The 57,671-nt window shown below is 60.5% G+C and carries 49 protein-coding genes (2 of these 49 running past the window's edge); 33 read left to right on the top strand and 16 right to left on the bottom strand.

What is annotated here, in order from left to right; genetic code table 11:
* A protein-coding gene (gene lhpI, locus V6R85_RS18845) for a cis-3-hydroxy-L-proline dehydratase (RefSeq protein WP_129565352.1) crosses the window boundary here: on the top strand, window positions 1-1,249 show its 3' portion. The gene continues 461 nt to the left of window position 1, outside the view; the window shows 1,249 of its 1,710 coding nt (coding positions 462-1,710); its start codon lies off the left edge, out of view; the stop codon is at window positions 1,247-1,249.
* 97 nt (window positions 1,250-1,346) lie between these two features.
* Window positions 1,347-2,375, top strand: coding sequence for a trans-3-hydroxy-L-proline dehydratase (locus V6R85_RS18840; RefSeq protein WP_080864429.1), 1,029 nt, complete (start codon window positions 1,347-1,349; stop codon window positions 2,373-2,375).
* A gap of 147 nt (window positions 2,376-2,522) precedes the next feature.
* Here V6R85_RS18840 and V6R85_RS18835 read toward each other — a convergent pair whose 3' ends face one another.
* Both V6R85_RS18835 and V6R85_RS18830 read right to left on the bottom strand, forming a co-directional pair.
* The gene (locus V6R85_RS18835) at window positions 2,523-3,545 is read right to left on the bottom strand and encodes a LacI family DNA-binding transcriptional regulator (RefSeq protein WP_031234012.1); all 1,023 of its coding nucleotides are present in this window, start codon (window positions 3,543-3,545) and stop codon (window positions 2,523-2,525) included.
* Window positions 3,546-3,702: 157 nt separating this feature from the next.
* Window positions 3,703-4,023, bottom strand: a complete 321-nt coding sequence (locus tag V6R85_RS18830; protein WP_003505663.1) for a hypothetical protein — start codon at window positions 4,021-4,023, stop codon at window positions 3,703-3,705.
* A 294-nt stretch (window positions 4,024-4,317) separates the two neighbouring features.
* Between V6R85_RS18830 and V6R85_RS18825 the strand changes: the two genes are divergently transcribed.
* From V6R85_RS18825 to V6R85_RS18770, 12 genes are all read left to right on the top strand, one after another.
* On the top strand, window positions 4,318-5,121 hold the full coding sequence (locus V6R85_RS18825) for a transporter substrate-binding domain-containing protein (RefSeq protein ID WP_020810902.1): 804 nt from the start codon (window positions 4,318-4,320) through the stop codon (window positions 5,119-5,121).
* A gap of 66 nt (window positions 5,122-5,187) precedes the next feature.
* Entirely contained in the window at window positions 5,188-5,892 is a 705-nt protein-coding gene (locus tag V6R85_RS18820; protein WP_060727219.1) for an amino acid ABC transporter permease, read from the top strand.
* The gene (locus V6R85_RS18815; protein WP_129565353.1) at window positions 5,889-6,548 is read left to right on the top strand and encodes an ABC transporter permease subunit; all 660 of its coding nucleotides are present in this window, start codon (window positions 5,889-5,891) and stop codon (window positions 6,546-6,548) included. The genes V6R85_RS18820 and V6R85_RS18815 overlap by 4 nt, the downstream gene beginning before the upstream one ends.
* Window positions 6,529-7,260, top strand: a complete 732-nt coding sequence (locus tag V6R85_RS18810; RefSeq protein ID WP_020810951.1) for an amino acid ABC transporter ATP-binding protein — start codon at window positions 6,529-6,531, stop codon at window positions 7,258-7,260. The genes V6R85_RS18815 and V6R85_RS18810 overlap by 20 nt, the downstream gene beginning before the upstream one ends.
* Before the next feature lie 23 nt (window positions 7,261-7,283).
* Window positions 7,284-8,219 (top strand): 2-hydroxyacid dehydrogenase, encoded by a 936-nt coding sequence (locus V6R85_RS18805; RefSeq protein ID WP_020810952.1) that lies wholly within the window; start codon window positions 7,284-7,286, stop codon window positions 8,217-8,219.
* Window positions 8,220-8,447: 228 nt separating this feature from the next.
* Window positions 8,448-10,622 (top strand): putative bifunctional diguanylate cyclase/phosphodiesterase, encoded by a 2,175-nt coding sequence (locus V6R85_RS18800; RefSeq protein ID WP_336377119.1) that lies wholly within the window; start codon window positions 8,448-8,450, stop codon window positions 10,620-10,622.
* 186 nt (window positions 10,623-10,808) lie between these two features.
* Window positions 10,809-11,732: a LysR family transcriptional regulator gene (locus V6R85_RS18795; protein ID WP_336377118.1), complete on the top strand. Its 924-nt coding sequence runs from the start codon at window positions 10,809-10,811 to the stop codon at window positions 11,730-11,732.
* A gap of 116 nt (window positions 11,733-11,848) precedes the next feature.
* Window positions 11,849-12,328 carry a formate dehydrogenase subunit gamma gene (locus V6R85_RS18790; RefSeq protein ID WP_112495278.1) on the top strand — a complete coding sequence of 160 codons (480 nt, stop codon included), beginning with the start codon at window positions 11,849-11,851 and terminating at the stop codon, window positions 12,326-12,328.
* Window positions 12,325-13,881, top strand: coding sequence for an NADH-ubiquinone oxidoreductase-F iron-sulfur binding region domain-containing protein (locus V6R85_RS18785; RefSeq protein ID WP_129565354.1), 1,557 nt, complete (start codon window positions 12,325-12,327; stop codon window positions 13,879-13,881). Before V6R85_RS18790 ends, V6R85_RS18785 begins: the two co-directional genes overlap by 4 nt.
* Window positions 13,882-13,885: 4 nt before the next feature.
* Window positions 13,886-16,768: a formate dehydrogenase subunit alpha gene (gene fdhF / locus V6R85_RS18780; protein WP_020810956.1), complete on the top strand. Its 2,883-nt coding sequence runs from the start codon at window positions 13,886-13,888 to the stop codon at window positions 16,766-16,768.
* 71 nt (window positions 16,769-16,839) lie between these two features.
* Window positions 16,840-17,184: a formate dehydrogenase subunit delta gene (locus V6R85_RS18775; RefSeq protein WP_020810957.1), complete on the top strand. Its 345-nt coding sequence runs from the start codon at window positions 16,840-16,842 to the stop codon at window positions 17,182-17,184.
* Window positions 17,185-17,299: 115 nt separating this feature from the next.
* Window positions 17,300-18,952, top strand: a complete 1,653-nt coding sequence (locus V6R85_RS18770; protein WP_020810958.1) for an OFA family MFS transporter — start codon at window positions 17,300-17,302, stop codon at window positions 18,950-18,952.
* A 112-nt stretch (window positions 18,953-19,064) separates the two neighbouring features.
* Here V6R85_RS18770 and V6R85_RS18765 read toward each other — a convergent pair whose 3' ends face one another.
* Genes V6R85_RS18765 through V6R85_RS18755 form a run of 3 tightly spaced genes read right to left on the bottom strand, consistent with a single transcriptional unit; the run spans window position 19,065 to window position 21,646 of the window.
* The gene (locus V6R85_RS18765; protein WP_020810959.1) at window positions 19,065-19,961 is read right to left on the bottom strand and encodes a dihydrodipicolinate synthase family protein; all 897 of its coding nucleotides are present in this window, start codon (window positions 19,959-19,961) and stop codon (window positions 19,065-19,067) included.
* Window positions 19,962-19,990: 29 nt separating this feature from the next.
* Window positions 19,991-20,872, bottom strand: a complete 882-nt coding sequence (locus tag V6R85_RS18760; RefSeq protein WP_020810960.1) for an SMP-30/gluconolactonase/LRE family protein — start codon at window positions 20,870-20,872, stop codon at window positions 19,991-19,993.
* Between the two features lie 54 nt (window positions 20,873-20,926).
* A complete protein-coding gene (locus V6R85_RS18755; RefSeq protein ID WP_080864427.1) occupies window positions 20,927-21,646 on the bottom strand; it encodes a FadR/GntR family transcriptional regulator in 720 nt (239 codons plus the stop codon).
* A gap of 300 nt (window positions 21,647-21,946) precedes the next feature.
* Between V6R85_RS18755 and V6R85_RS18750 the strand changes: the two genes are divergently transcribed.
* The 12 genes from V6R85_RS18750 to V6R85_RS18695 all read left to right on the top strand — a co-directional run bounded on the left by V6R85_RS18750 (window position 21,947) and on the right by V6R85_RS18695 (window position 37,998).
* Window positions 21,947-23,896: an ABC transporter substrate-binding protein gene (locus V6R85_RS18750; protein ID WP_020810963.1), complete on the top strand. Its 1,950-nt coding sequence runs from the start codon at window positions 21,947-21,949 to the stop codon at window positions 23,894-23,896.
* Window positions 23,897-24,017: 121 nt separating this feature from the next.
* On the top strand, window positions 24,018-25,004 hold the full coding sequence (locus tag V6R85_RS18745) for an ABC transporter permease (RefSeq protein ID WP_003505682.1): 987 nt from the start codon (window positions 24,018-24,020) through the stop codon (window positions 25,002-25,004).
* 9 nt (window positions 25,005-25,013) lie between these two features.
* Window positions 25,014-26,138, top strand: a complete 1,125-nt coding sequence (locus V6R85_RS18740) for an ABC transporter permease (protein WP_020810964.1) — start codon at window positions 25,014-25,016, stop codon at window positions 26,136-26,138.
* A 7-nt stretch (window positions 26,139-26,145) separates the two neighbouring features.
* Window positions 26,146-27,870, top strand: coding sequence for an ABC transporter ATP-binding protein (locus tag V6R85_RS18735; protein WP_162690408.1), 1,725 nt, complete (start codon window positions 26,146-26,148; stop codon window positions 27,868-27,870).
* Between the two features lie 43 nt (window positions 27,871-27,913).
* The gene (locus V6R85_RS18730) at window positions 27,914-29,101 is read left to right on the top strand and encodes a galactarate dehydratase (protein WP_336377117.1); all 1,188 of its coding nucleotides are present in this window, start codon (window positions 27,914-27,916) and stop codon (window positions 29,099-29,101) included.
* On the top strand, window positions 29,088-29,954 hold the full coding sequence (locus V6R85_RS18725) for an aldose epimerase family protein (RefSeq protein ID WP_107676768.1): 867 nt from the start codon (window positions 29,088-29,090) through the stop codon (window positions 29,952-29,954). The genes V6R85_RS18730 and V6R85_RS18725 overlap by 14 nt, the downstream gene beginning before the upstream one ends.
* Before the next feature lie 136 nt (window positions 29,955-30,090).
* Window positions 30,091-30,891: a FadR/GntR family transcriptional regulator gene (locus V6R85_RS18720; RefSeq protein ID WP_080867391.1), complete on the top strand. Its 801-nt coding sequence runs from the start codon at window positions 30,091-30,093 to the stop codon at window positions 30,889-30,891.
* Window positions 30,892-30,969: 78 nt separating this feature from the next.
* Window positions 30,970-32,478, top strand: a complete 1,509-nt coding sequence (locus tag V6R85_RS18715) for an ABC transporter substrate-binding protein (protein WP_031234031.1) — start codon at window positions 30,970-30,972, stop codon at window positions 32,476-32,478.
* Between the two features lie 66 nt (window positions 32,479-32,544).
* Window positions 32,545-33,492, top strand: a complete 948-nt coding sequence (locus tag V6R85_RS18710) for an ABC transporter permease (RefSeq protein ID WP_080864422.1) — start codon at window positions 32,545-32,547, stop codon at window positions 33,490-33,492.
* Between the two features lie 11 nt (window positions 33,493-33,503).
* Entirely contained in the window at window positions 33,504-34,376 is an 873-nt protein-coding gene (locus V6R85_RS18705; protein WP_003505690.1) for an ABC transporter permease, read from the top strand.
* 21 nt (window positions 34,377-34,397) lie between these two features.
* A complete protein-coding gene (locus V6R85_RS18700; RefSeq protein ID WP_111791433.1) occupies window positions 34,398-36,182 on the top strand; it encodes a gamma-glutamyltransferase family protein in 1,785 nt (594 codons plus the stop codon).
* A gap of 4 nt (window positions 36,183-36,186) precedes the next feature.
* A complete protein-coding gene (locus V6R85_RS18695) occupies window positions 36,187-37,998 on the top strand; it encodes an ABC transporter ATP-binding protein (protein ID WP_020810971.1) in 1,812 nt (603 codons plus the stop codon).
* A gap of 40 nt (window positions 37,999-38,038) precedes the next feature.
* Here V6R85_RS18695 and V6R85_RS18690 read toward each other — a convergent pair whose 3' ends face one another.
* Genes V6R85_RS18690 through V6R85_RS18665 form a run of 6 tightly spaced genes read right to left on the bottom strand, consistent with a single transcriptional unit; the run spans window position 38,039 to window position 43,585 of the window.
* Window positions 38,039-38,848: an inositol monophosphatase family protein gene (locus tag V6R85_RS18690; protein ID WP_129565355.1), complete on the bottom strand. Its 810-nt coding sequence runs from the start codon at window positions 38,846-38,848 to the stop codon at window positions 38,039-38,041.
* Window positions 38,845-39,681, bottom strand: a complete 837-nt coding sequence (locus tag V6R85_RS18685; RefSeq protein ID WP_111784935.1) for a glycerophosphodiester phosphodiesterase — start codon at window positions 39,679-39,681, stop codon at window positions 38,845-38,847. Before V6R85_RS18685 ends, V6R85_RS18690 begins: the two co-directional genes overlap by 4 nt.
* A gap of 1 nt (window position 39,682) precedes the next feature.
* Complete coding sequence (locus tag V6R85_RS18680) at window positions 39,683-40,717, bottom strand: ABC transporter ATP-binding protein (protein ID WP_111784936.1); 1,035 nt, start codon at window positions 40,715-40,717, stop codon at window positions 39,683-39,685.
* 9 nt (window positions 40,718-40,726) lie between these two features.
* Window positions 40,727-41,551, bottom strand: coding sequence for an ABC transporter permease (locus V6R85_RS18675; protein ID WP_087747059.1), 825 nt, complete (start codon window positions 41,549-41,551; stop codon window positions 40,727-40,729).
* 1 nt (window position 41,552) lies between these two features.
* Window positions 41,553-42,437 carry an ABC transporter permease gene (locus V6R85_RS18670; RefSeq protein ID WP_111784937.1) on the bottom strand — a complete coding sequence of 295 codons (885 nt, stop codon included), beginning with the start codon at window positions 42,435-42,437 and terminating at the stop codon, window positions 41,553-41,555.
* On the bottom strand, window positions 42,434-43,585 hold the full coding sequence (locus tag V6R85_RS18665) for an extracellular solute-binding protein (protein ID WP_003505702.1): 1,152 nt from the start codon (window positions 43,583-43,585) through the stop codon (window positions 42,434-42,436). Before V6R85_RS18665 ends, V6R85_RS18670 begins: the two co-directional genes overlap by 4 nt.
* Window positions 43,586-43,858: 273 nt before the next feature.
* Here V6R85_RS18665 and V6R85_RS18660 point away from each other — a divergent pair, with 273 nt between their 5' ends.
* Window positions 43,859-44,041 (top strand): hypothetical protein, encoded by a 183-nt coding sequence (locus V6R85_RS18660; protein ID WP_003505704.1) that lies wholly within the window; start codon window positions 43,859-43,861, stop codon window positions 44,039-44,041.
* Window positions 44,042-44,089: 48 nt separating this feature from the next.
* Here V6R85_RS18660 and V6R85_RS18655 read toward each other — a convergent pair whose 3' ends face one another.
* Complete coding sequence (locus V6R85_RS18655) at window positions 44,090-44,293, bottom strand: CsbD family protein (RefSeq protein ID WP_003521659.1); 204 nt, start codon at window positions 44,291-44,293, stop codon at window positions 44,090-44,092.
* A gap of 181 nt (window positions 44,294-44,474) precedes the next feature.
* Here V6R85_RS18655 and V6R85_RS18650 point away from each other — a divergent pair, with 181 nt between their 5' ends.
* The 5 genes from V6R85_RS18650 to V6R85_RS18630 all read left to right on the top strand — a co-directional run bounded on the left by V6R85_RS18650 (window position 44,475) and on the right by V6R85_RS18630 (window position 50,833).
* Complete coding sequence (locus V6R85_RS18650; RefSeq protein WP_080829994.1) at window positions 44,475-44,804, top strand: GCG_CRPN prefix-to-repeats domain-containing protein; 330 nt, start codon at window positions 44,475-44,477, stop codon at window positions 44,802-44,804.
* A 200-nt stretch (window positions 44,805-45,004) separates the two neighbouring features.
* On the top strand, window positions 45,005-45,700 hold the full coding sequence (locus tag V6R85_RS18645; protein WP_087747063.1) for a superoxide dismutase: 696 nt from the start codon (window positions 45,005-45,007) through the stop codon (window positions 45,698-45,700).
* 115 nt (window positions 45,701-45,815) lie between these two features.
* A complete protein-coding gene (locus V6R85_RS18640) occupies window positions 45,816-46,805 on the top strand; it encodes a Bug family tripartite tricarboxylate transporter substrate binding protein (RefSeq protein ID WP_111784938.1) in 990 nt (329 codons plus the stop codon).
* A 438-nt stretch (window positions 46,806-47,243) separates the two neighbouring features.
* Window positions 47,244-49,046, top strand: coding sequence for an ABC transporter ATP-binding protein (locus V6R85_RS18635; protein ID WP_336377116.1), 1,803 nt, complete (start codon window positions 47,244-47,246; stop codon window positions 49,044-49,046).
* 179 nt (window positions 49,047-49,225) lie between these two features.
* Window positions 49,226-50,833, top strand: a complete 1,608-nt coding sequence (locus tag V6R85_RS18630; protein ID WP_129565357.1) for an ATP-binding cassette domain-containing protein — start codon at window positions 49,226-49,228, stop codon at window positions 50,831-50,833.
* Here the strand turns inward: V6R85_RS18630 and V6R85_RS18625 are convergent.
* The 4 genes from V6R85_RS18625 to V6R85_RS18610 are packed head-to-tail and all read right to left on the bottom strand — an operon-like array spanning window position 50,827 to window position 55,422.
* A complete protein-coding gene (locus V6R85_RS18625) occupies window positions 50,827-51,777 on the bottom strand; it encodes a Csu type fimbrial protein (RefSeq protein WP_111791428.1) in 951 nt (316 codons plus the stop codon). The genes V6R85_RS18630 and V6R85_RS18625 overlap by 7 nt on opposite strands.
* Complete coding sequence (locus V6R85_RS18620) at window positions 51,774-54,212, bottom strand: fimbria/pilus outer membrane usher protein (RefSeq protein ID WP_111820815.1); 2,439 nt, start codon at window positions 54,210-54,212, stop codon at window positions 51,774-51,776. Before V6R85_RS18620 ends, V6R85_RS18625 begins: the two co-directional genes overlap by 4 nt.
* Window positions 54,184-54,903 carry a fimbrial biogenesis chaperone gene (locus V6R85_RS18615; RefSeq protein ID WP_060727215.1) on the bottom strand — a complete coding sequence of 240 codons (720 nt, stop codon included), beginning with the start codon at window positions 54,901-54,903 and terminating at the stop codon, window positions 54,184-54,186. The genes V6R85_RS18620 and V6R85_RS18615 overlap by 29 nt, the downstream gene beginning before the upstream one ends.
* A gap of 21 nt (window positions 54,904-54,924) precedes the next feature.
* Window positions 54,925-55,422 carry a Csu type fimbrial protein gene (locus tag V6R85_RS18610; RefSeq protein WP_113100915.1) on the bottom strand — a complete coding sequence of 166 codons (498 nt, stop codon included), beginning with the start codon at window positions 55,420-55,422 and terminating at the stop codon, window positions 54,925-54,927.
* A gap of 363 nt (window positions 55,423-55,785) precedes the next feature.
* On the opposite strand from V6R85_RS18610, the gene V6R85_RS18605 reads away from it, so the two are divergent.
* Window positions 55,786-57,671 carry the 5' portion of a bifunctional aconitate hydratase 2/2-methylisocitrate dehydratase gene (locus tag V6R85_RS18605; protein ID WP_060727213.1) on the top strand. 904 nt of this gene lie beyond the right edge of the window, so only the first 1,886 of its 2,790 coding nucleotides appear in the window; it begins with the start codon at window positions 55,786-55,788; the stop codon falls past the right edge of the window.

The following is a 57,671-nucleotide window of genomic DNA, read 5'->3' as shown; positions in this document are numbered from 1 at the left end:
TGCCCATCTCGACCTTGAGGATGAGGACCGGGCGATGCTCGAGGGTCGGGATGGCATCGCCGTGCGCCAGGCCATGCGCATCATCGTCGCCATGGCGGCCCAGCAGGGGGCGTCTGCGCTCATCGATATCACGCAGGGTCACATTGACGGCTGTATCTATGCCAGCCCCGCCAACCTCACCTTCGCGGAAAAGATGGCTGATATGGGCGGCAGGGTGCGGGTGCCGACGACCATGAACGCCATTTCGGTGGACAAGGCGCACTGGCGGGCGCAGGGCGTGCCTGATGATTTCGGCGATCCGGCCGCGAGACTGGCGGATGCCTATGTGCGCATGGGCTGTCGACCCACTTTCACCTGTTCGCCTTACCTGCTCGACAGCGCGCCGAGTGCCGGCGAATCGATCGCCTGGGCCGAATCGAACGCGGTGATCTTCGCCAATACGGTGCTCGGCGCACGCACTGCCAAACATCCTGACTTTCTCGATCTCTGCATTGCACTGACGGGCAGGGCGCCATTGTCAGGCGTTTATCTCGAAGAAAACCGTCGTCCGCAGCGTATTGTCGACGTGGCTTTGCCTGAGGGCATCAACGACGCCTTCTGGCCGCTCGTCGGTTATCTCGCCGGTAAGGCAGCGCCGGATTGTATTCCGCTGCTGCGCGGCCTCGGCTCTGCAAAGCCGTCTCGGGATGATTTGAAGGCGCTCTGCGCTGCTTTTGGCACCACCTCCGCAGCACCCATGCTGCATATCGAGGGTGTAACGCCGGAAGCCGGGTTGACCCCGATTGACACGGCTGACACCGTCACCATCTCGCTTGCCGATATGGCCGCCGGCTGGTCGCTTCTCAACGAAGGACCGGAAGAGGTGCAGCTTGTCGCCATCGGCAGTCCGCATGCCTCGCTGGAGGAGTGCCACGCTCTTGCGGCTGAATTTGCCGGCCGCAGGCGCCATGCGGATGTCGCCGTCATCGTCACTGCCGGTCAGCAGGTCATCGATGCGGCCGGGCATGACGGCACGCTGCAAAGCCTGCATGGCAGCGGCGTGCAGGTGCTGCCTGATCTTTGCTGGTGCTCCATTTCCGAGCCGGTCTTCCCAACGAAGACCCGCGCCCTGATGACCAATTCCGGCAAATACGCCCATTACGGGCCCGGCCTCAGCGGCCGCGCGGTGCGCTTCGGCAGCCTTGCCGATTGCGTTGAAAGCGCGCTGACCGGCCGAGCTGATTCCCGTCTTCCCGCCTGGCTTTCCTAGAGCGCGTTCAGACGCGCTCTCGATCTTTCGTTTTCCGCATTTTCCGGACGTAAAACCGCTACGCACTTTTACTGGAAATGCTCTTGAGGAGAATTCAATGCGCAGTATCAAGACCGTTCACGTCATCTCCGCCCATGCGGAAGGCGAGGTGGGGGATGTGATCGTCGGCGGCGTAAAGCCGCCACCGGGTGAGACGATCTGGGAACAGAGCCGTTTCATCGCCCGCGATGAGACCCTGCGCAATTTTGTGCTCAACGAGCCGCGCGGCGGCGTGTTCCGCCACGTCAACCTGCTGGTGCCGCCGAAACATCCTGACGCGGACGCCGCCTTCATCATCATGGAGCCGGAAGACACGCCGCCCATGTCCGGCTCCAACTCCATCTGCGTCTCCACCGTGCTTCTGGATGGCGGCATCGTGCCGATGCAGGAACCGGAAACCCATATGCTTCTGGAAGCCCCCGGCGGGCTGGTAAAAGTGCGTGCCGAATGCCGCAACGGCAAGGCCGAACGCATTTTCGTGCAGAACCTCCCGAGCTTTGCCGCGAAACTCGATGCCGAACTCGAGGTTGAGGGCCTCGGTATGCTGAAGGTGGATACCGCTTATGGCGGCGACAGCTTCGTCATCGTCGATGCCGAGGCTATGGGTTTCAGACTGAAGCCGGAAGAGGCGCATGACATTGCCCGCCTCGGCGTGCGCATCACCAATGCCGCCAACAAGGCTTTGGGCTTCGACCATCCCGAAAACCCGGACTGGCGGCATTTTTCATTCTGCCTGTTCGCGGGCAAGGTGGAGCGCACGGCGGAGGGTCTGCGGGCAGGGGCGGCAGTCGCCATCCAGCCGGGCAAGGTCGATCGTTCGCCGACCGGCACGGCGCTTTCGGCCCGCATGGCGGTGCTGCATGCGCGCGGCGAAATGAAGGAAGGCGAAACGCTGACGGCGGTGTCGCTGATCGGTTCCACCTTCACCGGCCGTATTCTTGGGACCACCAAGGTCGGCGACCGTCCGGCCATCCTGCCGGAAATCTCCGGCCGCGGCTGGATTACCGGCATCCACCAGCACATGCTTGATCCCTCTGATCCATGGCCGGAGGGGTATCGGCTGACGGATACCTGGGGCGCGCGGTAAGGGCGATACACCGCGCTTCCCTCATCCCTGTGCTTGTCACAGGGATCCAGTCAGCCCAAGTCCTTGGGCTGAAAAATCCCTTTCGCCGCGCAGACGCACGTCGGCTGGGTTCCTGTGACAAGCACAGGAGTGAGGGAAGAGAGTGGATTAGCCGCCCGCCCGCTTCGTCGTCTCCCGCACGATCAGCTCGAACCCGACATCCACCCGTGCACCCTCGGGAATGGCAGCGTCCTTTTCTGCCTCCAATATCGAAAGCAGCAATTCGCCCGCCTTGCGGCCGATCATCTGGGCGTCGACCCTGATCGTAGAAATCGCCGGATAACATTGCCTGCCGATATCGAAATCGCCAAAACCGAGGATGGAAATGCGTTCGGGCACATGAATGCCGCGGCGATGACATTCCATCAGTGCGCCGACGGCGGAAATATCCGAGACGGCGAAGATGGCCTCGACATCCGGGGCCTTGGCCAGCAGCGAGCCGAGCGTCTTTGCCCCGTGGTCATAGGAGACCGGCGCACTGCCTTCGCGGATGATAAGGTCGTCGGCAATGCCGGCTTCGCGCAGCGCCGCGCCAAAACCGAGAAGGCGGGTTTCGCCGCGCCAGTCCTTCACGTCGCCATCGGCTCTTGAGCCGAGCGCGCCGATTCTTTTAAATCCAAGTGATATCAGATGTTTGGCGGCGGTTCTTCCCACTTCGTAATTGGAAAAACCGACAGCATGATCGATCGGATGTTCGGGAACGTCCCAGATTTCCACGATGGGGATACCGGCGCGCATCAAGACTTCGCTTGCCATCTTGGTATGCACCGTGCCGGCGACGACAATGGCGTCGGGGCGGCGCTCCATCATGGTGCGGATGACGCGCTCTTCCTCCTGCAGATCGTACATGGTGTAACCGATCAGCAACTGGTAGTCGGCCGCGCGCAGCGCATTGGCGAGCCCTTGAGCGCTATCGGCGAAGTTGGAGTTGGTGAGCGTCGGCAGGATGGCGGTGATGAAATTGGTACGGCGGGAGGAAAGCGATCCGGCGATTCGATCCGGCACATAACCGAGCTTCTCGATGGCCTTCATCACCTTCTGGCGTGTCTCTTCAGACACCAGCGCAGGATCGGCCAGCACCCGCGAAACGGTCATCTTGGAGACGCCCGCGAGTTTCGAGACGTCGCTCATGGTAGCTTTTTTTGACGTGACTAACGCTGCGGCCAAGGGCGTGCGCTCCACCAAAGCATGTCTCCCTAAATTCGAACCGGTTCAGGACAAGACATACACGAAGATATCAAGGGAAAGCACGCCGCATGATTGCATATCGGTGCGGCGTGCACCGGATTTATGCGACGCGGCTATAGACCAGATGGTAAAAGCGGCCGTCGCACATGCTCATCATCTCATCCGTCAGCACACGGCCTTCCAGCCGCACGGGAGAAACCAGTGCTTCTTCCACCGCCTCCATCGACGGATAGTCGATTTCCTGCACCATGATGATCGAGGCCGCATCCGGGTCGGTGCGCTCGGTGCGCATCACCCGCACGGCCTGCGCGTTCGGCATGCGCTTCCAGACCGGCAGCAATTTCTCCTCCACGATACGGAAAAACTCCTCCTCCCGACCGGGGTGAATCCTGCCTTCGAAAATTGCCGAGCGTGTGTACATGTTTCCTCCCGAATGAATGCCGACCGAAACAGTTCTGTAGATCGGACTTGCAATGATACCGATAACATGCATTATTGGTCCTGCCAAGAACGTGAAACGGTGTCGAGCAGAGGAAAATCGATAACCAGCCGAAATTGTTGAATTTCATAGGGAATTCATCTGGTTTTGTGCTTTCGCGGTTTCTTGGGAGGAGTTTTTAGTCAATCGCGTTAAAATGTTATCGAGAACATTTTCCGGTTTGCGCAAGGCCGCTGTTCCACTTTGGGCAGCCACTATAGGGTTGGAGGAGAAACCATGAGCATATCCAGATTTCTGAAGAACATGACCGTTGCAGTCGGTGTTGTCGCAGCTTCGCTTGCTGCCACCACGTCCGCCCATGCCGTCTCGCTCAGCGAGATCACGGCGCGTGGCAAGGTCAAGATCGGCGTTCTCACCGGTGCACCGCCGATGGGCATGGTGGACGAGAAGGGCAATCCTTCCGGTTATGACGTTGATGTCGCCAATCTGATCGGCTCTTACCTGTCGCTGCCGGTGGAACTGGTGCCGCTGACACCGCCGGCGCGTATCCCGGCACTTCAGACCGGCAAGGTCGATTTCCTTGTCGCGACGCTTGCGCCGACCGGCGAACGCGCCAAGACCGTCATGTTCACGCAGCCCTACAGCGCGTTCAACATGGACATCATCTCCGGCAAGGACCAGAAGTTCGAAAATCTCGACAGCCTCAAGGGCAAGCGCGTTTCGGTCAATCGCGGTTCCTCGCAGGAAACCGCGCTGCGCAAGGCTAATGTCGAAGGTCTTGAAATCGTTGTCTATGAGGACGATTCCACCAGCGCCCAGGCTCTGCTTGCTGGTCAGGTAGATGCCGTGGCCCTGCCGTCCACGGTTGGCGAAGCGATCATCAAGCAGCGTCCGGAAGCCGGTCTGCAGGTTGGTTTCACCTTCTTCCAGCAGGGCAATTCCATGGCGACGAAGATCGAGGATTTCGAGCTGCGTCAGTGGCTGAACACTTCCATCTATCTCATGAAGATGTCGGGCGATCTCGACCGTATCTCGGTGAAGTGGACCGGCCGTCCGCTGCCGCAATTGCCAAGCTTCTGATTGAGCCTTTCAACGCGCCCGCCGGGGAACATTCCGGCGGGCCGGGAAATGTCAACGGAGTGACGCATGTCCTATACTTTTCAATTCGGCGCGCTCGCCCAATATCAGAATGAGATTCTGAACGGCATATGGCTGACGATCAAGCTGTCGGTCCTCTCCATCGTGCTGGGCTGCGCTTTCGGAATTCTTCTAGCCTCGCTGCGCTCCATCAATGGCGGCATCGTCCGTATCATCGTGGACGGTTATGTGGAGGTGATCCGCAACACGCCGTTTCTGGTGCAGCTTTTCATCGTCTATTTCGGTTTGCCCGGTCTCGGCTTTCGCGTCGGGGCGGATACGGCAGCGCTGATCGGCATGACGATCAATCTTGCTGCCTATTCGACGGAAATCATCCGCGCCGGCATCGAGGCGGTGCACAAGTCGCAGATCGAGGCGGGCGAGGCTCTGGGCTTCACAAAATACCAGATCTACCGTCACGTCATCCTCGTGCCTGCCATCGCCAAGGTCTATCCCTCGCTTTGCAGCCAGTTTGTGCTGATGATGCTGGCATCGAGCATATGCTCGGCCATTTCCACCCATGAGCTTGCGGCCGCCGCAGCCTTCGTGGAATCGCAGACCTATCGCTCCTTCGAGGTCTATATCGTCGTCACGCTCATCTATCTTGCGCTGGCGCTCAGCCTGCGGCTCATCCTTGCCCTTGTCGGCATGTGGCTGTTCGGCCGCCGCGTGGCCCGCAAGACGATGACCGCCATGCCGGAGGTGCAGTCATGACTCTTCGAACTTTCGGCTGGAACGAGTTCGGCTTCCTGCTGACCGCCCTGCAATGGACCGTGCTTCTGACGATCATTGCGCTCATCGGCGGTGGCCTCGTCGGTTTCTTCGTGGCGCTGGCCCGCACCTCGAATTTCAAGGCGCTGCGCATTGCCGCCGGCACCTATATCCAGGTGATCCAGGGTATTCCGGTGCTGATGATCCTGTTCCTGTCCTATTACGGCCTCAGCCTTGCCGGACTGGAACTGCCGCCACTGATTGCCGCCGGCGCATCGATGACGATCTATGCGTCGGGTTATCTCGCCGAAATCTGGCGCGGCTGCATCCAGGCGGTGCCGAAGCAGCAGTGGGAAGCATCGGAATCGCTGGCGCTTACCCGCGCCCAGCAATATCGCTACGTCATCCTGCCGCAGGCGATCCGCATTTCCCTGCCGCCGACCGTCGGTTTTGCCGTTCAGGTCGTCAAGAATACGTCCATCGCATCGATCATCGGTTTCGTCGAACTGGCGAGAGCGGGGCAGCTCATCAACAATGCCACGTTCCAGCCGTTCCGCGTCTTCGTCGCGGTGGCCGTGCTTTATTTCATCGTCTGCTACCCGTTGTCCCAGCTGTCTCGTTGGCTGGAAAGGAGGCTTCATGCCGGAAGTAATCGTTGAAAACGTTCACAAGAGCTTTGGCGCTCTGGAAGTCCTCAAAGGCGTGTCGCTGACGGTCGGCCGTGGTGAAGTTTTCGCCCTCATCGGCCGCTCCGGCTCGGGCAAGAGCACGCTGCTGCGCTGCATGAACGGGTTGGAGAAGATCAATTCGGGCCGCATCGAAATCGCCGGCCATGCGCTGGGCGGAGATGCCACAGCGCTGCGCAAGCTGCGCACCGATGTTGGCATCGTGTTCCAGAGCTACAATCTTTTCCCGCATCTGACGGTCGGCGAAAACATCATGCTCGCTCCGCGCATCGTCAAGGATGTGGCAAAATCGGAAACGAAGGACATTGCCCGCGAGGTTCTGCAACTCGTCGGCCTGTCGGAGAAATTCGATTCCTATCCCGACCAGCTTTCCGGCGGCCAGCAGCAGCGCGTGGCGATTGCCCGCTCGCTTGCCATGCGGCCGAAGGTGATGCTGTTCGACGAGGTGACCTCAGCACTCGATCCCGAGCTGACCGAGGAAGTGCTGACCGTGATGGAAAACCTCGCGAAAGACGGCATGACCATGATCCTCGTCACCCATGAAATGGCTTTTGCGCGCCGCGTGGCGACCGAGACCATCTTCATGCACAAGGGCAAGATCTGGGAGCAGGGCCGTTCTTCTGAATTGTTCGCCAATCCGCAAACGCCGGAACTCCGGCAATTCGTCAAGGCCGATGTGAAGTAGTTCACCGGCGCAAAGGAAACTCCATGACCACTGAAATCGTGCAACTGTGCCCGCTTATCCCGGCACTGGAACAGGAACTTGCCGAGCGCTTCACCGTGCATCGCCTGTTCGAAGCCGCAGACAAGGCGGCGTTCCTTGCTGAAAAGGGCGCGGCGATCCGCGGCGTCGTCACCGGCGGCCATATCGGCCTGCCGGCGGATATCGGCGCGGCGCTTTCCAATCTTGAAATCGTCGCCATCAACGGCGTTGGTTTCGACAAGGTCGATCTGACTGACGCGAAACGGCGCGGCTTCCGAGTCTCCAATACGCCAGACGTGCTGACGGCCGATGTCGCCGACCTCGCGCTTGGCCTCGTTTTGGCGCAGGCGCGCAAGCTGCCGCAGGCGGATCAGCATGTGCGCACCGGCCAATGGCTGAAGGGCGATATGGGGCTTTCCACCCGTGTGGCCGGCCGCCGTTACGGCATTTTCGGCCTTGGCCGCATCGGTCAGGCGATCGCAAAGCGGCTTGAGGGTTTTGATGCGCGCATTTCCTACACGGCGAGAAGCCGTCGCGATGTCGCCTATGATTATCATGACAGCATCGAAGCGCTGGCTGCCAATTGCGACGTGCTGATCATCGCCGCCGCCGCCACTGCAGAAACGCGCCATATCGTCAATGCGGATGTGCTGAAGGCGCTTGGACCGCAGGGTGTGCTCGTCAATGTGGCGCGCGGTTCGCTGGTGGATGAGAAGGCGTTGGTCGAAGCGCTTTCGAACGGCGTAGTCGGTGGCGCGGCGCTGGATGTCTTCGAGGATGAGCCGCGGGTGCCGGAAGCGCTTTTCGCCTTCGATAACGTCACACTCGCCCCGCATGTCGGCAGCGGCACGCACCAGACGCGGCGCGCCATGGCCGATCTTGTTCTCGCCAATCTCGATGCGCATTTTGCCGGCAAAGAGCTGCCGACGCCGGTTGTGTGACGGACAACGAATTGCCTCCTATAGGCTGACGGCGCAGCTTCTGCTGCGCCGTTCCTATTCAGGCAGGCGGGACGTCATGGAGCCAGTTGCAAAAGGCAGGTTTCCCGGCAATCTCTTTTCGCCGTTCATATTTATATAATACGTATAAACCTACTATTCTGCTTCCTTGCAAAGTAATGAGGCGGAGAGGTGCGTTCCAAAGGCCCGAAGACAGCCGAGCAGAACCTGATGCCGCGAAAAAAGCGCGGCGTCACGCCATCTGCCACTCCTGCCATGAGCGAGAATGCCAATCCTTCCGACCGGCACGCGCTTCTGGAAGCGATGATCGACCACGTACCGGATTTTATCTATGCCAAGGATCTGGAAGGACGCTTCCTTTTCGCCAATCGCGCCATCGTCACCGAAAACGGCTTTGATACGGTCGAGCAACTGATCGGGCTCACCGATTACGATATTAACGGTGAGGCAGCGCGGCGTGCCGGCATTCCCGATACCGAGGCGCGGGTCATGCGCACCGGCGAACCGGATCTCGGTTACGAGGAACGCGCCATGCGCGGTGATATCGACCGCTGGCTCATGATGTCGCGCGTGCCGCTGAAGGACAAGGCTGGCAACATCATCGGCGTGGTCGGCGCCTCGCGGGATATAACCCAGAAAAAGGCTTCGGAGAGACTGCTTCAGGCGCAGGCGCATATTCTGGAAATGATCGTCGCCGCCGCGCGTATTGAGGATTTTCTCGAGGAGTTCGTCAAGGCCATCGAAAATCTCGCAACCGGACTGGCCTGCGCCGTGCGGGTGTTTGATGCGGCAGATGGGGAGCCCTCCGTTTATGCCTCGCCCGCACTTGCGCAGGAGGAGGGGCTGGCCGCACTTGTTTCCAGCGTCAGTGATCCTGAGTGCCTCACCCATCCGGCAGAACACATCGCCTTCAGTTTCGATATCCCCGCCAGCGAAGGCAAGGCGCATGGTTTCGTCTGGTGCATGCTGACCAGCCGCAAGCCGGAGGCGGCGCTGCTGGAGTTTATCGGTGCTGCGGCGCGTATGGCGGGCCTGGCGATTGACCGCAAAAGGGCGTCGGAACATATCGCCTTTCTGGCTGATCACGACATGCTGACCCGGCTGCCAAACCGTCGTTTCCTCGATACGAGATTGCCTGAAATTTTGGCGGCGGCGGCAAAGACGCACCGACGGGTCGGCATCGGCTTCCTCGATCTCGACAATTTCAAGCAGATCAACGATACGCTCGGCCACAGCATCGGCGATACGCTTTTGTCGAAAACCGCCGAGCGCATTGCGAAAAGCCTCCGGAAAAACGATCTCGTTCTCCGGGTAGGCGGGGATGAATTCGTCATCATTCTTGAAGAAGGCAGGAACGATGTAGAAGCCCGGCTGCAGCGCATCCGTGCCGCGGTCTCGCAGCCATTGCGCATTGGTAATTACGATATCAAGGTCACATGCAGCATCGGCATGGCCTTTTTCCCGGAGCATGGGGAAACCACGGCGGAAATCGTCGCGGCCGCCGATCTTGCCATGTATGAAGCCAAACATAACGGGCGCGACAGCATTGCCACCTTCACCCCCAATATGGCGGATGATCTGAGGAAGAAGTTCACCCGCATCGAGGAATTGCGCAAGGCCGTGAAGAGAGACGAGTTCGTGCTGCACTTCCAGCCGCAGGTCGATCTTGTCAGTGGCGCAATCAGCGGCGTGGAGGCGCTGGTGCGCTGGCAGCACCCCACGGAAGGTTTGCTTGGCCCTGCGGAATTCATCGGGCTTGCGGAAGAAACCGGGCTGATCGTGGAACTCGGAGAAAGCATTCTCAGGAAGGCCTGTCGTCAGGCGCAGGCATGGGCGGCCGCCGGCCTCTTGCCCGTCAAGATGGCGGTCAATATCTCGCCGCGGCAGTTTCAGGGCGGGCTGGTGCAGCAGATCAGGTCGGTGCTGAAGGAAACCGGCCTTGCTCCATCGCTCCTGGAAATCGAAATCACCGAGACGCTCATCATTCAGGATGTCGAAACATCGGTCCGGATCATGCGGGCCATCAAACAGATGGGTGTCAGCCTGGCGTTGGATGATTTCGGGATCGGTTATTCCTGTCTTGGCATGCTGAAGACCTTTCCGCTGTCCTGCATGAAGATAGACCGCTCGTTTCTCACCCACCTGCCCAAAAAAACCAAGGACAGCGCCATCGTCTCGATCATGATCCAGCTTGCCGGGTCTCTGGGTATCGATGTCATTGCCGAAGGTGTGGAAGCCGGCGAACAGGCGGCATTTCTGCGTGATGCCGGTTGCCCCTATGGCCAGGGTTATTATTTCAGCCGGCCGGTGCCCGCAGAGGTGATTGAAGACATGCTGGCGAAGAAGACGATATTCCCCACCGGCTTAACCGAAGACAGCAAATAGGCTGCCCCGGCGGCCGATTGTTTCAAATCGGCCAGACGTGGCTGTCCCCGTTTGAGGGAATTTGGTCTTGTCGTCAGCGCACGGTTTGCAGGAAAATACCCGCATCCATTTGCGGGCTTCCCCGCCTCGCTTTAGTGTTCTTCTGCTCGCACCATCCGCATGGTCGCGAGTCACGCGGGAGGATGCATGATCGACAAGCTGGAATTTTTCATTGCATTGGCGCGAGCAGAGCATTTCGGCCGTGCCGCGGAGGAGTGCGGCGTTTCCCAACCCAGTCTCTCGGCTGCGATCCGGCAGCTGGAGGACCAACTGGGTGTCGTTCTGGTGGTGCGTGCGGCGCGTTTTCAGGGGCTGACACCGGAGGGCCAGCGTGTCCTCGAATGGGCGCGCCGCATCGTTGGCGATACGCGCACCATGCGTGAGGAAATGCGCGCAGCCCGCAAGGGTCTGGCGGGCCACATCCAGCTTGCCGTCATTCCGACGGCGCTTGCGATGGTCCCGCGATTGACGGAGTCCTTCCAGGCGCGTCATCCTGATGTGACCTTTTCAGTCACGTCGCGCACCTCGCTTCAGGTGTTGAGCCAGATCGAAAACCTCGAGATCGATGCGGGAATCAGCTATCTCGACAACGAACCACTTGGTCGAGTGACCACGGTACCGCTTTATTCGGAGCGATATCACCTCATCACGGCAGGCGGAACGCCGCTCGCCGATCAGGAAAGCGTTACCTGGAAGCAGGTTTCCGGTCTTAGGCTATGCCTATTGACTTCGGATATGCAGAATCGCCGCATCATCAACAAGCATATGGCCGAGGCAGGCGTGGAGGCAAAGCCGACGCTCGAATCCAACTCCATGATCGTGCTGTTTTCCCATATACGAACCGGACAATGGGCTTCAATAATGCCGCGTAACCTTGCGGAATCATTTGGTTTCCCGAAACAGATAAAAATCATTCCGATCACCGAACCGGACGCGGAGCATCTCGTGGGCTTGATTGCCACACACCGCGAACCACACACGCCGCTTGTTTCCGCGCTGCTTCACGAGGCCCGTCAACGGGCCGCGGAAAAGGCGTTTGATAGGAATTTCCTATCAACTGACGGAAACTGATTATTGACCTGATCCCGCCCATCTCGACATTCTTCCAAACGATGCAGGGGCTGCGAAGGGATTTCACTATATCCCGCTCATCATTCCTTGCCCCGTCGGTTTGGGAGGACTGGCTTATGAATATCAGAGCGGTTGCCGCAGATGAGGCGGCCCGTGTTTCCGCCGTCATTGACGAACATCTCCACCTGGAGGGGCCGCTGTTGCCCATTCTGCACGCGGTGCAGGAAGAATTCGGCTACATCCCGGAAAGCGCCAAACAGATCATCGCATCCGCGTTGAACATCTCACGCGCGGAAGTCCATGGCGTCATAACCTTCTATCCCGATTTTCGCGATCATCCTTCCGGCCGACATGTCTTAAAGCTCTGTCGCGCCGAGGCCTGCCAGTCGATGGGTGGCGAGCCTCTTGCGGACACCATCAAGACCCGGCTCGGCCTCGACTGGCACGAAACCGCCGCTGACGGCTCTGTCACGCTGGAACCCGTCTTCTGCCTCGGGCTTTGCGCTCAGGCGCCGGCCCTGATGCTGGACGGCGAAGTCCATGCCCGTCTTGACGAGGACTGTCTTGGCGACATTCTGGCGGAGGCGCGCCGATGAGTGTCACCATTTTTATTCCCGGCGATTCCGCCGCGCTGGCTGTTGGCGCAAACCGCGTGGCCGAAGCGATCACCCGCGAGGCGACCAGCCGCAATCTTGATGTGCATATTGTCCGCAACGGTTCGCGCGGCATGCTCTGGCTTGAAGTGCTTGTGGAAGTGCGCACCGAACATGGCCGTATTGCCTACGGACCGGTCAAGGCAAGCGACGTTGCTTCGCTCTTCGATGCAGGGTTTCTCACCGGCGGCGAGCATCGTCTCTGTCTCGGGCCAACCAAGGATATCCCATTCCTGAAAAGCCAGACGCGTCTCACATTTGCGCGTTGTGGCGTCACCGATCCGCTGTCGCTTGAGGACTATCGCGCTTATCAGGGCATGAAAGGTCTCGAAAAAGCCGTCGCCATGGCGCCGCTGGACATTGTTGCCCAGGTGACCGAGAGCGGCCTGCGCGGACGTGGCGGCGCGGGTTTCCCGACGGGTATCAAATGGAAGACCGTTGCGGATGCGGTCGCCGACCAGAAATACATCGTCTGCAATGCGGACGAGGGCGATAGCGGCACCTTTGCCGACCGCATGATCATGGAAGGTGATCCCTTCGTGCTGATCGAAGGCATGGCGATTGCCGGCCTTGCCGTCGGCGCGACGAGGGGCTTCATCTATACGCGTTCGGAATATCCTTACGCTATCAAGGTCATGGAACAGGCGATCGAGATCGCCCGGCGCGAAGGCATTCTTGGCCCGTCCGTGCTCGGCTCCGGCCGCGCCTTTGATATGGAAGTACGCATGGGCGCGGGCGCTTATGTCTGCGGCGAGGAAACCTCGCTTCTGAACAGTCTTGAAGGCAAACGCGGCACGGTGCGCGCCAAGCCGCCGCTGCCTGCCCTGCAGGGTCTGTTCGGCAAGCCCACCGTCGTCAACAATGTCATTTCGCTCGCCTCCATTCCGGTCATCATGAATCGCGGCGCGGCGTTTTATCGCGATTTCGGCGTTGGCCGTTCGCATGGCACGATCCCGATCCAGCTTGCCGGAAACATCAAACATGGCGGGCTTTACGAGACCGCCTTCGGCCTGCCGCTCGGACAGCTCGTCAATGATATCGGCGGCGGCACGATCACCGGCCGCCCCGTCAAGGCGGTGCAGGTGGGTGGTCCGCTCGGGGCCTATTTCCCGGTTTCCTTATTCGACACGACCTTCGACTACGAGGCCTTTACCGCTGCCGGTGGCCTGATCGGCCATGCGGGTATCGTGGTTTTCGATGACACGGCCGACATGCTCCATCAGGCGCGGTTTGCGCTTGAGTTCTGTGCCGTCGAAAGCTGCGGCAAGTGCACGCCCTGTCGCATCGGCTCGACGCGTGGCGTCGAGACGGTGGACAAGATCGCGCTCGGCATCGAGCGGGAGAAAAACACCGCACTCCTCGAAGACCTCTGCGAAACCATGAAATTCGGTTCGCTCTGCGCGCTCGGCGGCTTCACGCCCTATCCAGTGATGAGCGCGCTCCGGCATTTCCCTGCTGATTTTGCCCCCATCCCACGTGTTGAAGCGGCGGAGTAAGACCATGGCCCTTGTGACAGAATTCGACTATGGAACCCCCAAATCCCTCGCGACTGACATGGTGACGCTCACCATCGACGGACGTCAGGTAACCGTCCCGGCCGGAACGTCGATCATGCGCGCCTCGCGCGAAGCGGGCATCGATGTTCCCAAGCTCTGCGCCACCGATATGGTGGATGCCTTCGGCTCCTGCCGCCTCTGTCTTATCGAGGTGGAGGGCCGCAATGGCACCCCCGCCTCCTGCACCACGCCGGTCGCTGCCGGTCTCGTCGTGCACACGCAGACGGAGCGGCTGAAGCAGATCCGCAAGGGCGTGATGGAGCTTTATATCTCTGATCACCCGCTTGACTGTCTGACCTGCGCCGCCAATGGCGATTGCGAACTGCAGGATATGGCGGGTGCCGTTGGCCTGCGCGATGTGCGTTACGGTTATGAAGGCGACAACCACGTCAAGGCCCGCGACGGTGATGGCGATCTCAATGCCCGCTGGATGCCGAAGGACGAAAGCAATCCCTATTTCACCTACGATCCTTCCAAATGCATCGTCTGTTCCCGCTGCGTGCGCGCCTGCGAGGAAGTGCAGGGCACCTTCGCACTGACGATCGAAGGGCGCGGTTTTGAGAGCCGGGTCTCGCCCGGCGCACATGAGGCTTTCCTCGATTCCGACTGCGTTTCCTGCGGCGCCTGCGTGCAGGCCTGTCCGACGGCGACGCTTACCGAAAAATCGGTGATCGAGATTGGCCAGCCGGAACATTCGATGGTCACGACCTGCGCCTATTGCGGTGTGGGGTGCTCCTTCAAGGCGGAAATGCGCGGTGAAGAGCTGGTGCGCATGGTACCGTGGAAGGACGGGCAGGCCAATCGCGGCCATTCCTGCGTCAAGGGCCGTTTTGCCTATGGTTACGCCACCCACAGGGACCGCATTCTCAACCCGATGATCCGCGAAAAGATCAGCGATCCATGGCGGGAAGTCACGTGGGAGGAGGCCTTCTCTCACGTTGCCTCGGAGTTCCGGCGTATCCAGGGGCAATATGGCCGGGAATCCATCGGCGGTATCACCTCGTCCCGCTGCACGAATGAAGAAACCTTCCTCGTCCAGAAACTCATCCGCGCCGGCTTCGGTAATAACAACGTCGATACCTGCGCCCGCGTCTGCCATTCGCCGACGGGTTATGGTCTCGGGCAGGCTTTCGGCACCTCCGCCGGCACGCAGAATTTCGACAGCGTCGAGCAGTCCGATGTCGTGCTTGTGATCGGCGCCAATCCGACGGATGGCCACCCTGTTTTCGGCTCGCGGCTGAAGAAGCGGCTGCGTCAGGGCGCAAAACTCATCGTCATCGATCCGCGCCGCATCGATCTCGTGCGTACGCCGCATGTAGAGGCCGCTTTCCATCTGCCGTTGCTTCCGGGAACCAATGTTGCCGTGCTGACGGCACTGGCGCATGTGATCGTCACGGAAGGGCTGTTCAACGAGGCCTTCATCCGCGAGCGCTGCGACTGGTCGGAATTCGAGGACTGGGCGGCTTTCGTGGCCGAGCCGCGGCACAGCCCGGAAGAGACGGAACGTTTTACGGGCGTTCCGGCGGAAGATCTGCGTGGTGCTGCCCGGCTTTATGCCAAGGGCGGCAATGGCGCGATTTATTATGGTCTCGGTGTCACCGAACACAGCCAGGGTTCGACCACCGTCATGGCGATCGCCAATCTGGCCATGGCGACCGGCAACATTGGTCGTCCGGGCGTGGGCGTCAATCCGCTGCGCGGCCAGAACAATGTGCAGGGCTCCTGCGACATGGGGTCTTTCCCGCACGAGCTTCCGGGCTACCGGCATATTTCAGACGATGCGACGCGTGACGTCTTCGAGAAACTCTGGGGTGTGAAGCTCAACAACGAGCCGGGGTTGCGTATCCCCAATATGCTCGATGCGGCCGTGGATGGCAGCTTCAAGGGCATCTACATTCAGGGCGAGGACATTCTGCAATCCGACCCGGATACGAAACATGTGTCCGCCGGTCTCGCCGCCATGGAATGTGTCGTGGTGCACGATCTCTTCCTGAACGAGACGGCGAATTATGCCCATGTCTTCCTGCCGGGTTCCACCTTCCTTGAAAAGGACGGCACCTTCACCAATGCCGAGCGCCGTATCAACCGCGTGCGCAAGGTCATGTCGCCGAAGAACGGTTATGCCGACTGGGAAGTGACGCAGAAGCTGGCGCAAGCCATGGGTCTTGCGTGGAATTACGCCCATCCGTCCGAGATCATGGATGAGATCGCCGCAACGACGCCGAGCTTTGCCAGTGTTTCCTACGCCTATCTGGAAGAAAAGGGCTCGGTGCAGTGGCCCTGCAACGAGAAGTTCCCTGACGGTTCGCCGATCATGCATGTGGATGGTTTCGTGCGTGGCAAGGGCAAGTTCATCCGCACGGAATATGTGGCGACGGACGAACGCACCGGGCCGCGTTTCCCGCTGCTGCTCACCACCGGCCGCATCCTGTCGCAATACAATGTCGGGGCGCAGACACGGCGCACCGAAAACGTCGTCTGGCACGAGGAGGATCGTCTCGAAATCCATCCGCATGATGCTGAACAGCGCGGCGTGAAGGATGGCGACTGGATCAAGCTCGGCAGCCGGTCTGGAGACACGACGCTGAGAGCGCTGATCACCGACCGTGTGGCGCCGGGTGTGGTCTATACGACCTTCCACCACCCCGGCACGCAGGCAAATGTCATCACCACCGACTTCTCCGACTGGGCCACCAACTGTCCCGAATACAAGGTGACCGCCGTGCAGGTCTCGCCCTCCAACGGGCCGACCGAGTGGCAGGAGGAATATGATGCGCTTGGCCGCCGTGCACGGCGCATCGCCGGCAAGCTCGAAGCGGCGGAATAAGGAGGGCCGGGTGCGCCCGGCCTTGTCACACACAGAGGCGTCGGCTGACGGTCGGCGCGGGGGAATAGGTCATGTTGCTCAACCACACCGATGAAAAACTGGTGAGAATGGCGAACCAGATCGCGACATTTTTTCTGTCGCAGCCGGAAGATATTCGCATCAACGGTGTCGCCACGCACATCAACAAGTTCTGGGAGCCGCGCATGCGTCGCCGGTTCTTCGAGATGGTGGATGCCGGGGCCGGTCATTTTCTGCCGCTTGTGCTTGCTGCGTCGAAGGAGATCAAGCGGCCCGGTGATCCGGCAGCCGATGCGGTTGGTCTCGGCGGTGATGCGAAGGGCGCGCCGGGCGGGAAGGGCGCAATTGCGGGGGAGTCCCTTTCCGAGCCGAGCATACCCGAAAACGCGGGGGCGTGAGCGGCAAGACCACAATTCAGACTTTCCGCCGGACAGGAGGACGTCCGGCAATATCGATGTTCGCCTGGCGGGGCGAATTTGAGATGTCCAGACATTCACGAGGGAGGTAATGTCAATGGCAGTAGCAGACGCAACGGCGGGAGAGGCGGCGCAAGCCGGGTTTTTGGACCGCGAACGAATAATCGCAAGACCGGGTTTCAATCGCTGGCTGGTGCCCCCGGCGGCCCTTGCCATTCATCTATGCATCGGCATGGCCTATGGCTTCAGCGTGTTCTGGCTACCGCTGTCGAAGGCGTTGCCGGCGACGGACCCCAGCTGCTCCAGCCTTACCCTTCTGGGCGCGCTGTTCACCACCGAGTGCAACTGGCGCGTGGCCGATCTCGGCTGGATCTATACGCTCTTCTTCGTTCTTCTTGGCTGCTCGGCCGCCATTTGGGGCGGCTGGCTGGAAAGAGTGGGGCCGCGCAAGGCCGGTTTCGTTTCCGCCTGCTGCTGGTGCGGCGGCATTCTGGTGGCGGCGGTCGGCGTCATCACCCATCAGCTATGGCTGATGTGGCTGGGCGCTGGCGTCATCGGCGGCGTCGGGCTCGGCCTTGGCTATATTTCGCCCGTATCGACGCTGATCAAATGGTTTCCGGACCGTCGCGGCATGGCGACCGGCATGGCCATCATGGGCTTCGGCGGCGGGGCGATGATCGGCGCGCCGCTCGCCAATCTTCTGATGAACAGCTTCAAGACGGATGTTTCGGTCGGCGTCTGGCAGACTTTCGTTGTCATGGCCCTGATCTATTTCGTCTTCATGATGGCGGGCGCCTTCGGTTACCGCATTCCGCCATCGGGCTGGCGTCCGGAAGGCTGGACGGCGCCTTCAGCAAAAAGCGCCATGATAACCCATCGCCATGTGCATCTGCGCGACGCGCACAAGACGCCGCAGTTCTGGCTCATCTGGGCGGTGCTGTGCCTCAACGTATCGGCCGGTATCGGCGTCATCGGCATGGCCTCGCCCATGTTGCAGGAAATCTTCGCCGGCTCGCTGATCGGCCTGCCTGGCGTGGGTTTTGCGGATCTTGACGCCGGGCAGAAGGCGCAGATTGCGGCGATTGCTGCCGGTTTCACCGGCCTGCTTTCGCTGTTCAACATCGGCGGACGTTTCTTCTGGGCGTCGATGTCCGACAAGATCGGCCGCAAGAACACTTATTTCTGCTTCTTCATTCTCGGCATCATTCTTTATGCGCTGGCGCCGACGCTGGCGACGATGGGTAACAAGGCGCTGTTCGTTCTGGCCTTCGGCATCATCCTGTCCATGTATGGCGGTGGTTTCGCAACCATTCCCGCTTATCTCGCCGATATCTTCGGTACGCAGTTCGTCGGCGCAATCCACGGTCGCCTGCTGACAGCCTGGGCGACTGCCGGCATTGCCGGTCCCGTCGTCGTCAACTACATCCGCGAAGCGCAGATCGCGGCGGGTGTCGCGCCCGGGCCGGCGCTCTACACCAGCACCATGTATATTCTGGCGGGCATGCTGGCGATCGGCCTCGTGGCCAACGCCTTCGTGCGGCCGCTTTCGGACAAGTGGTTCATGTTGGACGCGGAGGTCGCGGCACTGCAGGCCAAGACGGCGGCAGCCAATGCCGGCCCCACGGGCTCCTTCGGCATCGGACGCGGCGGGCTGGACGCCAAGGCGGCGCTGGCCTGGATTGCGGTCGGCATTCCGCTTCTCTGGGGCGTGTGGGTGACCGTGAAGAGCAGTCTGGCTCTGTTCGGCTGAGCCTCCATCACCCCTTCGGTGGCGCAGGATCGCTGCTCCGCCCGCAACGAATATGCCGGCCCATGGCCGGCATATTACATAGACAAAATGCAGCTTGCCGGTAACTCGTCTGTCAACGCCAGCTGGCGAGCAGCCCTTCAAGCGTCTTGCGATCCTGTTCGTCCAGACGGGCAAGTCCCGGCGCTCGAACCGGGCCAACCTTTAGGCCAAGGATTTCCATGGCTTCCTTCACCACTGTCACGTTTGCGCCGTTGCGATAGCGCGTCCGCAGCCGCTCGAAGAGTTCGATCTTTTCAACGACCTTCCTTGCCGCTGAAAAATCGCCTGACGTCAGGGCCTCATGAACCTCAAGCGAGAATTGCGGAGCCACGTTGACGAGGCCGGATGTGAAGCCGCGGGCGCCCACTGCCGAAAAGGCGGGCGCCCAGCTTTCCGCAAGGCCGCAGACATAGAGCGCGCCCTTCTGATCGGAAGCGGCTATCGCACGCGACAGAAGCATGATGTCGGTCGTTGCGAACTTGATGCCAGCAACATTCGGATGGCTGGCAAGCCTCACCATGTCATCGACCGAAAAACCGTCGGCGCGGACATAGGCAACCAGCGGCAGCTCGCTGCCGTCAGCCAGACCGATGAAATAGTCGATCTGCGACTGAGGCGCTGCAAAGGGGTCGACCGGCTGATGGGACATGACGGCGGATGCGCCCATCTCCCTTGCCTGACGCGCCATGGCGAGAGCCTCGCGCTGCGAGCGTCCAATCGCCGCCGTGACCGGGGCTTTGCCATCAACACCTTTTATCGCGGCTTCGTAGACCCTGAGAATCTCGGCCGGTGTGAGAGCGTAGAATTCGCCGGTATTGCCGGCTGCAACGATGTTGTGGATGCCCGCCCTTGCAACGCGGGCATAGACCTCGGTCGTGACACCAATGTCGACTTCCCCGCCGGCCTCATAGGCTGTTACGGGAACGCCGGAGATGCCGTGCAGAGCCTGGCGAAAATCAAATGTCGTCATCAACTGGTTTCCTCAAGATGAAAGCGTCTTCAGATGGAAAACTTGTGTACGGCTGCCCCCGCAACGGGCGCATCAAAGGCAACAAGCGTGCCCGGCGTGGCAATTCCGTTCGTCTCGGTGACGAGACTTGTGAGATAGATCGTTTTGAGATCAGGACCGCCGAAACACGGCATGGTCGGCCCCCTGAACGGCAGCCTGTAGATCTCGAACAGTTCACCATCCGGTGAAAAGCGGTTGAGACGGCCAGCCTGAACGCCGGCGCTCCAGTAACAGCCTTCGCAATCGGTCGCCGCGCCATCCGGCCTGCCTTCGTCCGGTGCGAAATCGTGAAGACGTTCGGCCGGCCCGAGCCGGCCCGTCGCGACATCGAAATCGAACGCCTGATACATGAGACCGCTGCTGTCGGAATGATACATGCGCCTGCCATCCGGGCTCCAGGCGAGCCCGTTAGAGGTGAACATGTCGCCATCGATGATGCGTTCGACGCCGCCATCCGGCGCGACGCGATAGAGGCGTGCATTGCCCGTCTGTATCCCGGCCTCGTCGCGGGTCCCCACCCAGAAATGGCCGTCCGGGCCAACCTTCCCGTCGTTGAGGCGGCTGTCAGGCCGCCCTTCGTCAGGGTCGCACAGAAGTTCGAGTTTTCCGGTCGCGGGATCAAGAAGATGCACGCCGGTCTTGAGACCCGCCACGATCAGGCCATTGTCGCAAAGACCGAGACATCCCACCTGGGCGGGCATATCATATCTGTCGAGTTTTCCGCCCGGATGCAGGCAGAAAATGGCGGGGGCGAGAATATCGACGAACCACAGATTGCCCGTCCGCTCATCCCATGCCGGTGATTCTCCAACCTTCAACGGCGTATCGATAAGGGAGCGGAGTTTCGGCTCTATGATGCGCGGCTGGCTCACTGATTATTCTCCATTGCCCCATAGGGCTTCGTCCTTCGAATTGCGGAAACGCTTCTAGCCGCCGACGCCCTGAAACATGCGGGCGCGCGCCTTCAGGATGTGGTCTTTCATCGCGTCATGCGCAGCCTGCTCCTGGCGCGCAAAGATCGCTTCCACGATTGCCGTATGCTCGTTCTGCACCTCGCGCACATGTTGCGGCGTCCGCTTGAGGCTGAGGCTGCGTGTCACCGACTGGCCGATCGCGAAATGCGGCTTGAACCAGATCCGCACCGTGATGTGGAACTGGTTATGGCTCGCCTTCGCAATGGCTTCGTGCAGGGCAAAGTCTTCCTCCGCACCAAGATCGTTGCGCTCCAGACATTGTTCCAGCGCCGCAATGGCCTGCTCGATGCGGGCTTTATCGGCGGCCTGCCAGTTGCGCGCCGCAAGTTCGGCCGCTGAAGATTCAAGGCCGGACCGGAATTCGAAAAACCGCTGCACATCTGCAAGCGAGCCGACAGGAACCTGTTGCAACACGGACGAATCCGGCTGCTGGCGCACATAGGAACCTGACCCTTTCTGGGAGACGATGAGGCCATCGTTTCGAAGCCGCTCCAGGGCTTCGCGCACCACCGGCCGGGATGCGCCGAACAACGACGCCAGATTCTGTTCCGATGGCAGCCGTTCGTTCACGGGAAACCGCCCGTCCGAAATCATGCCGATGATTTTTTCGTAGATGATGTCGCTCAGCCGAGTCTCGCCTCGAGCGGCGGCAGATGCGGTTTGATTGTCCATCAGCAGCCCTTCCGTTGCAAATCGCTGAAGTTAATGGGTTTCCTGCATTTCAATCGCAACAGAAATCCCGGGGTTTTTGTGAGCGAGGGGGCTGTCGTGCCGATTTTTTCTTCAAGCCTGATCCTGAAAACCTATCTACGAATAAAAAATATGTAAAAAGCTGTCAATACTTGTAATCATCTGAAAACGCCCATATGGTCTGCCCCTGCCGATGGAGGATCGGTATGCTGGCTGGCCGGGAGGGCTGTTGCGGCACGGTGAAAACCGTTTCGCTGCCGGTGATTTTTTGGAGGATTGTCGATGCGCGATGGCGAAGCATTTTCACTGGGCGTAACGCGCCGAACCTTTATGGCGGGGCTTGGCGGCGTGGCCGCCCTTTCCGTCATCGGGACCTCGGCGCGGGCTGCTGCCGGCAAGCAGGCGCCGCAACTGGAGGCGCTGGTAAAGGACGGTAAATTGCCGCCCCTGGCCGAACGTCTGCCGAAAAATCCGATGGTGGTGACACCGCACGAGAAAATCGGCTCCTATGGCGGCACGTTGCGCCGTGGCCTGCGCGGTTCGTCGGACCATAACGGCATCCTGCGCATGGTCGGCAATCAGGGGCTGGTTCGCTGGAATATGGACTTCACCGAGGTTCTGCCGAACCTTGCGGTGAAATGGGAAGTCAACGACGATGCTTCGCAATTCACCTTCCATTTGCTGGAGGGCGCAAAATGGTCGGATGGTCATCCCTTCACCGCAGATGATGTGGTGTTCGCCATCGAGGACTGCATCAAGAACAAGGAGCTTTACAGCGCCACGCCAGCGCAGCTCTCCGTTGCGGGCAAGGCGGTCGATGTCGAAAAAGTCGACGATTTCACGGTAAAGTTCAAATTCGCAGCGCCGAATGCGCTTTATCTCGAAAACCTCGCCACGCCGCTCGGCCAGCATCCGACGCTGTTTCCCAAGCATTATTGCAGCAAGTTCCTGCCTAAATACAACACGGCGCTTGATGCCGATGTGAAGGCTGCGGGTGTCTCCAGCTGGACGGAACTGTTCCGGGCGAAGTGCGGCGATATCGAAATTCCGTCCCGCTGGTCGAATGTCGACAAGCCGACCCTTGATCCGTGGGTGGTGAAGGAACCCTATTCCGGCGGTGCGACGCGGGTGGTCATGACCCGCAACCCTTACTTCTGGCAGGTCGATACCGAAGGCAACCAGCTGCCCTATATCGACGAAATCAATTTCGGCATTTCGCAGGATGTCGAATCGCTGATGCTGAACGTCATTTCCGGCAAGATCGACATTCAGGAGCGCCATATCAGCGTTCTCGCCAACAAGCCGACCCTGTCTCAGAACATGAAAAAAGGCGATTATCGCCTGCTCACTCTGGTGCCGTCTGCCGCGCAGCAATGCCAGATCTACCTGAACATCACCCATAAAGACCCGGCAATGCGCAAGATGTTCGCGGACAAGTCCTTCCGTCAGGCGCTGTCCATCGCGCTCAACCGGCAGGAAATCATCGACATCGTCTATTTCAGCCAGAGCGAGGGGTATCAGGCCGGACCACGCCCGACACACCCCTGGTATAATGAAAAGCTGGCGCGCCAGTTTACCGAATATGATGCCGACAAGGCGAATGATCTTCTCGACAAGGCCGGTTACGACAAGAAGAACGGCAACGGTATGCGGTTGCGGCCTGATGGCCAGCCCGTCTTCTTCTCGATCGATGTCATCCCGACGCTCTATCCCGATCTGGTCGATGCGCTGGAACTGGTGAAGGCGCAATGGGCGCAGATCGGTGTCGACATCAAGGTCAACACCATCGAACGCGCGCTCTATTATACACGCGGCGATGACAACGCCCATGATGCTGCCGTCTGGCCCGGCCCCGGCGGTCTCGACCCGATGCTTGATCCGCGCGATTTCTTCGCATTCCACCCGCAGGGTTCGCGTTACGCCATTCCGTGGGCGCTCTGGTACACCTCGAATGGCCAGAAGGGCGAAGAGCCGCCGGAAAGCCAGAAGAGGCGCTTCAAGCTGTTTGACGAGGCGCGCTCGACGGCCGACCTTGCCAAACGCGGCGAGAAGATGAAGGAAATCTTCGATATCGCGGCGGAAGAGTTCGAGACGATCGGTCTCTGCCTTGCCGTTGGTGGTTTCGGCATCATCCGCAATAATCTGCGCAATGTGCCGGAAACGGAACCCGACAGCTGGACATGGCCCAACCCCGGCCCGGCGCTGCCGCAACAGTTCACCTTCACAAGCTGATACCACCACATGGGCGTCGCTGCCGTAACGCGGCGACGCCTCTCAGGTTGTTTCGACCATCCGCATACCGTTTCCTCAGTGGAAGGCAGTGCGTATGGCACAATGTGATTGCGAGAGCGACATGCTGCTTTTTATCGTAAAACGCCTGCTGTGGATGATACCGTCCCTGTTTGCCGTCAGTTTCCTTGCCTTTGTCCTGATCCAGCTGCCGCCCGGTGACTATGTGACGACCTATATCGCCACACTGGCTGCCTCCAACGAGGTCATCGACCACAATACCGCGGCGCAGCTGCGTGAACGTTTCGGCCTCGATGATCCCATGATCGTGCAATATCTGAAATGGATATGGGGCATCATCAGCCGTGGCGATTTCGGCATCTCGTTCGAATGGCAGCAGCCGGTTTCGGGCCTCATCTGGGAGCGTATGGCGCTGACGCTGGTTCTGGCCATCGCAAGCCTTCTCGCCACCTGGGCCATCGCACTTCCGATCGGCGTCTTCTCCGCCGTGCGCAAATATTCGATCGGCGATTATCTCTTCACCGCCTTTTCCTTCTTCGGCCTTTCCATACCCTCGTTCCTGCTGGCGCTGGTGCTGATGTATGTGGCTGCGGTGGAGTTCGGGGCCGATGTCGGCGGGCTGTTTTCAGCTGAATATGAAACGGCCTCCTGGAGCATCGCCAAGATGGTTGACCTTATGGCTCATATCTGGCTGCCGGTCGCCATTCTTGCCGTGTCTTCCACCGCAAGCCTCATCCGCGTCATGCGCGCCAACATGCTGGACGAATTGCCCAAGCCCTATGTGACCACGGCGCGGGCGAAAGGCTTGTCCGAGTTCAAGCTGCTGACGAAATACCCGCTCAGAATTGCGCTCAACCCGTTCATTTCCACCATCGCATGGCTTTTGCCCAACCTCATTTCGGGCTCCGTGGTGGTCGCCATCGTGCTCAATCTGCCGACGGCCGCACCCCTGCTTCTGCAGTCGCTGATGGCGCAGGACATGTATCTCGCCGGCGCTTTCGTGCTTCTGATCTGCGCGCTGACGCTGATCGGATCGCTTATCAGCGACATCCTGCTTGCGCTGGTCGATCCGCGCATCCGTCTCGAATAGGAGGGCGCCATGAGCGATATCACCATTACCACCAATGCCCGGCAGGACCGCGCCGCCGTCGCCTCGCAGTGGCAGCTCATCTGGTGGGCATTCAAGCGCCACAAGCTGGCCATGGCCGCCCTGTTCATCACCGTTGCCATGTATATCGTTGCGCTGGTGCCCGGCTTCTTCGCCATCAACGATCCGGTGCTGCAGAACGCCCGCGCCACCTTCCATCCGCCGCAGCGCGTCCATTTCGTCGATACGACCGAGGGTTTCTCGCTCGGGATGCATTATTATCCGCTGAAGCTGACCCGTAACCCCGAAACGCTGGCTGCCGTGTTCGTGGAAGATACGGCCAAGAAAATACCGATTCAGCTTTTTGGCAGGGGTTACGAATATTCCGTATTCGGCCTGTTCAACACGAATATCCACCTGCTGGCTTCCACCGACAAGACGCGCCCGCTTTTCCTGTTCGGCGCGGACCGCCTCGGACGCGATGTCTTTAGCCGCGTGGTGCAGGGTGCGCAGGTTTCCCTGTCGATCGGTCTCGTCGGCGTGTTTTTCTCGCTGCTGCTCGGCGTCGTCCTGGGCGGTATCTCCGGTTATTATGGCGGCCGCATCGATTTCGTCATGCAGCGCGTGATCGATTTCGTGCTGTCGCTGCCCACCATTCCCATCTGGCTGGCGCTGGCCGCCGCCCTGCCGCAGGGCTGGCCTGCCACGCTTCAATACATGATGATCACCATCATCCTGTCCCTGACCGGCTGGGCGCAGCTTGCCCGCGTCGTGCGCGGCCGGTTCCTGTCGCTCCGAACCGAAGAATTCGTGGCCGCGGCGCGGCTGGATGGCGTGCCGGAAGGGCGCATCATCTTTCGCCATATGCTGCCGAGTTTTTCGAGCCATATCATCGCCTCGGTCACGCTTGCGGTTCCGGCGATGATCCTTGCGGAAACCTCGCTCTCATTCCTCGGTCTCGGTCTCCAGCCGCCGACGATTTCCTGGGGCGTGCTGCTTCGCGAGGCGCAGAACATCCGCTCGATCGCAACCGCGCCATGGCTGTTCCTGCCGGGCGTCGCTGTTGTCATTGCCGTCATGGCGCTCAATCTGCTCGGTGACGGCCTGCGCGATGCAGCCGATCCCTATAATAAGTGAGGTCCTGATGAGCGACATTCTCTCCATGAAGCCCGCCAGGCCACTGCTCGAAGTCCGCAATCTCGTGACCGAATTTCCGGTCCGAAACGGCGTCTTCCGGGCGGTCAACGATCTGTCTTTTTCCATCGATCCCGGCAAGACCCTCTGCGTCGTCGGCGAAAGCGGCTCCGGCAAATCCGTCACCGCCCGCTCGATCCTGCAGATCATCGACACCCCCGGCCGCATTGCGACCGGGTCGATCATCCTCAACCGCGCCGATGGCACGTCACTCGATCTGGCAAAGCTCGATCCGCGCAGCCGGGCCATCCGCTCGGTGCGCGGCGCTGATATCGCGATGATTTTTCAGGAGCCGATGTCGTCGCTTTCACCCGTGCATACGGTGGGTGATCAGATCACCGAGGTCCTGCGTCTGCATCTGAAAATGAGCAAGGCACAGGCGCGGGCCGAGGCCATCGAGCTGCTGCGGCAGGTGGAAATTCCCAATCCCGAAAAGGCGCTGGATCGTTACGCTTTCCAATATTCGGGCGGCATGCGCCAGCGTGCGATGATCGCCATGGCGCTGGCCTGCAAACCGCAACTGTTGATCGCCGACGAACCGACGACGGCGCTTGACGTCACCACACAGGCCGAAATACTCGACCTGATATCGCGGCTGCAAAAGGCGCATGGCATGGCGGTGCTGTTCATCACCCATGATATGGGCGTGGTGGCGCAGATCGCCGATGACGTGCTGGTCATGCATCATGGCGTCGCCAAGGAATATGGCACCGTTGAGCAGATATTCCACAGCCCGCAGGATCCCTATACCCGCATGCTGATCGGCTCCGTGCTGAAGCTGGAGCAGAAGGCGGAAATCCGGCTTGCGCGGCCTCCACTCGATCTAACGGCTGCGCCGGTGCTCGAAGTGAACGACCTTTCCATGCACTTCGGTGAAATGAAGGCGCTGGATGGCGTGTCGATCAAGCTTCTCCCGGGCGAGACGCTTGGCATCGTCGGCGAAAGCGGCTCCGGCAAGACAACGATGGGCCGCTCCATCATGCGTCTTTACGATCCGACCGGCGGCGAGATGCGTTATCGCCGGGCGGATGGCACGGTGGTCGACTTGGCCAAAATCGAAGGTGCCGAACTGAAAGCCGCGCGGCGTGAGTTGCGTATGGTTTTCCAGGACCCTTTCGGCTCGCTCAATCCGCGCATGACGGTGGCGCAGGTCATCGGCGAGCCGTTGCTGGTCAACGGCATTGCCAGGGGCAAGGAACTGGATGAACGCGTCTGCGCCCTGATGGAGCAGGTGGGTCTCGACCCGGCCGGGCGTGAACGTTACCCGCACGCCTTTTCCGGCGGACAGCGCCAGCGCATCGGGATTGCCCGCGCCATCACGCTGAAACCCCGCATCATCGTTGCGGATGAGGCGACGTCAGCGCTTGATGTTTCGGTGCGGTTCCAGGTGCTGGATCTGCTGATGCGCCTGCAGGACGAGCTTGGTCTCGCCTATATCTTCATCAGCCATGACATCGGCGTTATCAGATACATGTGCGACCGTGTCGGGGTGATGTATCGCGGCAAGCTTGTCGAAGTGGGAGACGCCGAAAAGGTCTGCAACGCGCCCGACCATCCCTATACGCAGGCGCTTCTTTCCGCCATTCCGCGCCCGGACCCGCGGGACCGGGACCGCACCCGCAGGTTCCGCTACGTCGAACCGCCAGAGATCAAAAACGGGATCGCCGCCCGATAGTGTTGCGCCCGTTGCGCGCTGCAATTCATGAGGAAGACTAAGCATGAAAATCGATCGCATGCGGGTATTCGTCACCCGCGACAAGGACCGCCCCCGCGTCATCGTCGCTCTCGATACGGATGACGGTTTGACCGGCTGGGGCGAATGTTACAATCACGGCCCCGATCTCGCCTTGCCGCCGGTGCTGGATTACCTCTATGGCTTCCTCGCCGGACAGGACCCGACGCGGGTCGAATATCTCTACAATCTCCTTCTCCAGCAGAACCGTTTTCCGCCCGGCGCGCTCGGTCTGTCAGCAATATCTGCGCTTGATCATTGCCTGTGGGACCTTGCCGCCAAGGCAGCGGGCGTGCCTGTTTACAAGCTGCTGGGCGGCGAAGTGCGCGACCGCATCAAGGTCTATGCCGGCGTCTACACGGCACCGGATGCGCCGGCGGCAAAGGAAGAGTTCGACCGCCTCAACGAGGGCTGGGGCTTCACGGCCTTCAAGCTTAGCCCGTGGCGCGTGGATATCCATGCCCACCGCTGGGGTGAGGTGGTGCGCAGTTCCGCCGACTATTTCCGCTCGCTTCGCGAGACCGTGCGGTCTGACTACGACATCGCCTTTGACGCCCATGCCAAGATTTTTGAACCCGCCGCCGCCCGCCAGCTTGGCAATGCGCTTGCGCCTTACGATCCGCTGTTTTTCGAAGAGCCTTTGCGTCCCGAAAACATCGAGATGTGGGGAGACCTGAAGCAGGGGCTGAACTGCACGCTGGCAACAGGCGAAAGTCTCTATAATCGCAATGAGTTCCTGCGTCTTCTTCAAGTAAAGGGTGCAGACATCATTCAGCCTGACATCTGCGTCGTCGGCGGCATTTCCGAAATGCGCCGCATCGCCACGCTTGCGGAAGCCCATTTCGTCAGCATTGCGCCGCATAACCCGATGGGGCCGCTCGCTACCGCCGTCAACGTGCATTTCTCCGCCGCCCAGCAGAATTTCCGTATTCTCGAATACCGGCTGCCGAAAGGGCAATGTTATGTCTATGGCGGCACCGATCTTGAAAAACGCGAGGATGAAACCCGCTATGTCGTCGACCCCTATCTGCCGAAGGACGGATATCTGGAACTGAGGCCGGATCGTCCCGGCTGGGGGGTGGAGATGGATGAAAAAGCCATGCAGGAAGACGGTTACATTCAATGGCAGAGACGGGTGCCGAAACGGCCTGACGGCTCCTATGCCTTTGCCTGAAACGATCGCGATTGCCTGCGGGCGGCTCTCTGCCCGCCTGCGTCCCGCATGGGGCGGCAGGATGACCTATCTGCACCACGCGGACTACGGTGATATTCTGGCGCCAGCAACCGGGGAGGATTTCCAGCCGTTCAACTGGCCGCGCGCCGGCGCCTATCCGCTGTTTCCTTACCACAATAGGCTCTATGGGAGCTCGTTCGTTCATGCGGGCATCCGCCATGAGCTTTCTCCCCATCCGGCCCTTGCGCCTGATGCCATGCATGGACCTGCGCACCGGCGAGCCTGGGAGATTTCCGGTCTGGCTTCGGATCGGGCGGGGCTGGTACTCCACTATGAGGCTGACGGGGAATGGCCTTTTTCCTTCCGCGCTGAACAGTCTTTTCTGCTCGAAGACGCCGGCCTCACCGTGGACCTGTCGATCACCAATCTGGCGGACGTACCCGCGCCGATGGCGCTGGGCTGGCATCCCTATCTGGCTGCCGGATTTGGCTGCGAAGCGCGCACGGATGCAAGGCTGGAATATCCGCTGGACCCGCAGAACGTGCCGACCGGCCAAGCAGCCGTACTTCGCCAGACGACCGTCATTCCCGCAGCGACGGGATACACGGAGCATTATACAGGTTGGTCTAATGCGCATGTCCAGTTTGACGGGTTTTCACTGCTGATCGAGGCCGATCCCGTTTTCGGTCATCTGGCTGTCCACCGCATGGACAGCTATCTTTGCCTCGAGCCCGTTTCCATGGCCGCCGGAGCGCTCGGCTTGCCGGAGGCGCAGCGGGAAGCGCTTGGCGTCAGGATCGTTGCGTCCGGCGAACATCTATCGGGGCGAATCCGGCTTTCCGTCGGGCCTTGAGGGAGGCAGGGCGCGCGCGAACGCCATGCCCCTGCGTCCTATCTCCACAGTCAAAAAAACGCCACATGCCCATATTTTGAGCGTCAGAAATTGTCGCTCAAAAATGCGCTTGACGTCGGCGAAAATTTCTCACCAAATGAACCAATACAAGATTGGTTCAAGCAAATGGTGCGGTGTGGCAGCAGGCCCTAACGACAATTCCAACTACGCGCTGGCGCGGTTGCGTGAATATATTCAGGCGAATCATCTCGTCAGGGATGGCCGTCTGCCGACGGAACGGGCCTTTGCGGAGACTTTTAACGTCGGCCGTCGGTCGATCCGCCGCGCGCTGGAGGTTCTGGAAGCCGAAGGCCTCATCTGGCGGCGGCAGGGGGCCGGAACCTTTGTGGGTGAAAAACCTGATGATTGGTCCGCCCAGGTCACGGAATTGGTCGCCGGTACGGATTTCATGGAAATCATGGAGGTGCGCCTGCGCATCGAACCGCAGCTGGCGCAGCTAGCGGCGATGCGCGCCAAGCCGGCCGAGGTGGAGCGCATGCGGGCGCTGGTGGAAAAGACCGGCCAGAGCACGGATGCAGATGCCAAGGAATTGTGGGATGGCTCGCTCCATCGCCAGATCGCCCAGAGTGCCGGCAACAAGCTGTTTCTCTCGATTTTCGATGTCATCAATCGTGTCCGCCAGGATGATGCCTGGCAGTCGATACGGGAACTCGCCCGGCGCAGCGGAACAAATGTGAGGGCGTCTTTCGAACAGCACATGGCCATTGTCGACGCCATCGCCGATCGCGATCCAGCGCGTGCCGGTGAAGCCATGCGCCAGCATCTTCTCATGCATCAGGAAAGGCTGATCCGCGCCACCTCGCTCGGCTTTCTGGAAGAGGGATCCGGGGAGGGCAATACGGCCGGCGCCGATAATTCGCTGACCGAGGCTTCTTAAGGCCACGGATGAAAACTGTCGCCCCGTCAGGGGCGGCCAATGACAAAAAGTCAAAATAACCAGACCAGAGGAACGAACATGAAGAAAATCCAGACATTGACTGCTGCGCTGTTGGCGAGCGCATTCCTGACCACGCCGGCGCTATCCTCCGAATTGCGCATCGGCCTGAACGACGATGCTGATGTGCTCGATCCAGCACAGTCGCGCACCTTCGTCGGCCGCATCGTCTACACCGCCATGTGCGACAAGCTGGTGGATATCTCGCAGGACATGAAGATCGTGCCCCAGCTTGCCACCGAATGGGCCTGGTCCGAAGGCGGCAAGGTTCTGACGATGAAGATCCGTGATGGCGTGAAATTCCACGATGGTGAGAAGCTCGATGCAGCTGCTGTCGTCGCCACTATCGAGCGCAACATGACGCTGCCGGAATCCCGCCGCAAGAGCGAGCTATCGTCCGTCGAGAAGGTCGAGGCGACAGGGCCGCTGGAAGTCAAATTTACGCTGAAGACGCCTGACGTCACCCTGCTGGCGCAGCTTTCCGACCGCGCCGGCATGATCGTCGCGCCGAAAGCGGCCAAGGAACTGGGTGCGAATTTCGGCTCCAAGCCGGTCTGCGCCGGGCCGTTCAAATTCGTCGAGCGCATCCAGCAGGATCGCATCGTGCTCGAGAAGTTCGCGGATTATTGGGACAAGGACAAGGTCCTCGTTGATAAGATCGTCTATCTGCCGATCCCCGACACCACCGTGAAGCTTGCGAACCTTCGCGCAGGCGACCTCGATATCGCCGAGCGCATCTCGGCTTCCGATGCGGAATCCGTCAGGAACGACCCCAAACTGACCTATGCCGATGTCATCGGACCGGGTTACATGGCCATGTATGTCAACATGAACAATGGCGCGCGTGCGGACAATCCGCTCGGCAAGGACAAGCGCCTGCGCCAGGCATTCTCCTATGCGATCGACCGAGAGGCGATCGGCCAGATCGTCTTCGAAGGGACGTCAAAGGGCGGCAATCAGGCTTTCCCACCCTCAAGCCCCTGGTTCAACCAGAACCTGCCGGTGCCGCCGCGCGATATCGACAAGGCCAAGCAGTTGATGAAGGAGGCGGGTTACGAGACGCTCGATGTCGAGCTTCAGCACGCCAACAACACCACGCAGACGCAGATGATGCAGGTCATCCAGTCCATGGCGGCCGAGGCTGGCTTCAACGTCACCCTGAAGGCCACCGAATTTGCCACACTCCTGTCCGAGCAGACCGCCGGCAATTACCAGCTCAGCCGTTCAGACTGGTCGGGACGTATCGATCCCGATGGCAACCTGCATCAGTTCGTCACCTGCAAGGGCGGCATCAACGATGTGAAATATTGCAATCCCGAGGTCGACAAGCTGCTGAACGAGGCCCGCGCCTCGACCGAAGATGCAGTCCGCAAGGAAAAATATGATGCCGCAAGCGTCATCCTCAACGACGACATGCCGATCATCTATCTCGGCCACCAGCCCTATGCCTATGCCATTTCCAGCAAGGTCAAGGGCTGGGCGCCGTCGCCTGACGGTATGATCCGCCTTCTCGGCGTTTCCAAGGATTGACCGTTTCGCATAGGCCGCACGGCTTGCCGTGCGGCCCCCAGACCGGACACAAACGGGGGCAATGCCATGCCTGTTTATATCGGCAAGCGACTGCTGGTCGCGATCCCGACGCTTCTCATCATTTCCATCTTCGTTTTCTCGCTGCAGAAACTCCTGCCGGGGGATCCGGTTCTCGCCATGGCGGGTGAGGAGCGCGATCCCGCGACGATCGAATTCCTGCGGGAGAAATATCGCCTCAACGACCCCGTGCCGCTGCAATATATCAACTGGCTGGGCGGCGTGATGACCGGCGATTTCGGTATTTCGCTGCGGTCCAACCAGCCGGTGCTGGAACTGATCGGCCAGAAGCTGCCGGTCACCATTCAGCTGGCTGTCATGGCGATGTTCTTCGCCATGGTGATCGGCATCCCCATCGGCATTCTGGCCGCCGTCAAGAAGAATACCTGGATCGATTACACCGCCAATATCGTTGCGCTTTCCGGCCTGTCGATCCCGAATTTCTGGCTCGGCATCATGCTGATCCTGCTGGTCTCGGTAAAACTCGGCTGGTTGCCGGCATCCGGTTATGAATCGATCTTCGTGGACCCTGTCCGTTCCATCGAAACGATGATCATGCCCGCCTTCGTGCTGGGCAATGCGCTTGCGGCAACGCTGATGCGGCACACGAGGTCTGCGATGGTTGCGGTCTTGAGTTCGGACTATATCCGAACCGCCCGCGCCAAGGGACTTTCGCCGCGCGAGATCATCCTGTCGCACAGTTTCCGCAATGCGCTTCTTCCCGTCATCACGCTGCTGGCGCTGCTCTTCGGGGAGCTGCTGGCCGGTGCGGTTCTGACGGAGCAGATATTCACCATTCCCGGTTTCGGCAAGATGACGGTCGATGCGGTTTTCACCCGTGACTATGCCGTCGTGCAGGGCATCGTTTTATGCACCGCCGTCGGTTTCATCCTCATGAACCTGCTGGCCGACATTGCCTATGTCCTGCTTAACCCCCGCCTCAGGGCGACGATCTGAGGCCTGATATCATGACCGTTCTCGATCAAAATCTATCCGTACCGGCGACACGGCAGGAAAGCCGCGCCTGGAAAAAAATGAAGCGCAACAAATCGGCGCTTGTCGGCATGATCATCGTGCTGTTTTTCGCCGTACTTGCCATCGCCGCGCCGATCCTGCCGATTGCCGATCCGGTTGCGACCAGCTGGTCAGCCATCCGCAAGGCGCCGTCGGCGGCGCACTGGCTCGGCACCGACGATCTCGGCCGAGACATCCTTTCCCGCATGATCTATGGCGCCCGCGCCTCGCTGATGGCCGGCGTCGTCTCGGTGATGATCGCGGTTGTGATCGGCGTGCCCTTTGGCCTGATTTCAGGTTATTTCGGCGGCTGGGTGGATATGGTCATCTCCCGCATCACCGAAGCGCTGCTCGCCATGCCCTTCCTGATCATGGCAATCGCGCTCGCCGCCTTTCTCGGCCCGAGCCTTACCAATGCGATGATCGCCATCGGCCTTTCCGCCATGCCGATCTTCGTGCGGCTGACGCGCGGACAGGTGCTTGCCGTCAAGATGGAGGACTATGTCGAGGGGGCGAGGTCCATCGGCCTCAACCACATCGACATCATGACGCGTTACATCCTGCCGAATGTCTTTGCCCCCATCATCGTGCAGGCGACGCTGACGGTGGCGACCGCCATCATTGCGGAGGCGAGCCTTTCCTTCCTCGGTCTCGGCCAGCAGGCGCCGGCCCCATCCTGGGGTTCGATGCTGAATACCGCGAAGAATTTCCTGAGCCAGGCGCCGTGGATGACGATGTGGCCCGGCATCGCCATCTTCCTCGTCGTCATCGGTTTCAATCTTCTCGGCGACGGCCTGCGCGACGCGCTCGATCCGCGCGAAGCATGATTTTTTACAAGGAATATCGGAATGAATGAATTCACCACACGCCCTGAAATCCTTGGCACCTTCGGCGTCGTCACCTCGACGCACTGGATCGCATCGGCCGTTGGCATGGCGATCCTCGAAAAGGGCGGCAATGCTTTTGATGCCGCCGTGGCCACCGGTTTCGTCCTGCAGATTGTCGAGCCGCATTTGTGTGGCCCGGGCGGAGATATGCCCGCGGTGTTTTATTCCAAGCAGAAGGACAAGGTGGAAGTCATCTGCGCACAGGGCCCGGCCCCGAGTGGTGCCACGATTGAACATTACACTTCGGAAGGCCTGAAGCTGATCCCCGGCGACGGGCTGCTCGCAACCGTCATACCCGGCGCCTTCGACGGCTGGATGCTGATGCTGCGCGACTATGGCACGATGAGCGTGCGCGAAGTGCTGGAACCCGCAATCTATTATGCCGAGCACGGGCATCCGACGTTGCCGCGTGTCTCCGCCACCATCAAGGGGCTGGCCGATTTCTTCGAGAAGGAATGGCCGACATCCCATAAGACATGGCTGCCAGGCGGCGCGGCACCCGAACCTCACGCCAGTTTCCGCAACCCGGTTCTCGCCGCCACCTATCAGCGGATCGTCACTGAAGCCGAAGCGCGCTCCGGCCGCGAAAACCAGATCGAGGCGGCGCGCGATGCCTTCTATCGGGGTTTCGTAGCGGAAGCCATCGACAGTTACGTAAAGACCGCAGAGGTGATGGATGCCAGCGGCGCAAGGCACAAGGGCGTGCTGACGGCGCAGGATATGGCGGACTGGAGCGCGACCGTCGAAGCGCCGCAGACGTTCGACTATCAAGACTGGACGATTGCCAAGACGCCCGCCTGGGGGCAGGGTCCGGTTCTCTTGCAATCGCTTGCGCTGCTGAAGGGCTTCGATATTGCGGCCATGGAGCCGTCCGGTCCCGATTTTATCCACACCATCGTCGAAGCCATGAAGCTCGCTTATGCCGATCGCGAGGTCTATTATGGCGACCCTGAATTCGGCCAGATACCGACTGAATATCTTCTCTCCGAAGGTTACAATGCCGGACGCCGCACGCTGATCGGCAGCGAGGCGTCGCTGGAACTGCGTCCGGGCACCGTGCCGGGTTACGAAAAGCAGGTGGATGCCACCATAGCCATGCTGGCCGAAATGAGCGGCACCGGCACCGTCTACGAGCCGACCATGTCGCATCTGACGGAAAAGCGCGGAGACACGGTCCATATCGACGTCATCGACCGCTGGGGCAACATGGTCTCCACTACGCCTTCGGGCGGCTGGCTGCAATCCTCGCCCATCGTGCCGGGTCTCGGTTTCGCGCTCAATTCCCGCGCCCAGATGTTCTGGCTGAAGGAGGGGCTGCCGACCTCGCTTGCGCCGGGCAAGCGCCCGCGCACGACGCTGACGCCCTCGCTTGCGCTGCATCAGGGCCGTCCCGCCATGGTCTTCGGTACGCCGGGCGGCGACCAGCAGGACCAGTGGCAACTACCCTTCTTCCTGCGTTATGCCCATCACGGCAAGAACCTGCAGGCCGCGATAGATATGCCGTTGTTCCACACCGCGCATTTTCCGGGCTCGTTTTATCCGCGCACCAGCTCGCCGGGGGAAATCACCGTGGAAAGCACCGTGGGTGAAGCGACCTTACAGGAGCTTCGCCGTCGCGGACACCGTGTCACGGTTGCCGATGCATGGTCCGTCGGGAGGCTCACCGCCGCGCGGCGGGATGCGGACGGCCTCTTGCGCGCCGCCGCAACCCCGCGGCTGATGCAGGCCTATGCGGTAGGGCGGTAAGACCATGGAGATAAAACCTGTCCTCTCCGTCCGCAACCTGACCACCTCCTTCCTCGTCGATGGCGCCTGGAAAAGCGTGGTGCGCAATGTGTCCTTCGATGTCGCGCCCGGTGAAACCGTTGCGATTGTCGGCGAGTCCGGCTCCGGTAAATCCGTGACGTCGCTATCACTGATGCGCCTGCTTGCCCCGGCCTCCAGCCGGATAGAAGGGGAAGTCCTGCTCAACGGGCGCAATCTGCTGGCGCTTTCCGAAAAAGAGATGCGTGGCGTGCGCGGCAACGATATCTCGATGATCTTTCAGGAGCCGATGACCTCGCTCAATCCGATCTTCACCATCGGCCGTCAGATTTCCGAAGTCCTCATCCGCCACAAGGGGCTTTCGAAGCAGGAGGCGCGGGCGGAGACGGTGCGGCTTCTGGAGAAGGTCCGCATTCCCAATGCGGCCAGCCGTTTTGACGAATATCCGCATCAGTTTTCGGGCGGCATGCGCCAGCGTGTGATGATTGCCATGGCGCTCGCCTCACGGCCGAAACTGCTGATCGCCGACGAGCCGACGACGGCGCTCGACGTTACCATTCAGGGCCAGATCCTCGATCTCATCAAGCTGCTGCAGGAAGAGGAGGGCATGTCGGTGCTCTTCATCACCCATGACATGGGTGTGGTGGCCGAAATCGCTGACCGCACGATCGTGATGTATCGCGGCGATGAGGTCGAGACCGGGCCGACGGAGGACATATTCCGGCGCGGCAAACATCCCTATACGCGGGCGCTGCTTTCGGCGGTGCCGAAGCTCGGTTCTATGCGTAACCGGCAATGGCCGACGCGTTTTCCGGTTCTCGACATGAAAACCGGCCTTTCGACCGAGCCGGAGGAGGTGGCCGAGACGGTTGCAGGCGGCCAGACGCCGGTTCTGTCGGTCAAGAACCTTGTGACGCGTTTTCCCATCCGCTCCGGCCTGCTGGCGCGCCAGACGGGTGCGGTTCACGCCGTCGAGAACGTTTCCTTCGATCTGTTTCAAGGAGAAACGCTGTCGCTGGTGGGTGAATCCGGTTGCGGAAAATCCACCACCGGCCGCTCGATCATGCGCCTCGTGGAGCCGTCGTCCGGCGATGTGTCCCTCGACGGTTACGATGTGATGCGCCTCGATAACGTCGGCCTGCGCAACATGCGCAAATCGGTGCAGATGATCTTTCAGGACCCGTTCTCGTCGCTCAATCCGCGCATGACGGTGGGCACGGCAATTTCCGAGCCCTTCATCAAGCACAGGCTGGGCAGCGCCAAGCAGGCCAAGGAAAAGACTGCCGATCTTCTCGAAAAGGTCGGCCTGTCCGCCGATATGGCCAGCCGCTACCCGCACGAATTTTCGGGTGGTCAGCGACAGCGCATCGCGATTGCCCGGGCACTGGCCCTCGATCCGAAGGTCATCGTTGCCGATGAAAGCGTCTCGGCGCTCGATGTTTCGATCAAGGCGCAGGTCTGCAACCTGCTGCTCGACCTGCAGCAGAGCCTCAACCTCGCCTTCCTGTTCATCAGCCATGACATGGCTGTCGTGGAGCGCGTCAGCCATCGTGTCGCGGTGATGTATCTCGGCGAGATCGTGGAGATCGGGCCGCGCGCCGCCGTTTTCGACAATCCGCAACATGCCTATACGAAAAAGCTGATGGCGGCCGTTCCGGTGCCGGACCCGGCAAGACGCGGGATAAGGCGTGGCATATCCAATGACGAGCTGAAGAGCCCGATACGGGCAATGGGATATGAAACACCGACGCGAAACTACAGGACCGTATCGCCCGGCCACATGGTGCAGATAGCCTGAGACGATTACGGCAGCGCGGAATGTTTCGACGAAGAAACCGTTATAAGGGGTTCTTGGGCGAAACGCCGCGCAGATGCTCCATCAGATAGGCATGGGTCGCGGCATTGGCGACGATCAGCGTTCCGGTCTTCTCATAGAATTCCGGTCCGCGACCCCACCAGTCGGTCACAATGCCGCCGGCCTCCTGAACAAGGAGAATGCCGGCTGCCGTGTCGACGAATCCCGTCTCCTCGTAATAACCGGTAAGCCGTCCGCAGGCGACGTAAGCGCAGGAATTGGCGGCGCTGCCGACAACACGAACCGCGCCGATCTGCGCGCGAATGGCGTCAAGGCGCTGATAGGCGCCGGGATAAAGCTGGAGATTGGGCGTGGGCAGGCCGGTGCCGACACACATGAGCGCGACATCCGTGCTGGCATTGACCCGCAGGCGCTCGCCATTGAGATAGGCGCCGTCTCCCTTGATCGTGGTGAACATCTCGTCGGAAACGGGATTATAGACCAGCCCGCAGATCGTTTCATTGCCGCGGCGAAGCGCGATGGTGATGGTATAGTGCTGGCCGAAGAGGAAATTGGTGGTGCCATCGATGGGATCGACCAGCCAGCGATGATCCTGATCCGCCCCTTCGACAGGTGCGAATTCCTCGCCGGTCAGTCCCCAGGGATATTGTCCGAGCAGGCGCTCACGGATCAGTGTCTCGGAATCCCGGTCCGCATCGGAAACGAAATCCCCCGGTCCCTTGACGCCGATCTCGATGTCGCGGAAGCGCCTGAAATGGTCGAGCGTCAATGCGCCGGCCTCGCGGACGGTGGCGACCATATGGTCGAGGATGGCGCTGTAATTGACTGTCATCGGCTGAAAACCTCGGCGAGCCCTTCCGGATCATCGGTGGTGATCTGGTCCACCTTAAGCCGCAAGAGACGCTCGACCTGTTCTATGGATTGCGGCGTGACGCTGTTGATTGTCCAGGCGTCGACCCGGCGGCCGGCGGCATGGATCGGGGCGATGATATCGACACCGGCATCCTCGGCAGCAAGTACGATCGCGTAGTCGAGATAGATCATCCCGGCATCGGGCGCGGTGGCGAGAGCGTCTTCAATGAAACCCAGATAGTTTCCGCTTGCCTTCAGTTGAGCAAGCGTGCCGCGATGGCAGGGGTCATATCCGGTGCGAAGTCCCGGCGCTGAGCCGGCCAGCATGGCGATGGCGTCGAAATCGCCGCCGGACAGGATCACCGAGCTTGCTATGGGCGAAACGCTTGCTCCGAAACCGGCGACCACCTGCGGGGTAAGCGCCTGTAGGTCCTCCTTGAAATCGAGCTGCAACAGGGCGTCGCGATGCACGGTCTCGTGCGCGAGCAGGGCGCAGAGGTCTTCGAGCAGCATCACCTTCGAAGCGATCGGCTGGCCGCCATTGTCGCGCAGGTGAAGCTGACGCAGCGCAGCGGCGGATGTGTCGTGCACTCGGCCGGTGCCGGTGGTTTCCCGTTCCAGCGTCCGGTCATGCAAAACGGCGCAGCCGTGATCGGCATGAATGACGAGATCGACTTCGATGCTCGCACCAAGGCGCATCGCCTCGATGATGCGCTCGCCGGTGAAGACTGGATCGCTAGCGCGGCGGCGGGCGCGATGCCATTTGAGCCAGGTCCTGTGGCCGTCGCGTTCGATAAGGATCGGCTGGTTCATGTCAGCTCCGATAGATTGGGCGGTTGTCGCGATAGGCCGTGACGGCACGGGGCGAAATCTGTACGCCCTGTCCCGCCCGGAACATATCCGGATGGGCGACCATGGATTTGATCCTTGTACCATCGGCGAGATCAAGGTCGACAAGGCCGTGGGTGCCGTAATCCGTCACCCGGTGGACGTGCGCTTCCGGCGTTTCGGAAATCGTCAGATCGATGGCTTCCGGGCGGACGGCGAGAATGGCCGGGCCATCGGAGACGGGAAGCGGAAGGGTAAAATCGGCGCGCGTGAAATTTCCGTCTGAAACCGCACCCTCTATCAGGTTCATGGTGCCGATGAAGCCGGCGACGAAAGGGGTCTGCGGTTCGCGGTAGATGACGTTAGGCCGGTCGATCTGTTCGGTCTTGCCATTTGCCATCACGACGATGCGGTCGGCCATGGAAAGGGCCTCGTCCTGCCCGTGGGTGACGAACAGCGTGGTGATGCCGAGACGCTGCTGGATATCACGCACCTCTTCCCGCAACCGCTCGCGCAGATGCTGGTCGAGGCTGGCGAAGGGTTCGTCGAGCAGGAGGATTTTCGGTTCGAGAACCAGCGAGCGGGCAAGCGCCACGCGCTGCTGCTGGCCACCGGAGAGCTGGCTGGTGGCGCGCTCTCCATAACCGGAAAGCCCGACGAGCTCGAGCACGGCCTCCACTTTCTCTTTGATCACGGCAGCCGGCATATGGCGCAGCTTGAGGCCGAAAGCGAGGTTTTTGAAGACGTTCATGTGGCTCCAGAGCGCGTGGCTCTGGAACACCATGCCGGTCGGCCGCCGCTCCGGTGGCAGGTGGGTCACATCTTCGCCATCGATGGTAATCTGCCCGCCCGTCGGCTGCTCGAAACCGCCGACCATACGCAGCAGCGTCGATTTGCCCGAACCGGAAGGCCCGAGAAGGCAAACGAGCTCGCCATCGGCGACATCGAGCGAGAAACTGTCGACTGCCTTGGTGCCGCCGGTATAGGTTTTCGATATCTCGCGGATGTGAAGTACGGACATGATGATTTCCTAACCGCCGAAACCGCGGGCGAATGCACCGCCACCGATGACGCGGCGGGCGAACATGAGGGCAATGAAGGACGGCACCCAGAGCAGCACGGACAGAACCGCGCCGTACTGGATGACCATCTGGTTGTTGATATAGCTGATCATCAGCACCGGCATCGTGCGGATGCCCGGCGCACCGATGAGCCATGCGCCTTCGGTCTCATAAAAAGTGCCAACGAAGCTGAGCAAAACGGCGGCGGCGATGGTCGGTCCCGCCTGCGGCAGGGTAATCGACCAGAAGACCCGGAGCGGACTGGCGCCGACATCACGGGCCGCCTCTTCCATGCGTCGGTCGACGGCCTGGAATGCCGCCACGGGAATCCAGATCATGAACATCAGCGTACCGACGAGCTGGATGAGAACAACGCCCCAGAAGGTGCCGATGAGGTTGAGCTGCAGGAAAATGGCGGCAATCGCCACCAGAAGCCCGAATTTCGGGAAGGCGTGGCCGGCCAGGAAGGAGAAGAACAGCAGGTTGCGACCGGGAAAGCTCATGCGCGCAAAGGCATAGGCGGCGGGAAGGCAGATCAGCGCCGAAAGCAGCGTCACCACCGTTGTCAGCCGAAGGCTCAGCATCAGGGCGTTCCAGACGTCGGCGCGCCCCAGCGTCTGGCCCCAGAAACGGAAACCGAACTGCTGGGGAATGACATTGGGAAAACGCCAGACCTCAGTGAATGCCCAGGTGCCCACCACAAGCAGAGGCCCGACGATGGCGATGGTGAGAAGGGTGGCGAAAAAGATGCCGGGCCAGTCGATGCGGGCTCGCGCCCGCGTCAGCGTCGTCATGTCATTTCCCCTGGTTGCGCGCGACCGAACGCACGTAGAACAGGCCGAAAGCGATGCAGAAACCGAAAGCGATGACGGCCTGGGTCATGGCGCCGATGGGGTCTTGCACTTCGCGCAGCGTGCGCTGCATGAAGGGGCCGAGCATTTCGGGAGAGGCCGGGCCCAAGAGATAGGGCAGGGTGAAGGAAGAAAAAATGCCCAGCACCGAAAAGGAAAGCGCCACGAGAATGGAATTGGAAATGCGCGGCAGGATGATGTGCCAGAAGACCTGCAGCGCGTTTGCGCCCACATCCCGCGCCGCCTCCACCGACTGGTTGGCGACGCTGCCGAGGCCCGCGAGCAGGATGAGAACCGTCAGCGGAATATTGTCCCAGACAAGACCGATGACCGGCCCCCAGGGCGTGAGATAGGGCGTGCGGATTTTCGGCAGGTCGACCGCATTGAGCAAGATGTCCACCATGCCGTTGGGGCCCAGAACGCGGATGAAGGCGAAGGCGAGGATGATGGAGGGCACGAACATCGGGAAGATGGCAAGCGCCTGCACATAGGCCGAAAGACGACCACGCGAAAAGCGAAGGTAAAGCGCGATCGGCAGGCAGATGACCAGCAGGAGGATGGCGCAGACCATCGTCGTCCACAATGTCACGGCAAGATTGTCGAGACTGTAGCGATCTGAGAAGAAGAAGGCGTAGCTCGAAAGGTCGAAACTCGTTTCACCATCGGTTCCGGTGCGCCACACGGTGCGGCCGATGGCGTTGATGGCAGGCCAGATGACGAGCCAGATCATCAGGAACACGGGAATGGCGACGAGCAGGAGGCCGATGGGCCTCCTGCCTGCTGTATTGTCAATGAGCGGGCGAACCGCTCCCTCTGCGACCTCGGTCACGATTTGCGGTTAACGTTGGGAGCGACGTTGCGGTACCAGCCATCATTGATGGCGGTTTCCCATTTGCCGGCCGGGAAGGTCGGAATGGTCTGCGGAATGATGTCGGCAAAACGCTTGCGCAGGTCGGCCGACACATGGTCCCAGGAAACGCCGGGGAAGCCGCCCAGCTCGTTGAGGATCGCGCCCTGAATTTCTTCGGACAGCACGAAATTGGCAAGCTTCAGGGCCGCATCACGATTGGCGCCGTTAGCAAGCACCACGGCGCGCGAGAAATCACCGCAGAGCGCCAGATCCTGAAGCTGGACGAGGCCGGTTTCCTTCGGCAGAACGCCCTGATCGATAGCCTTCAGCACCTGATCGGACCAGACGGGGGTCATGGTGACGACGCCTTGGGAAAGAAGCTGCAGCGACTGCGTGTTGCCGGAGGAGTATGCGCCCTTGTCATAGAGCGACGGGGCGATATCTGTCAGCAGCGCCCATGCCTTGCCCAGAGCCTTGTCGCCGGCTTCCTGGGTGTAATTATCAACCGTAAAGGCCTTGGGATCGAGACCGTTGGCCTGATGGATGGCGCGGCGGACGAAGTTGCCGCCGGAGCCGCCCTTGTCGGGACGGTTATAAACGAACTGGCCGGGATTTGCCTTGATCCACTTGACGAGTTCATCCCAGGTCTTCGGTGCGTCCGCCGGCTTGAGCTTGCTGGTGTCATAGGCGAGCAGAACCTGGCTGCCGCGATAGGGCAGGCTGTATTCGCTGCGGATGGCAAGCGGGTTGACGCGCGAATAATTGGAAAGGCCGGCCTTTGCCATGTTCACGTAGATGCCGGCATCGATGGCGCCGGTGGGAAGCAGCGGATCGGCCGTTTCGAAATAATCTGCCTGCGGATCGGTGCCCGTCTGCTTTGCGGCGATGGCGCGCTCGCCGATGGCCATGATGCCGGCGCTGTCGCCGGCATCGACGAGGTTGAGCTTCAGGCCGGGATTGGCGGCTTCAAAAGCGGGCTTGATCGTATTGGACCAGAAATCGAGGATATTCGTATCCGAACTGGTGTACCAGTCGATCGTGCCCGGAGCAGCAAAACTCATGCGCGGTGCAAGGGCGAGACCGGCGGCGGCGCCTGCGGCGGACATCATAAAGGTGCGGCGTTTCATCTATGTCTCCGATGTTTTCGGCGCGAGTGGAACTCTGAGCGCTGAGGCTTGAGAGATGGACGGGAAAGGCTCTGGCCATCAGTTGCACAGCCGTGCATTTTTTGAACGGGCCGGCGGCGGTTCTAATGTCTTTCCATAACGCTTTCGTGACGGTTGATGCCGGCCGGTCTTGCCGCCCTCTGTGCCCCCGGGTGATCCGAAGGCGCAGGGGGCTCTACCAAAGCGGTTTCCGGGCAGATAGGATGACCGCGATAATTAGGAGGGAGGGGAGCGATGATCGCAGCCTATATTGACGAATTCATCATGTTTTGCGCAGGCCTGTGGATGACATGTGTCGGCTTTGGTTATCTGCCGCTGTCAAAAAACACGGCTAGTCAGCCGCCGGTTGTTCGTCATTTCAGATGGATGGGGCCGCTGCTGATCGTCATCGCTGCTGTTCTGGCCGTGGCCAGCTGACCGGGAAATCCCGCGCAAAGAAAAACCCCGCCGAAGCGGGGTCTCGTCTTACCAGGTCTGGCGTCCATACCAGTCGTCGATATCTTTCCTGGTGCGGTCCTTTTCGTAACCGTAGCGCTCCTGGATCTTGCCTTCGAGCTGCTCGCGTTTGCCGTTGATGACGTCAAGATCGTCGTCGGTGAGTTTACCCCACTGCTCCTTGATCTTACCCTTCATCTGCTTCCAGTTGCCTTCAACGCGATTCCAATCCATCGGTGCTCTCCCATTTTGTTTGGCTTGCACTGGTAAATGTCCGAGCCTCCGCAGGGTTCCGCCCGGAGGCCGTAATGTTCGGCGCAACTGTGGCTGCTGCCACGAAAAGATCACGATTCATTCAGCCACAGTTCACCCGGCAGAGCGCTAAATCCCCCCATCCCACAAGGAGGGAAATAAGATGCGCAAGATGATTTTAACCGCCGGACTGATTTTCGGCGCCCTGTTCGGCACCGGTGCGAATGCCATGCCTGTGGGCCAACCGTCTGCACCCTCGGCATCCCACATTCAAACGGTGGATTATGCCTGCGGACGCGGCTTTCACCTGTCACCCCGCGGCTATTGCCGTCCGAATGGTCCGCCCCGGTATGAGCGTGGCTGGGACCGTCGCGACCGCTGGGAAGGCCGCCGTGAATGGCGTGAGCGTCAGGCCAGACGGGAATGGCGTGAGTGGCGCGACCGCAGAGACTATCGCGACTACCGCGACCGCCGCGACTATTATCGATATTGATCGGGTAAGGCCCTCTCCAGCCGGGAGGGCCTTTCTCATATGGGGCGGTCAACCCATCCCGCATCCCGCCCCGGCAGGGCGTGAATACAGCGCCCGCCGCCTCTCATCTCCATGACCTGCGACAGAATTGCATTCAGCGTGAGGAAACCCGGGCCGTAGTTTGGGGTTAGTCCCATATCACCGTTCATAAGGAGGATATGATGGACATCACCAGACGCACCGTTCTCACCGCCGGCGCAGCAACTGCTGCCGCTGCAATCTTTCCCCGCCCGCATGTCGCGCGCGCCGCACTGCCCCTGACGCAGCCCGGGCTTCCCTTTGCCGAAGCCGATCTCGCGCCGGTCATCTCGGCGAAGACCGTGGGTCTGCATTATGGAAAACACCACAAGGCCTATTACGACAAGCTGAATACGCTCGCTGCCGGCACGCCTTATGCCGACATGGAACTGGTTGATATCGTCACGCAGTCCGCCAAATCAAAAGAGGCGGCTGATGTCAAAATCTTCAACAATGCCGCGCAGGCCTGGAACCATGTCGCCTATTGGGACCAATTCGTCCCGGGCGGACCGAACCGGCCGACGGGTGATCTTGCCGCTTCGGTAAACGAGACCTTCGGTGACTATGACGGTTTCATCAAACGTGCGGTCGATGTCTCCGATACGGTCTTCGGCACCGGCTGGGTGTGGCTGACGCGTGACGACGGCAACAAGCTCGCGCTGATCGGATATGAGGACGGCAAGAACCCCGTCGCTGTCGGCCGCCCGGCCTATCTCGGCATCGATATATGGGAGCATGCCTATTACGTGGATTATGAAAACCGCAAGGCCGAACATATCCGCGCCGTGCTCGACAAGCTGGTGAACTGGCGGGTCATCGACGAGCGCCTCAAAGCGTAACGAATCCTCTTTCTCCTGAAACCCGCCGGAAGCGTCCGGTCCCCGGCGGGTTGCCCTGAGGTGCATTTGAGCTACTATGCGCCCATGGCGAGGAGGCCATGTTACAGGAGGGTTCATGATTTACCGGTCTTCAAAACGGCGCACGGTGCTGAAACTTGCCGCCGCGGCGGTTTCTTTGGGAATGCTGGGAACGGCTGCGAGCGCGCAGGGCTTCCCCGAGCGAACGATTACTCTGGTCGTTCCTTTCGCGGCGGGCGGTTCCACCGATGTGGTCGCGCGTGTTATCGCGCAGAAGATGGGTGATGAACTCGGCCAGCAGATCGTCGTTGAAAATGTCGCCGGCGCAGGCGGCAATCTTGGTGCAGACCGCGTGGCCCGCGCCGAACCCGACGGATACACGATCCTGATGGGCACGGTTGCCACCCACGCTCTCAACCCGCTTATTCTCAAGACCAAGCCTTATGATCCGGAGAAGGATTTCACGCCGGTCTCGCTGCTGGTGGTGGTGCCGAATGTGCTGGTCGTCAATCCGAAGCTCAACGTCAACAGCGTCGCAGAGCTTATTGCCCTGCTGAAGGCCGAGCCGGACAAACATGCCTATGCCTCTTCCGGCAACGGCACCCCGCTGCATCTTTCCGGCGAGCTGTTCAAGAGCATGGCCGGCGTCAGCATGCAGCATGTCCCTTATAAGGGTGCCGGCCCGGCGCTCAACGATCTGCTCGGCAACCAGATTTCGATCATGTTCGACAATCTGCCCTCTTCATCGGGACATATAAAATCCGGCACGTTGCGGGCGCTCGGCGTCACCACCAAGGAGCGTGCATCATCTTTCCCGGATCTGCCGACCATCGCCGAGACGGTGCCTGGTTATGAGACCTATACCTGGAACGCGCTCTTTGCGCCCGCCGGCACGTCGGCCGAGGTGGTCGACAAGCTGAACGCCGCCGCCAAGAAGGCGCTTGCCGATCCGGCGGTGGCCGCACGCATGGCGGATTTCAGCGCCAAGATCGTCGCCTCTTCGCCGGATGAACTGAAAACCCACGTTGCGGCTGAGATCGCCAAGTGGGGACCTGTGGTCAAGGACGCGAATGTGCAGATGGACTGAGCGGCAACGGCAGGCACCATTCCGATTTTCCGCCGTGCATCCAACCTGATAAAATCGTGGCCGGCGCGTCCGTCGCATCGGCCACGGTTTATACCGTCGCATCCAGCCGGTGTGGCGTTTCCGCATCACTCACCAGCCGGTTGTAAAAACCCGCTTGGCAAGCTCCAACTACTGAGTTACAAATCTCAATACCGCGTCAGATCGAACAAAGGGAGGCGTTGCATGACACCAGTATTCATCAAAACCCTCCCGCAGGGAATGGCCCGCCACTAGGTCATATCCATTCGCGGCCCGCCCTGAGCGCGCCCGACATGCGGTTCTGTTTTCCTTCATAGCCCGATTGATCTGACGGGATAATTTTGTCTCCTGCCCGGGCTGTGCCATCCAACTACCGTTTTGAGGACCGGTTGCCGAATCCATCGCGCCGGGCTGGTTAAAATGTCACGCAAGAAGCTCGATTTTCGCGCTGATGCATATCGCAATGTGCTCGGCTTTGTTTTCAACCATTGGCGCAACCGGCCGGCGCTGGTGGGTTTCATCATCGTGCTGGTAATTGCCAGCACGCTGGCCGAAGTGATGGTGCCGGTCTTTTCCGGCCAGATCGTCGATGCCATTGCCGGCGGTAACGGCGCTGGCAATGGGGGCGATGGGGCGTTGCGCGCCTTCGTCATCGTTGTGTCGCTTGGGCTGGTGAGCGTGGTGCTGCGCTGGTTCATCTTCAATGGCATCATCAGGCTCACCCTGAAGACCATGGCGGATGTCACTCATAACGGCCTCCACAAGGTCCAGCGTTTCTCCACCGACTGGCATGCCAACAGCTTTGCCGGTTCCACGGTGCGCAAGATCACACGCGGCATGTGGGCGCTGGATTCGCTTAATGACCTGCTGCTCGTCGCGCTTTTGCCTTCCATCGTCATGCTGGTGGGCGCGACCATCGTGCTCGGCAGCTACTGGCCGGTCATGGGCCTGATCGTCGGTCTCGGCTCGCTGATCTATGTCGGCGTCACGGTGGGGCTTTCGATGGGTTATGTCTCGCCGGCGGCAAGGTTGGCCAATGCCTGGGATACCCGGCTTGGCGGCGCGCTGGCGGATGCCATCAGCTGCAATTCGGTGGTCAAGGCCTTCGGCGCCGAGACCCGCGAAGAAACGCGCCTGGGCCATGTGCTGGTGAAGTGGGACAACCGCACACGCAGGACATGGAAGCGTGGCACGCTGAACGGCACGATCCAGAGCTTCATGATGGTCTCCATGCAGGCCGGCATTCTCGGCACCGGCCTCATCATGTGGCGACAGGGGCTGGCGACACCGGGCGACATCACCTTCGTGCTGGCGATGTTCTTCGTGCTGCAGGGTTACCTGCGCGATGTGGGGCAGGATATCCGCAACCTGCAACGTGCCGTCAACGACATGGAAGAGCTGGTGCTGCTGGACAAGATGCCGCTTGGCATCGAAGACAGGCCGGATGCCGGACCGATCAAGATCGGAAAGGGCGAGATCGTCTTCGATCACGTCACCTTCCAGTATGGCGCGCATACCACACCGCTTTATGATGACTTTTCGGTCACCATCAAGGCGGGTGAACGTGTGGGCCTGGTCGGCCATTCCGGTTCGGGCAAGACAACCTTCGTCAAGCTCATCCAGCGGCTCTACGACGTCAAGTCGGGTGCGATCCGCATCGACGGCCAGAATATCGCCGGGGTCACGCAGTCGAGCCTGCGCGGCCAGATCGCCATCGTGCAGCAGGAGCCCATCCTGTTCCACCGCACGCTGGCGGAAAACATCGCCTATGGCCGGCCGGACGCCACGCGGCGTCAGATCGAGCAGGCGGCGAAACAGGCGAGCGCCCATGATTTCATCATGTCCCTTCCCAAGGGTTATGAGACGATGGTGGGCGAGCGTGGTGTCAAGCTGTCCGGCGGCGAGCGTCAGCGTGTGGCCATTGCCCGTGCTTTCCTCGCGGATGCGCCGGTGCTGATACTGGACGAGGCGACTTCCAGTCTCGACAGTGAAAGCGAAGTGCAGATCCAGCAGGCAATGGAACGGCTGATGGTCGGCCGCACCACACTGGTCATCGCGCACCGGCTTTCCACGGTCAGGGCGCTGGACCGGCTGCTGGTCTTCGACAAGGGCAAGATTGTCGAAGAGGGTGACCACCAGGCGCTTATCCGCCTCCATGACGGCATCTATCGCCGGCTGTTTGAACGGCAGGCGCTGGAGCTGACCAAGGGGCTGGTGGCCTGAAAAAACGAAACGCCGGGGTTTCCCCCGGCGTTCCCTTCCCGAACACTGAACCCACGCCACGAACACGCCGCTTTTTTCGCGTAAGGGCGTGTTCTGCGCAACACCAACAGGACGGTGAACCATGGATTTCCACCCGATCACAAAGCCGCAATGCCTTGTCATCAGGGGAACCCATATCCATGCCGCATTCCATCACTCTCTCGGACCTTTCGTGGTCAACACCTGACGGTCATCCGCTCTTTTCCAACATCAATCTTCGCTTCGGAGCGGAACGCACCGGCCTTGTCGGGCGCAACGGCGTCGGCAAGACGACGCTTCTGAAACTGATTGCGGGGGAACTGTCGCCATCCGCGGGCACGGTTTCCGCCTCGGGCAGCGTCAATCTTCTGCGCCAGAGCGTGCAGGTGGCGCCGGAAGAGACCGTCGCCGACCTTTTTGACGCGCGCGATGCACTTGAGGTCCTTGCCCGTGCGCAGGCGGGAACGCCCACTCTCGCAGAGCTTGAAGATATCGACTGGATGCTGGAGGACAAAATTGCCGGGGCCCTGGCGCAGGTCGGGCTGGATGCCTTGCCCTCCACACCGCTTTCGGCGCTGTCCGGCGGGCAGCGCACGCGGGCCGCACTTGCGGCTCAAATCCACGCCGCTCCCGACTTCCTGATCCTCGACGAACCGACGAATAATCTCGATCGGGACGGGCGCATTTTCGTCGCCGATTTTCTGGCGGTCTGGCATGGCGGAGCGATCGTCGTCAGTCATGATCGGGAACTTCTCGAAACCCTCGATGCAATCGTCGAAATGACCACGCTCGGAGCAACCCGTTACGGCGGCAACTGGAGCCACTACCGCGCACAGAAAGCGCTGGAGCTGGCCGCCGCCGAACAGGACTTTGCGCATGCGGAAAAACGTCTGTCCAAGGTCAGACGCCGGTCGCAGGAGGCGCTGGAGCGCAAGGCTCGCCGTGACAGCAGGGGTGCTGCAAAAGCGGCGAGGGGAGACATGCCCCGTATCCTTGTCGGCGCGATGAAAAGGCGCGCCGACAAGACGAGCGGTGACAATACCAATCTGGCCAGCCGCCTGACAGCCGAGGCGACGGAAGATTTGAAGACGGCGCGGGAGCGGATCGAAATCCTGCAGGGCGTCAGCGTCACATTGCCGCCCAGCGGGCTGCACGCGACAAAAACCGTGCTCAACCTGCAGAACCTGACGGCGGGGTATCGGGCCGACCAACCCGTGCTTCGCGATCTTTCTTTCGAAATCACCGGGCCGCAACGTGTTGCCGCGACCGGTCCGAACGGATCGGGAAAAACGACGCTGCTTTCAGTGATCACGGGGGACCTGCCGCCATTTGAAGGGGTGGTACATGTCGGGGTGAAGTCCGTGTTTCTCGACCAGCAGGTCAGCCTGCTCGATGCGAACCTGTCCATCCGCGACAACTTCCTTAGACTCAACCCGCAGGCCGGGGAAAATGCCTGCCGCTCCGCGCTTGCGCGCTTCATGTTTCGTGCCGATGCCGCCTTGCAGATCGTTGCAACACTCTCGGGCGGGCAGATGCTCAGGGCAGGTCTCGCCTGTGTTCTGGGAGGCCCGCAGCCTCCGCAATTGCTGATCCTTGATGAGCCGACGAACCATCTCGATATCGATTCCATCGCCGCCGTGGAGGCTGGCCTTCGGGCCTATGACGGCGCCTTGCTGGTCGTCAGCCATGATGAGGCGTTTCTCGCCGGCATCGGCATCGATCGGCGGCTGGAACTTGGAAAGTCAGAGGTTCGTTCGGCCCCTCAGTAGTTCACCGTTACGACCACCGTGTCGGAGTAGTTTCCCGGTGCCGGCGTGTTCTGCGCCGGTACGCGTCCGTAGACGGTCAATGTCTGCAGGCTGCCTGTGCCGGTGCCAGTGACTATCTCCCCCGCTGCACTTCCCCAGACATTCGTGCGGTTCGCGTCGCGGTAGAGACCATAGGTTATCGATGCGCCCGCCTGCACCATCTGGCGCGCGGCTGGCGGGCTGTTGCTCAGGCCGCCATTGAGCGTCACACTGTAGTTCAGATTGGTGGTGCAGGTCAGATTGATCGCTCCGGTCGCATTGACTGCCGTGTTCAACACGCCGTGACTGCCGAAATCGATATTCTGGGCCGAGATGATGCAGGTGGGCGCCACTGCGGCCGACACGTTGAACGGCACCTGCGTGGGGTTCTGGGTCACGGAAGAGCAGCTCGGTGCGAGCAGGGTAAATGTCGTATAGGTGAAGCTCGTTTCCGCGCCGGCGAAGCTGGAAAGATAAAGGCCGCGCGCTGCCGAGGCCTGACCGGCGTTGATCCGGCCATAGACCGTGCGGCTCGTGGTGTTGATCAGGAGCGGCAGCGCCATATCGATTGGCGGAGGCGAGCCGAGTGCGGGCTGTGTGACCGATCCCCAGGAGGTCGTCCGCGCCGCGTTTTGGTAAAGCTGGTAATTGAGAATGTTGCTGCCCTGAAGCATCCGGCGGATGCCGCCCGACTGCCCGCCGCTTCCGGCATTGATGTTGGGGCAGATGCGGATGGAAAGCGCCAGCGACAAGGGGTTGGAGCAGGTGACTGACAATGTCGCCGTCGTGTCCACGGCGCTGCCGCCTGCGAGATTGACGAAGCCGAAATTCATATCCGACATGTTGAAGGTGCAGCTTTGGGCCAGAACCGGTGAAGCGGAGAGGAAAGCGGCGATGGCAAGGGCGGCACGGGTCAGGACCTTCATTGGATGCTCCTGCATAGGGTTTCGAGAGTTGCGCGCGTCTCGCCGGCAGAGGGGACGGTGATCTGCGCCTCGCACTCGCCTTTCGTCGGCTGCATGATGCGGAGGCGATGCGTGTCGCTGATATTGTCGAGATAGGCCTGCCCGTCATAACCGACGACGAAATCGCGCTTGTCGTCGATTTTGCCTGTTGATCCGGTTTCGATGAATTGGCCGCTTTCGTCTTTCAGCGTCACCAGCGCCACCTGACCCTCGGTTTGCACCTTGAAATTGACCACCGCTCCAGCCCGCTCCGCTGGCGTCACGGTCTGTTTCGTGCGGTCGATGCGGGCGTCGACCGGGAGATTGCTGGGGTCGAGCGTGATGTTGTTGACGTCATAGGAGCGCAGGTTCGGAAGCAATATCTTGCCGCGGCGGTTGGTCTGGCCGATAGGGCGGTTTTCCAGCAGGATATCGACGCCGGGCGCGCCCGCATCCACCACCGCGAAAGCGTCATCGATCCGGTTGCCGACAAAGACATCGCCGCCGGCGAGCGCTATCGATCCTTCGATCTGCGCATAGGCCTGTGTCGTGCGGTTGAATTGATCGACGCCCGCCGAAACGCGGGCCGCGCTGCCGCGGTAACTGCCGGAAACGGATGCGATGTCATTGCCGCCGGTCGAGCCGCGCAGACGCCAGCCATAACTTCCCTCGGCCTGCTCTTCGGATTTTCCGATCTCTGCCGTCAGCGAATATCCATCCGCATCTGACGACATGCCGGCCGAGCCGGAGACGCCGCCGCCGAACGACCAGGACAGGCCCGCGAAGACGCCGTAGGATTGGCTGTCCTCAAGGTCCCTATAGGCGGTGATGAAGATATTGCCGTTCTCGCCGAACGGCCGCGTGGCGGAAAGGCCGAGCAACCGGGATTTCCTCTCATCGAAGGTTTCCACCTGCGTATAGGAAAAGTTCAGGCTCGTTTCATCGAAAGCAAGCTGTGTGGAAACGGAAATCTGATCCACGGCTCGCGGCGGCCGCGCGCTCAGCAGGCCGGATATCGTCCTGAGTGTCGAGCTGTCGGCGGAGACCGACGCCATGTCGTGATAATCGCCGAATGCCCGTTGCGACCGGGCGTGAAATTTGAGCCCGAGCAATTCGGCTTCGACGCTTGCGGAGAGCTGGTAGCCGCTTTCCTCGCCAAAGCGGCTGGATGCGCCGGAAACCGCCGCCAGCCCATGGGCTCCAAGCGTGAAGACGCCGCCAAGGCCGATATTATAGAAATCCTCGCCGCCTTCCGCATGGCCCTCCAGCGTCAGGCCATCAGACAGGCCGTAACGAACCGTCGCTGATCCGAGCAATTTTTCGTCGTAATCGAAAGAAGAGGTTCCGTAATTGCGCCGGGCAAAACCGAGTTCCGCCGAGAAATCGACGAGACCCTTCGCCAGCAGGTCCGGTGACGTATAAAAGGGCGTTTCGGATACGGTTTCGCGGCCCAGCGCATCCCGCACCACCAGCCGCGCATTGCCCGCGCCGCTTATGACGGGAAGATTTGTGATGGAGAAGGGGCCTTCGGGAACATCCTGCGACAGGCGGCGGATATTGTTGACATAGACATCGACGGTGGAGGGCACGGCCGCTGAACCGGCAAATTCCGGCATCGGCATGGTAACGATATCCGGCCGCAGGTCGAAATTACGGCGGATCTGCAGGCCGCCGAGCCGCGTCGGGCGTGTCCAGCTCAGCCCTCCGGTGATGAGATCGCCGGCCCGGTAGCTCGTCAGCGTTTCCTCGTCTGAATAGCTCCAGGTGGTATCGAGGCGCTGGGTGTCGAACTCCGACAGGCGGGATGTACTCAGAACCTGAGACGAGGACAGCACGCCGAGCGGACCGAAGACCCTGCTTTCCAGGAGGGCCGATACGCCGTTGAAATCGGCGATGTCAGACCATTTGTTGCCGCCGGAGGAGCCATAGATCGTGTAATTCACCACACCTCCAAAATCGCTCGCGGCCTTTTCCTGCGTTTCGTCATCCTCTTCCGTCGCATTCTTGCCAGAGGCGTCGATCACCCTGTTTGCCCGCGCAGCCATTGGCAGGGTGAAATGCATGGACTGGGTGCCTTCATCGTAACGCGCCACCACGTCTGGAAGCCGGGAAATGTCGATCCAGCCATCATCGCCGACTGCGCTTTCAACCGGAGAGATCCCGATATTGTTCAGCTGCTCCGGCTCGATGAGAAACGATCCGGCGTCGTTTTGACGAAATGTGGCGATCAGTTCTGTCGAAACATCGTTGATGTAGACTTCGAGCTGAAACTGTCCCGCTTCTTTTGCGGCAAAAGAGGCTGGTTGCGCCGCAGGGGGTATGTCCTGCGCCATGGAGAAACTGCCCGATGAAATGACCGTCAGAGCGGCAATCGTCAAAACGGCAAGGTCAGCCGCCCGAGACGCGCGCCGTCGCATTGACGGGGCCGCCTTCGCTGTCTGCCGAAATCTTCAGCGTGCCGCCGCCCTTTTTGCCGCCCGTTGCCGGAACCACAAAGCTTGCGGCGGATTTGCCAAGCACATATCCCACCAGCCCCTGCTGCCGGGCAATCGCCTGCCCGTTGCCGCCGGAAAGCATCAGGTTGGCGATCCTTATCCGCCTCTCGCCCGTATTGGACACCGAGACCCTGTAGTCATTGCCCTGTGGCGTTATCTTCCAGGCCGGTTCCGCATCGCCTGTGGAGGCGGGTGAGAAGAAAACGGGGATGGAATGGCGCACCACAAGGTTGACCGTGCCGGATTGTGGTCTTCCCGCCGGCGGCAACTCATCGACGATGACGCGGTAACTCTCTTCGGCCCGCAGGGGCGCCTTGGAAAGCCGGACGATGCGGATAAGGTTTTCCGCGCCTCCCTTCAACTGCGTCATCGGCGGACTGGCGACGACGTCCTGCGCCGCCGTATAGACGTCCTGCCCGTTCTGCTGGGTCCAGCGGAATATACGCACCTGAACGTTGATCGGAGTTTTTGCATCGTTCCAGATGCGAAGGCTGGAGGCCGCCGTGGGCGCTTTAAGATCCAGAAGAACGGGTGCGACCCGTAGCGAGGCAGCCTGTGAAGGTGAAACACTCAAACCGGCAAAAAACGCAGCCGCTAAGGTAAAAAGACGCATGCGCGATCCTCCCTATGGCGATCAGTAATTGAGCGTGGCCGTCACCGTATCGGTATAGACGCCGACCGCGGGTGTCGTCTGGGCAGGTACGCGCCCATAGACAGTGAAGGTCTGCGGTGCCCCGGTTCCCGTTCCCGTTTGCCGGTCCGTCCCCACGGTGTTCCCCCACACCGTGCTATGTGCCGCAGTCGTATAAAGCGAGTAGGAAATGGTCGCGCCGGCGGGCGACGTCATCAGCCGGTTGGCGACCGTCGCCCCCGAGCCGGCGCCGGCGCTGAGGCCCAGGCTGAAGGGTGTGCTGGCCGTGCATTGCACGATAACATCACTGGTCGCATCGATATCGCTGCCGATTACGCCATTGGTGCCGAAATTGAGATTGCCGGCCGAGTTGATCTGGCATGCCGCCTGAATGGTGATCTGCACCGTGAAATTCGTCGAGGCGACCTGCGCAAGGCTTGATACCGGTGTGAAAACCAGTGCCGCCAGCGATAACAAATAGCTTGATATAGAAAACCGCATGCTGCCTCCCCAAGCTTCGCGCTGCCGATTTCGCCATACGCGATCTCGAATTACTCCGATAACGAGTAATTAGAATAAGCTAATATTCGCGCCGATTTGGTTAATAAATCCTTAACGGACGAGGCTGGAAAACTTCCGGGTGAAATGAGCTATTGGCTGCAACTTTATGAGGATAACACCAGGCCAGCGCTGAGTGCCTCGAAAGCGGCATTTTATCCGTCCACTCGTTCTTTACCGGAGTGCGGCATCTTGTCAGCGGCCCCCGGTTGGCGTAGTCGAAAACGACAGAAACCCGGGGCTTTCAACGCTACCTGCCGGTGGCGTTGTGTTTGGCTCCACAGACACCATGACGTTGGGATCGCGATGACACTTTATTTGGATTACCTGGCTGAAATCAAAAGCAGAGAACCACAGGGTCTCGCGCCCAAGCCGATTGATGACGGTGGACTGACGGCCGAGATTATCGAGCTGATCAAGGATGCCGGCAGCGAGCATCGCGCCGATGCCCTGAAGTTCTTCATCTACAACACCCTGCCGGGCACGACGAGTGCCGCGGGTGTCAAGGCTGCCTTCCTGAAGCAGATCATTCTCGGCGAAGCGATCGTGCCGGAAATCACGCCTTCCTTCGCGCTGGAACTGCTGTCGCACATGAAGGGCGGCCCGTCGATCCGCGTGTTGCTTGACATCGCGCTCGGCAACGACACTGCGATTGCTGCCGCCGCCGGCGAAGTGCTGAAGACCCAGGTCTTCCTTTACGATGCCGACATGTTCCGCCTGCGCGATGCCTACAAGGCGGGCAACGCCATCGCCAGGGAAGTGCTGGAAAGCTACGCCAAGGCCGAATTCTTCACCAAGCTTCCCGACGTTGAAGACGAGATCAAGGTCGTCACCTTCATCGCCGCCGAAGGCGATATTTCGACCGACCTTCTTTCCCCCGGCAACCAGGCGCATTCGCGCTCGGACCGCCAGCTGCACGGCCAGTGTATGATCTCGCCGGAAGCGCAGGCTGAAATCGTCGCGCTGCAGAGGCAGCACCCCGACAAGCGCGTCATGATGATTGCCGAAAAGGGCACGATGGGCGTCGGCTCGTCGCGCATGTCCGGCGTCAACAACGTGGCGCTGTGGACCGGCAAGCAGGCCAGCCCCTATGTGCCCTTCGTCAACTACGCCCCCATCGTCGCCGGCACCAACGGCATTTCGCCGATTTTCGCCACCACTGTCGACGTGACTGGCGGTATCGGCATCAACCTCAAGAACTGGGTGAAGAAGCTCGGCGAAGACGGCAAGCCGATCCTCAACAATGACGGTAATCCGATCCTCGAGCAGAAATACTCGGTCGAAACCGGCACAGTTCTCAAGATCGACGCCAAGAACCGCAAGCTGCGGGATGAAAACGGCACCGAGCTTGTCGATCTCGCATCTTCCTTCACCCCCCAGAAGATGGAGTTCATGAAGGCCGGCAGCTCCTACGCCATCGTCTTCGGCAAGAAGCTCCAGACATTCGCCGCTGAAACGCTCGGCGTCGATGCGACACCTGTGTTCGCGCCCAACAAGGAAATCTCCATCGAAGGACAGGGCCTGACCGCCGTCGAGAAGATTTTCAACCGCAATGCCGTCGGCGTCACGCCCGGGAAGGTGCTGCATGCCGGCTCCGACGTTCGCGTCAAGGTCAATATCGTCGGCTCGCAGGATACCACTGGTCTGATGACCGCCCAGGAACTGGAAGCGATGGCGGCCACCGTCATTTCGCCGCTGGTGGATGGCGCCTATCAGTCGGGTTGCCACACGGCCTCCGTCTGGGACAAGAAGGCGCAGGCGAACACCCCGAAGCTCATGTCCTTCATGCACAATTTCGGCGTCATCACAGGGCGTGACCCGAAAGGCGTCTATCACTCCATGACGGACGTGATCCACAAGGTGCTGAACGACATCACCATTGATGACCGGGCAATCATCATCGGCGGCGACAGCCACACCCGCATGTCCAAGGGCGTTGCCTTTGGTGCGGACTCTGGCACCGTTGCACTGGCGCTGGCGACTGGCGAGGCGACCATGCCGATCCCGCAGTCGGTCAAGGTTACCTTCAAGGGGACGATGCAGCCTTATATGGACTTCCGTGATGTGGTGCACGCTACGCAGGCACAGATGCTTCAGCAGCACGGCGACAACGTCTTCCAAGGCCGTATTATCGAAGTCCACATCGGCACGCTGCTCGCCGACCAGGCCTTCACCTTCACTGACTGGACAGC

Source organism: Agrobacterium sp. CCNWLW32, assembly GCF_037083425.1.
Taxonomy (GTDB): Bacteria; Pseudomonadota; Alphaproteobacteria; order Rhizobiales; family Rhizobiaceae; genus Agrobacterium; species Agrobacterium radiobacter.
Note: the sequence above shows the minus strand (reverse complement) of the source record. Positions and strands in the feature narration are given on the sequence as shown.

Coding starts and splice junctions, on each gene's coding strand:
- V6R85_RS18790 (WP_112495278.1), top strand. CDS start 11,849: ATGAATATCAGAGCGGTTGCCGCAGATGAGGCGGCCCGTGTTTCCGCC.
- V6R85_RS18705 (WP_003505690.1), top strand. CDS start 33,504: ATGACCGTTCTCGATCAAAATCTATCCGTACCGGCGACACGGCAGGAA.
- V6R85_RS18695 (WP_020810971.1), top strand. CDS start 36,187: ATGGAGATAAAACCTGTCCTCTCCGTCCGCAACCTGACCACCTCCTTC.
- V6R85_RS18680 (WP_111784936.1), bottom strand. CDS start 40,717: ATGTCCGTACTTCACATCCGCGAGATATCGAAAACCTATACCGGCGGC.
- V6R85_RS18840 (WP_080864429.1), top strand. CDS start 1,347: ATGCGCAGTATCAAGACCGTTCACGTCATCTCCGCCCATGCGGAAGGC.
- V6R85_RS18810 (WP_020810951.1), top strand. CDS start 6,529: ATGCCGGAAGTAATCGTTGAAAACGTTCACAAGAGCTTTGGCGCTCTG.
- V6R85_RS18765 (WP_020810959.1), bottom strand. CDS start 19,961: ATGACGACATTTGATTTTCGCCAGGCTCTGCACGGCATCTCCGGCGTT.
- V6R85_RS18665 (WP_003505702.1), bottom strand. CDS start 43,585: ATGAAACGCCGCACCTTTATGATGTCCGCCGCAGGCGCCGCCGCCGGT.
- V6R85_RS18615 (WP_060727215.1), bottom strand. CDS start 54,903: ATGCGTCTTTTTACCTTAGCGGCTGCGTTTTTTGCCGGTTTGAGTGTT.
- V6R85_RS18715 (WP_031234031.1), top strand. CDS start 30,970: ATGAAGAAAATCCAGACATTGACTGCTGCGCTGTTGGCGAGCGCATTC.
- V6R85_RS18815 (WP_129565353.1), top strand. CDS start 5,889: ATGACTCTTCGAACTTTCGGCTGGAACGAGTTCGGCTTCCTGCTGACC.
- V6R85_RS18625 (WP_111791428.1), bottom strand. CDS start 51,777: ATGAAGGTCCTGACCCGTGCCGCCCTTGCCATCGCCGCTTTCCTCTCC.
- V6R85_RS18735 (WP_162690408.1), top strand. CDS start 26,146: ATGAGCGACATTCTCTCCATGAAGCCCGCCAGGCCACTGCTCGAAGTC.
- V6R85_RS18785 (WP_129565354.1), top strand. CDS start 12,325: ATGAGTGTCACCATTTTTATTCCCGGCGATTCCGCCGCGCTGGCTGTT.
- V6R85_RS18610 (WP_113100915.1), bottom strand. CDS start 55,422: ATGCGGTTTTCTATATCAAGCTATTTGTTATCGCTGGCGGCACTGGTT.
- V6R85_RS18820 (WP_060727219.1), top strand. CDS start 5,188: ATGTCCTATACTTTTCAATTCGGCGCGCTCGCCCAATATCAGAATGAG.
- V6R85_RS18830 (WP_003505663.1), bottom strand. CDS start 4,023: ATGTACACACGCTCGGCAATTTTCGAAGGCAGGATTCACCCCGGTCGG.
- V6R85_RS18675 (WP_087747059.1), bottom strand. CDS start 41,551: ATGACGACGCTGACGCGGGCGCGAGCCCGCATCGACTGGCCCGGCATC.
- V6R85_RS18720 (WP_080867391.1), top strand. CDS start 30,091: ATGAACCAATACAAGATTGGTTCAAGCAAATGGTGCGGTGTGGCAGCA.
- V6R85_RS18770 (WP_020810958.1), top strand. CDS start 17,300: ATGGCAGTAGCAGACGCAACGGCGGGAGAGGCGGCGCAAGCCGGGTTT.
- V6R85_RS18655 (WP_003521659.1), bottom strand. CDS start 44,293: ATGGATTGGAATCGCGTTGAAGGCAACTGGAAGCAGATGAAGGGTAAG.
- V6R85_RS18725 (WP_107676768.1), top strand. CDS start 29,088: ATGCCTTTGCCTGAAACGATCGCGATTGCCTGCGGGCGGCTCTCTGCC.
- V6R85_RS18685 (WP_111784935.1), bottom strand. CDS start 39,681: ATGAACCAGCCGATCCTTATCGAACGCGACGGCCACAGGACCTGGCTC.
- V6R85_RS18800 (WP_336377119.1), top strand. CDS start 8,448: ATGCCGCGAAAAAAGCGCGGCGTCACGCCATCTGCCACTCCTGCCATG.
- V6R85_RS18660 (WP_003505704.1), top strand. CDS start 43,859: ATGATCGCAGCCTATATTGACGAATTCATCATGTTTTGCGCAGGCCTG.
- V6R85_RS18745 (WP_003505682.1), top strand. CDS start 24,018: ATGCTGCTTTTTATCGTAAAACGCCTGCTGTGGATGATACCGTCCCTG.
- V6R85_RS18700 (WP_111791433.1), top strand. CDS start 34,398: ATGAATGAATTCACCACACGCCCTGAAATCCTTGGCACCTTCGGCGTC.
- V6R85_RS18825 (WP_020810902.1), top strand. CDS start 4,318: ATGAGCATATCCAGATTTCTGAAGAACATGACCGTTGCAGTCGGTGTT.
- V6R85_RS18650 (WP_080829994.1), top strand. CDS start 44,475: ATGCGCAAGATGATTTTAACCGCCGGACTGATTTTCGGCGCCCTGTTC.
- V6R85_RS18730 (WP_336377117.1), top strand. CDS start 27,914: ATGAAAATCGATCGCATGCGGGTATTCGTCACCCGCGACAAGGACCGC.
- V6R85_RS18750 (WP_020810963.1), top strand. CDS start 21,947: ATGCGCGATGGCGAAGCATTTTCACTGGGCGTAACGCGCCGAACCTTT.
- V6R85_RS18805 (WP_020810952.1), top strand. CDS start 7,284: ATGACCACTGAAATCGTGCAACTGTGCCCGCTTATCCCGGCACTGGAA.
- V6R85_RS18620 (WP_111820815.1), bottom strand. CDS start 54,212: ATGCGACGGCGCGCGTCTCGGGCGGCTGACCTTGCCGTTTTGACGATT.
- V6R85_RS18755 (WP_080864427.1), bottom strand. CDS start 21,646: ATGGACAATCAAACCGCATCTGCCGCCGCTCGAGGCGAGACTCGGCTG.
- V6R85_RS18775 (WP_020810957.1), top strand. CDS start 16,840: ATGTTGCTCAACCACACCGATGAAAAACTGGTGAGAATGGCGAACCAG.
- V6R85_RS18690 (WP_129565355.1), bottom strand. CDS start 38,848: ATGACAGTCAATTACAGCGCCATCCTCGACCATATGGTCGCCACCGTC.
- V6R85_RS18640 (WP_111784938.1), top strand. CDS start 45,816: ATGATTTACCGGTCTTCAAAACGGCGCACGGTGCTGAAACTTGCCGCC.
- V6R85_RS18795 (WP_336377118.1), top strand. CDS start 10,809: ATGATCGACAAGCTGGAATTTTTCATTGCATTGGCGCGAGCAGAGCAT.
- V6R85_RS18710 (WP_080864422.1), top strand. CDS start 32,545: ATGCCTGTTTATATCGGCAAGCGACTGCTGGTCGCGATCCCGACGCTT.
- fdhF (WP_020810956.1), top strand. CDS start 13,886: ATGGCCCTTGTGACAGAATTCGACTATGGAACCCCCAAATCCCTCGCG.
- V6R85_RS18835 (WP_031234012.1), bottom strand. CDS start 3,545: ATGAGCGACGTCTCGAAACTCGCGGGCGTCTCCAAGATGACCGTTTCG.
- V6R85_RS18740 (WP_020810964.1), top strand. CDS start 25,014: ATGAGCGATATCACCATTACCACCAATGCCCGGCAGGACCGCGCCGCC.
- V6R85_RS18635 (WP_336377116.1), top strand. CDS start 47,244: ATGTCACGCAAGAAGCTCGATTTTCGCGCTGATGCATATCGCAATGTG.
- V6R85_RS18645 (WP_087747063.1), top strand. CDS start 45,005: ATGGACATCACCAGACGCACCGTTCTCACCGCCGGCGCAGCAACTGCT.
- V6R85_RS18630 (WP_129565357.1), top strand. CDS start 49,226: ATGCCGCATTCCATCACTCTCTCGGACCTTTCGTGGTCAACACCTGAC.